Source organism: Fulvivirga lutimaris (assembly GCF_009711525.1).
Classification (GTDB): Bacteria; Bacteroidota; Bacteroidia; order Cytophagales; family Cyclobacteriaceae; genus Fulvivirga; species Fulvivirga lutimaris.
The window spans coordinates 1-41,935 of the sequence record NZ_SMLV01000417.1 but is presented as its reverse complement, the minus strand read 5'-3'; the positions used below and the strand labels follow the sequence as shown (position 1 = coordinate 41,935).

38 protein-coding genes are annotated in these 41,935 nt (G+C 37.2%); 12 read left to right on the top strand and 26 right to left on the bottom strand.

Going from position 1 to position 41,935, the window contains the following annotated elements; translation table 11 throughout:
- Positions 1-356 (bottom strand): Fur family transcriptional regulator (locus E1140_RS16300; RefSeq protein WP_155186287.1); only part of this gene is annotated, 356 nt, incomplete at its 3' end.
- 12 nt (positions 357-368) lie between these two features.
- Entirely contained in the window at positions 369-2,165 is a 1,797-nt protein-coding gene (locus E1140_RS16295) for an ABC transporter ATP-binding protein (RefSeq protein WP_155186284.1), read from the bottom strand.
- 143 nt (positions 2,166-2,308) lie between these two features.
- On the opposite strand from E1140_RS16295, the gene E1140_RS16290 reads away from it, so the two are divergent.
- The gene (locus E1140_RS16290; RefSeq protein ID WP_155186281.1) at positions 2,309-3,226 is read left to right on the top strand and encodes a universal stress protein; all 918 of its coding nucleotides are present in this window, start codon (positions 2,309-2,311) and stop codon (positions 3,224-3,226) included.
- On the opposite strand, the gene E1140_RS16285 is transcribed toward E1140_RS16290, so the two are convergent.
- Both E1140_RS16285 and gpmI read right to left on the bottom strand, forming a co-directional pair.
- Positions 3,223-3,798 (bottom strand): hypothetical protein, encoded by a 576-nt coding sequence (locus tag E1140_RS16285; RefSeq protein ID WP_155186279.1) that lies wholly within the window; start codon positions 3,796-3,798, stop codon positions 3,223-3,225. The genes E1140_RS16290 and E1140_RS16285 overlap by 4 nt on opposite strands.
- Positions 3,798-5,318 (bottom strand): 2,3-bisphosphoglycerate-independent phosphoglycerate mutase, encoded by a 1,521-nt coding sequence (gene gpmI / locus E1140_RS16280; protein WP_155186276.1) that lies wholly within the window; start codon positions 5,316-5,318, stop codon positions 3,798-3,800. Before gpmI ends, E1140_RS16285 begins: the two co-directional genes overlap by 1 nt.
- A gap of 123 nt (positions 5,319-5,441) precedes the next feature.
- Between gpmI and radA the strand changes: the two genes are divergently transcribed.
- Together radA and E1140_RS16270 are read left to right on the top strand one after the other, a co-directional pair.
- Entirely contained in the window at positions 5,442-6,809 is a 1,368-nt protein-coding gene (radA, locus tag E1140_RS16275; protein WP_155186273.1) for a DNA repair protein RadA, read from the top strand.
- Positions 6,810-6,943: 134 nt separating this feature from the next.
- The gene (locus E1140_RS16270; RefSeq protein WP_246202980.1) at positions 6,944-7,423 is read left to right on the top strand and encodes a DUF2179 domain-containing protein; all 480 of its coding nucleotides are present in this window, start codon (positions 6,944-6,946) and stop codon (positions 7,421-7,423) included.
- Here the strand turns inward: E1140_RS16270 and E1140_RS16265 are convergent, their stop codons facing one another.
- Positions 7,424-8,317: a 1-aminocyclopropane-1-carboxylate deaminase/D-cysteine desulfhydrase gene (locus E1140_RS16265; protein WP_155186270.1), complete on the bottom strand. Its 894-nt coding sequence runs from the start codon at positions 8,315-8,317 to the stop codon at positions 7,424-7,426.
- A complete protein-coding gene (locus E1140_RS16260; RefSeq protein ID WP_155186267.1) occupies positions 8,318-9,619 on the bottom strand; it encodes an amidohydrolase in 1,302 nt (433 codons plus the stop codon). It abuts the gene before it with no gap.
- 176 nt (positions 9,620-9,795) lie between these two features.
- On the opposite strand from E1140_RS16260, the gene E1140_RS16255 reads away from it, so the two are divergent.
- Genes E1140_RS16255 through E1140_RS16245 form a run of 3 tightly spaced genes read left to right on the top strand, consistent with a single transcriptional unit; the run spans position 9,796 to position 11,611 of the window.
- Positions 9,796-10,122, top strand: coding sequence for a Rieske (2Fe-2S) protein (locus E1140_RS16255; RefSeq protein WP_155186264.1), 327 nt, complete (start codon positions 9,796-9,798; stop codon positions 10,120-10,122).
- A 12-nt stretch (positions 10,123-10,134) separates the two neighbouring features.
- Positions 10,135-10,551, top strand: a complete 417-nt coding sequence (locus E1140_RS16250) for a VOC family protein (protein WP_155186261.1) — start codon at positions 10,135-10,137, stop codon at positions 10,549-10,551.
- Between the two features lie 43 nt (positions 10,552-10,594).
- Complete coding sequence (locus tag E1140_RS16245; protein WP_155186258.1) at positions 10,595-11,611, top strand: hypothetical protein; 1,017 nt, start codon at positions 10,595-10,597, stop codon at positions 11,609-11,611.
- 8 nt (positions 11,612-11,619) lie between these two features.
- On the opposite strand, the gene E1140_RS16240 is transcribed toward E1140_RS16245, so the two are convergent.
- Positions 11,620-12,306: a hypothetical protein gene (locus tag E1140_RS16240; RefSeq protein WP_155186255.1), complete on the bottom strand. Its 687-nt coding sequence runs from the start codon at positions 12,304-12,306 to the stop codon at positions 11,620-11,622.
- Between the two features lie 65 nt (positions 12,307-12,371).
- Between E1140_RS16240 and E1140_RS16235 the strand changes: the two genes are divergently transcribed.
- Positions 12,372-12,557 (top strand): hypothetical protein, encoded by a 186-nt coding sequence (locus tag E1140_RS16235; RefSeq protein ID WP_155186253.1) that lies wholly within the window; start codon positions 12,372-12,374, stop codon positions 12,555-12,557.
- A 62-nt stretch (positions 12,558-12,619) separates the two neighbouring features.
- On the opposite strand, the gene E1140_RS16230 is transcribed toward E1140_RS16235, so the two are convergent.
- From E1140_RS16230 to E1140_RS16210, 5 genes are read right to left on the bottom strand one after another with little or no spacing between them, the layout of a single operon-like run.
- A complete protein-coding gene (locus E1140_RS16230; protein ID WP_155186250.1) occupies positions 12,620-14,419 on the bottom strand; it encodes an acyl-CoA dehydrogenase family protein in 1,800 nt (599 codons plus the stop codon).
- A gap of 33 nt (positions 14,420-14,452) precedes the next feature.
- Positions 14,453-15,628, bottom strand: a complete 1,176-nt coding sequence (locus tag E1140_RS16225; protein WP_155186247.1) for an acetyl-CoA C-acyltransferase — start codon at positions 15,626-15,628, stop codon at positions 14,453-14,455.
- Positions 15,629-15,668: 40 nt separating this feature from the next.
- Entirely contained in the window at positions 15,669-16,028 is a 360-nt protein-coding gene (locus tag E1140_RS16220; RefSeq protein WP_155186244.1) for a four helix bundle protein, read from the bottom strand.
- 39 nt (positions 16,029-16,067) lie between these two features.
- Positions 16,068-18,470, bottom strand: coding sequence for a 3-hydroxyacyl-CoA dehydrogenase/enoyl-CoA hydratase family protein (locus E1140_RS16215; RefSeq protein WP_155186241.1), 2,403 nt, complete (start codon positions 18,468-18,470; stop codon positions 16,068-16,070).
- Positions 18,470-18,925: a MarR family winged helix-turn-helix transcriptional regulator gene (locus tag E1140_RS16210; protein WP_155186238.1), complete on the bottom strand. Its 456-nt coding sequence runs from the start codon at positions 18,923-18,925 to the stop codon at positions 18,470-18,472. Before E1140_RS16210 ends, E1140_RS16215 begins: the two co-directional genes overlap by 1 nt.
- 227 nt (positions 18,926-19,152) lie before the next feature.
- Here E1140_RS16210 and E1140_RS16205 point away from each other — a divergent pair, with 227 nt between their 5' ends.
- Positions 19,153-20,982: a glycosyltransferase family protein gene (locus tag E1140_RS16205; protein WP_155186235.1), complete on the top strand. Its 1,830-nt coding sequence runs from the start codon at positions 19,153-19,155 to the stop codon at positions 20,980-20,982.
- 28 nt (positions 20,983-21,010) lie between these two features.
- Here the strand turns inward: E1140_RS16205 and E1140_RS16200 are convergent, their stop codons facing one another.
- Both E1140_RS16200 and E1140_RS16195 read right to left on the bottom strand, forming a co-directional pair.
- Positions 21,011-21,628, bottom strand: coding sequence for a hypothetical protein (locus E1140_RS16200; protein WP_155186231.1), 618 nt, complete (start codon positions 21,626-21,628; stop codon positions 21,011-21,013).
- Positions 21,629-21,639: 11 nt separating this feature from the next.
- Positions 21,640-21,855, bottom strand: coding sequence for a hypothetical protein (locus E1140_RS16195; protein WP_155186228.1), 216 nt, complete (start codon positions 21,853-21,855; stop codon positions 21,640-21,642).
- 96 nt (positions 21,856-21,951) lie between these two features.
- Between E1140_RS16195 and E1140_RS16190 the strand changes: the two genes are divergently transcribed.
- Positions 21,952-22,290: a PadR family transcriptional regulator gene (locus tag E1140_RS16190; RefSeq protein ID WP_155186225.1), complete on the top strand. Its 339-nt coding sequence runs from the start codon at positions 21,952-21,954 to the stop codon at positions 22,288-22,290.
- Positions 22,287-24,977 carry an ABC transporter permease gene (locus E1140_RS16185; protein ID WP_155186222.1) on the top strand — a complete coding sequence of 897 codons (2,691 nt, stop codon included), beginning with the start codon at positions 22,287-22,289 and terminating at the stop codon, positions 24,975-24,977. Before E1140_RS16190 ends, E1140_RS16185 begins: the two co-directional genes overlap by 4 nt.
- Positions 24,978-25,030: 53 nt before the next feature.
- Here E1140_RS16185 and E1140_RS16180 read toward each other — a convergent pair whose 3' ends face one another.
- From E1140_RS16180 to E1140_RS16130, 11 genes are all read right to left on the bottom strand, one after another.
- A complete protein-coding gene (locus E1140_RS16180) occupies positions 25,031-25,522 on the bottom strand; it encodes a uridine kinase family protein (RefSeq protein WP_155186219.1) in 492 nt (163 codons plus the stop codon).
- On the bottom strand, positions 25,519-27,276 hold the full coding sequence (locus E1140_RS16175) for an AMP-dependent synthetase/ligase (RefSeq protein ID WP_343034261.1): 1,758 nt from the start codon (positions 27,274-27,276) through the stop codon (positions 25,519-25,521). The genes E1140_RS16180 and E1140_RS16175 overlap by 4 nt, the downstream gene beginning before the upstream one ends.
- Before the next feature lie 62 nt (positions 27,277-27,338).
- Positions 27,339-29,177 carry a tetratricopeptide repeat protein gene (locus E1140_RS16170; protein ID WP_343034260.1) on the bottom strand — a complete coding sequence of 613 codons (1,839 nt, stop codon included), beginning with the start codon at positions 29,175-29,177 and terminating at the stop codon, positions 27,339-27,341.
- Positions 29,178-29,549: 372 nt separating this feature from the next.
- Positions 29,550-31,286 (bottom strand): Ig-like domain-containing domain, encoded by a 1,737-nt coding sequence (locus tag E1140_RS16165; protein ID WP_155186212.1) that lies wholly within the window; start codon positions 31,284-31,286, stop codon positions 29,550-29,552.
- On the bottom strand, positions 31,283-32,167 hold the full coding sequence (locus E1140_RS16160; protein ID WP_155186209.1) for a class I SAM-dependent methyltransferase: 885 nt from the start codon (positions 32,165-32,167) through the stop codon (positions 31,283-31,285). The genes E1140_RS16165 and E1140_RS16160 overlap by 4 nt, the downstream gene beginning before the upstream one ends.
- A gap of 2 nt (positions 32,168-32,169) precedes the next feature.
- Entirely contained in the window at positions 32,170-34,032 is a 1,863-nt protein-coding gene (mnmG, locus tag E1140_RS16155) for a tRNA uridine-5-carboxymethylaminomethyl(34) synthesis enzyme MnmG (RefSeq protein ID WP_155186206.1), read from the bottom strand.
- Between the two features lie 73 nt (positions 34,033-34,105).
- Positions 34,106-34,534, bottom strand: coding sequence for an rRNA maturation RNase YbeY (gene ybeY / locus E1140_RS16150; protein ID WP_155186203.1), 429 nt, complete (start codon positions 34,532-34,534; stop codon positions 34,106-34,108).
- Positions 34,534-34,935, bottom strand: coding sequence for an ATP-binding protein (locus E1140_RS16145; protein WP_155186200.1), 402 nt, complete (start codon positions 34,933-34,935; stop codon positions 34,534-34,536). Before E1140_RS16145 ends, ybeY begins: the two co-directional genes overlap by 1 nt.
- Positions 34,932-38,303 (bottom strand): coiled-coil domain-containing protein, encoded by a 3,372-nt coding sequence (locus tag E1140_RS16140; RefSeq protein WP_246202978.1) that lies wholly within the window; start codon positions 38,301-38,303, stop codon positions 34,932-34,934. Before E1140_RS16140 ends, E1140_RS16145 begins: the two co-directional genes overlap by 4 nt.
- Positions 38,304-38,362: 59 nt before the next feature.
- Entirely contained in the window at positions 38,363-38,728 is a 366-nt protein-coding gene (locus tag E1140_RS16135) for a hypothetical protein (RefSeq protein WP_155186197.1), read from the bottom strand.
- Complete coding sequence (locus E1140_RS16130) at positions 38,725-39,069, bottom strand: carboxymuconolactone decarboxylase family protein (protein WP_155186194.1); 345 nt, start codon at positions 39,067-39,069, stop codon at positions 38,725-38,727. Before E1140_RS16130 ends, E1140_RS16135 begins: the two co-directional genes overlap by 4 nt.
- Positions 39,070-39,114: 45 nt before the next feature.
- Here E1140_RS16130 and E1140_RS16125 point away from each other — a divergent pair, with 45 nt between their 5' ends.
- A complete protein-coding gene (locus tag E1140_RS16125) occupies positions 39,115-39,792 on the top strand; it encodes a ComF family protein (protein WP_155186191.1) in 678 nt (225 codons plus the stop codon).
- 9 nt (positions 39,793-39,801) lie between these two features.
- Complete coding sequence (locus E1140_RS16120) at positions 39,802-40,374, top strand: hypothetical protein (protein WP_155186187.1); 573 nt, start codon at positions 39,802-39,804, stop codon at positions 40,372-40,374.
- Positions 40,375-40,474: 100 nt separating this feature from the next.
- Here E1140_RS16120 and gldJ read toward each other — a convergent pair whose 3' ends face one another.
- Positions 40,475-41,728 (bottom strand): gliding motility lipoprotein GldJ, encoded by a 1,254-nt coding sequence (gene gldJ / locus E1140_RS16115; protein ID WP_155186184.1) that lies wholly within the window; start codon positions 41,726-41,728, stop codon positions 40,475-40,477.
- Positions 41,729-41,935: the final 207 nt, after the last annotated feature.

Sequence of the window (41,935 nt, the reverse complement as noted above, 5' to 3'; positions counted from 1 at the left end):
TTATATCCTTTTGGCAAATTTACTGCTGGTATTGCGATTTTTTCAAGACATGATGTTTGTCCACAAATTTCGCATTTGAAATGCACATGTTCGTGATTATGAGCATTTTCTGCACATTCATTACATAACGCATACTTAGTGACGCCTGCATCATCAAGGACTTTGTGCACCAGCCCCTTATCCAAAAAAGTCTTTAAAGTTCGGTAGACCGTTACCCTGTCATGAGAAGGGTCAACCTCCTTCTCAATATCAGATTGGCCAAGAGCCTGATTGGCATTCAGAAACATTGACAATACTTCATTTCTACATGAAGTAGACTTTAGGTCGTAGTCGCTCAAAATTTCTTTAACACGCATTGCTTAAAGTTACTAATTCAATTGAAACTGTAGGCGAGACAAGTAACTATAAATTCCTGTAGTATCTGAAGATAATTCTTCATGACTCCCCTGCTCCACAATTTCGCCTTCTTTTAAAACAAATATTTTATCTGCCTTGCGTATTGTAGCCAGTCTATGAGCAATCATAATTGTTGTTCTTCCTGTCATCAGCTGATCAAGTGCCTGCTGCACCAGATGTTCTGATTCAGCATCCAAACTACTGGTAGCTTCATCTAATACCAATATAGCAGGGTCTTTTAAGATCGCTCTGGCAATCGCCACGCGCTGTCTTTGTCCTCCTGATAGTTTAACCCCTCTTTCACCAACAATAGTTTCCATCTTCTCTGGAAATTTTTCAATGAACTCAAATGCGTTTGCCTTTCTTGCTGCTTCATTAATTTCTTCATCAGTCGCATTGGGTTTACCATATGCTATATTTTCTTTGATAGTTCCCCCGAAGAGCATAACCTCCTGAGGTACCATACCTATATTTTGCCTCAGCAAACTCAGATCATAATCTGCGAGCGCTTTTCCATCCATCTGAATCTCACCCTCACTTACATCATAAAACCTGGAAAGCAATTGGATGATAGTTGATTTACCAGCTCCACTCTGCCCGACCAGAGCCACTTTTTGCCCTGCTTCAATCTTGAAATTGATATTTTTCAACACTGTGATTTCCTTTCTGGTTGGGTATGAAAAGATTACATTGTTGAAACTTATTTCTCCTTTAAGCTTAGACTTATGTGCAAGTTCATTGATATCCTCCTTGTGTTCATCTATAATCTCCAAGACTCTTTCTGAAGCGCCAATCGCTCTTTGAACCTGACCATAAATATCACCGAGTCCGGCAATTGAACCTCCTATAAAAGTAGTATACAAAACAAATGAAAGCAGATCGCCAACAGACATAGCTCCTGACTCCACTAAAGTGGCACCATACCACATCACGGCTACAATACCTCCAAAAAGCGCAAAGATGACAAACGAAATAAACGCTCCCCGATAGGTTGCTGTTTTCAATGCTATGTTTACAACTTCATCAAGACTTTTTGAATAGCGCTTCTTCTCAAATATCTCGTTGGTAAATGCCTTTACAACATTTATGGCCTGCAACGTCTCTTCAACTACCGTATTGGCCTCGGCCAATTTATCCTGTGTGGCTTTTGACAGCTTCCTTATTGATTTACCAAAAACAAGAGCACTCAATACAAGTACCGGAAAGGTTGCCAGCATAAAAAGCGTCAACTTTGGAGCTATATAGAAAATGATTCCCACACCAATAATCAAAGTGGCGATTTGTCTGAACAGCTCGGCAAGGGTTGTTGAAAATGTTTCTTGCAACATTGAAACATCAGATGTAATTCGGCTTATTAATTCTCCAATTCTTCTGCTGTCAAAAAAGGTTGTAGGCAACATCACCATTTGGCTAAATACGGCCTTTCTAACATCAGCCATAGATCGCTCACTAACCTGAGCAAATAGATAAACTCTGAAGAATGAGAAGATGCTTTGAAAAAACAATACTGCAATTAAGCCAAGGGTTATTTGCGTTATAGAATTAACTATCCAGGGTTTGCCTGATGCTACATCCATAAGCTTTCCTGCCAGGTATGGGAACACCAATAATGTAGTGCTGCTAAATACCAGACATATCATCCCCAGTATAAAAGTAGTCTTATATGGGGTGATGTATTGGAACACACCCAACAGCTTTTTAAAGTTACTTTTGTTAAGGGATCTTTTATCTTCTTCTTTAAGGGGGTCTTTTCCTCTTCTCTTAGCCATGAAGTAGTTACAAAATGAGGCTGCAAATTTATCTAGTTTAGATGGGTTTGACTAATTATAAATTAAAAACTGAGATTACATAATTGGTTTAGTCATTCCCAAAATTTGATTTAACTTTAGGCAACGACAAACTAGAATAAGCTATGTTCCCTATAAAAAGAGTATTGGTTGGCCTTGATTTAACTGACATGGATGATCAGTTAATTGCCTATACATCGTATTTGACAAAAATTTTAGATATAGACGCCATCTACTTCTATCATGTAGCACCTAGTTTAGAAATACCGGATGCAGTCCTAAAAGAGTTCCCTGCGCTGCTTGCCCCGGCTGATGAGTCTTTAGAAAAGATTATTCAGGATAAGCTAGATCAGCACCTAAAATGCCCGGAAGGCACTCAGATAAAAATCGAGATAAGAGAGGGTAATGCTGAAGATAAAATTTTGAAATGGTCTGATATTAAAGAAATTGACCTTATAATAACTGGTCGTAAAGATGGCTTGAAAGGAAGCGGACTATTGCCAGGACGACTTGCCAAGCTAGCTCATTGTTCAATATTAATGGTGCCAGAGAAGGCCAGCACCAAAATTTCCAAAATAATGGTTCCGGTTGATTTTTCAAGATCAAGCAAAGAGGCCATTAAAGAAGCTCAGCTATTCTCTGAAAAGACTGGCGCCAAAATAGCATTACAAAATACTTATACTGTACCTTCGGGCTATCACAGAATCGGGAAGACCTTTGAAGAATTTTCGGAGATTATGCGGGGTCATGCTAAAAGTCATGCACTGGAATTTGTGAAGGAAACAGAACTTAACGAAGCCGACACAGAGTTAATCATTACACTAGACAATGATGAACAGCCGGCCGACAAAATAAATGAAGATGCTCAAAAGTTTAGTTGCGACTTAATTATCATGACTTCGAAAGGTAGAACCGGCCTAGCTAGTGTTCTCCTTGGAAGCGTAGCTGATAAAGTCTTGAGTATGAAAGGAAATATTCCTGTTTTAATAATTAAGAACAAGAAGCATAATCTAGGTTTCCTTGATGCCTTACTTAGACTTTAATACTTAAGGCTGCACCTGACATTAAAGTCAACGCGATCCTGAAGTAGCATTTTTTGAAAGCCTTTAATACTATAATGAGTAATTCTATTTTGATTCTTAATATCATCTAAATCTAAAATGATATTTTTTGACGCCTGAAAAATAGAATTTGACTCCTTCATTCTAACCTCGATTCTTTTAAGGTTTTCAACCTTATCCAGATAAAATACTTTAAAAGATTGAATAGGCAGAGTTTCACTATTGGCGGTATAGGCTAAAATTTTCAAATTACTATTCTCATCATCCCCTTCAGAAATGGAGTATTGTCCTCGCAATGCAGGTTTGTTAATATCTGCATCCATGATAATTTGAAATTCATCTGCCCACCCAAGACTATCAGGTACAAAGGCACTAGTTGATGAATCACCATTTACTATAGCAAACTTTTGAAGTTCAACTTTATCCGCTGTCAAAGCAGCTGCCTGCTCTACCATTAAGGATTGAATATTATAATACAGATCTACTTCCTTAGGCTTAAGATCACCACAGGACAATGAAACAACTGCCAATAAAATGAATATTGCCGACCTCATCAGATCAAAATGTTGCCATTCATTTCTTTAGGAGCTTCCACACCCATGACTTTCAAAATAGTTGGAGCCAAATCACCTAATTTTCCATCCGCGGCATCGCCTTTAAATTGCTTATCAACAAATATGCACGGAACCAGGTTTGTAGTATGTGCAGTGTTAGGTGAACCATCAGCGTTAATCATAATGTCAGAGTTTCCATGATCAGCAATGATAATGGTCATGTAATCATTATCAAGCGCTGTACTAACAACTGCTTCGGTACAGTTATCCACAGTTTCACAGGCTTTTACCGCTGCCTCAAATACTCCCGTGTGTCCCACCATATCTGGATTAGCAAAGTTTAAGCACACAAAATCTGGTTTGTTAGTATTTAGCTCTTCAATAATCTTATCCTTGATATCATTGGCACTCATTTCAGGCTGTAAATCATAAGTGGCTACCTTTGGAGAAGGACATAACAATCTTTTCTCACCTTCAAAAGGCTCCTCTCTTCCACCAGAAAAGAAGAATGTAACATGTGGGTACTTTTCTGTTTCCGCTATTCTAACCTGAGTTTTGCCTGCTTTTTCAAGTACCTCTCCTATTGTGTTAACCAAATTATCTTTATCAAAAACAACTTTTACATTTTTGAATGTATTGTCATAGTTGGTCATAGTAACATAATGAAGATCCAGCTTCTTCATACCTTGCTCAGGAAAATCCTGTTGCGTCAATGCTTGAGTAATTTCACGACCTCTATCAGTTCTAAAATTAAAGCACAAAACAACATCTCCTTCTTCTATTGTTGCGATAGGCTCATCTGTTCCATTAGTTACCACCAAAGGTTTTATAAACTCATCGGTTTCTCCATTTTGATAGGCCATCAACAATCCTCGAATTGCTGTATTTACTTTTTCACCTTCACCTTTCACCATTAAATCATAGGCAAGTTTCACCCGCTCCCAACGATTGTCTCGATCCATGGCGTAATACCTTCCTATAACAGAGGCAATTTTACCAGAGGTTCTACCCATGTGAGCTTCCAGGTCATTGATATACCCTTCACCTCCTTTAGGGTCAGTATCGCGTCCGTCCATGAAGGCATGTACGAATACATCCTGCAAGCCTTTTTCTGCAGCTAATGTGCAAAGGCCTTTGAGATGATCTATATGTGAGTGAACCCCTCCATCAGAGAGAAGTCCCATTAAGTGGATTTTCTTATCATTAGATTTTGCGTAGTCAAATGCTTCTGTGATAACTGCGTTATCATCAATTGTCTTTTCTTCAAAGGCTAGATTGACTTTTACCAGATCCTGATAAACTACACGACCAGCTCCTATATTCATGTGGCCAACTTCAGAGTTACCCATCTGCCCATCAGGCAAACCGACTGCCAGACCTGAAGCCTCTAATTTGCTATGTGAATATTTAGAATATAAAGAATCTACAAATGGTGTGTTTGCTTTCGCAATGGCAGAAATCTCAGGATTAGTTCCAAGGCCCCAGCCATCTAATATCATTAAAAGTACTTTCTTGCTCATAGCGACAAAAAACGTGAATTTTAACTAGGGCAACAACTTCAGTAAATGAAATCCCCAATCTTTTGAGATATTATTTCATTCGATGAATTAAATCATCAATTTTGATTCAAAATCTAAACATCATTGGCTAAAGTTAAATCCACATATTTCTGTCAAAGTTGCGGGTACGAATCTGCAAAATGGTTGGGCAAATGCCCTTCTTGCGAAGCCTGGAATAGCTTTGTTGAAGAGGTCGTTCAAAAGCCATCTAAAAATGACTGGCAAACCTCGGGAACATCAAAAAAGAGCAATACGCCTAAACCCATTAAATCAATTACCTCTGAGAAAATCAGTCGCATAGATACGCTTGATACTGAATTGAACAGGGTTTTGGGTGGCGGTATAGTACCAGGTTCTGTAATTCTAATTGCAGGAGAACCCGGTATTGGTAAGTCAACCTTAATGCTTCAGATAGGACTCACCTTAAACTGCAAAATCCTTTATGTGTCTGGTGAGGAGAGTGAACAGCAAATAAAAATGCGTGCTGATCGTATGACAGATAATATTAAAGGTGATTGTTTCATTTTGTCAGAAACCTCAACACAAAAAATATTTACACAAGCCGAACAGCTTGCGCCAGATTTAATGATTGTGGATTCAATCCAGACATTACATTCTGATCAGGCAGAGTCATCTGCTGGCAGTGTTTCACAGGTGAGGCAATGCACGGCTGAACTGATTCGATATGCCAAAGAAACAGCAACACCCATATTTTTAGTAGGCCATATTACTAAAGATGGTGCCATTGCAGGCCCCAAAGTATTAGAGCATATGGTAGATACAGTGCTTCAGTTTGAAGGTGACAGGCATTTGACTTATAGAATATTAAGAACTACTAAAAACCGTTTCGGGTCAACTTCTGAATTAGGTATTTATGAGATGATAGGTACTGGATTGCGCCAAGTCAGCAATCCGTCTGAAATTTTGATTTCTCAAAAAGAAGGTGATTTGACCGGTGTAACCATAGGTGCAACCATAGAAGGTAACAGGCCTTTGATGATCGAAATTCAGTCTTTGGTAAGCACTGCAGCTTATGGAACACCACAACGAAGCTCCACGGGTTTTGACTCTAAAAGACTCAATATGCTACTTGCTGTATTAGAGAAACGCTGTGGTTTTAGATTAGGCTTGCAAGATGTATTTTTAAATATGGCTGGTGGCATCAAGGTAGAGGACCCGGCTATGGATCTTTCCGTTTGCTGCTCTATTATTTCTTCATTAGAAGAAATCTCAATATCTGATAAGGCCTGCTTTGCTGCAGAGGTTGGTCTTGGTGGAGAGCTAAGAACGGTCAACAGGTTGGATAATAGAATTGCAGAGGCTGAGAAATTAGGTTTTGAAACTATCTATATATCGAAATATGGATTGAAAGGACTGGATACTTCAAAATACAAACTGAAAATACTTTCTTTCTCAAAAATAAATGACGTTTTTACTGACCTTTTTGGTTGACATATTATGGAAGAGTTTTTTGGTTCATTAGGCATTGATAGCGCTACATTTGGATTAGTTGTTGTTCCTATTCTTATTTTTTTTTTGCCAGGATATTAGATGTATCCATCAATACTGTAAGAATTATTTTCGTGATGGGCGGCAAAAAATACATTGCCACTATCCTAGGGTTTTTGGAGTCTCTCATTTGGCTGCTTGCCATCGGTCAGATCTTTAAGCATATGGACAATGTGTATTGCTATATAGCTTACCCGGCTGGCTTTGCAGGAGGTATTTGGGTAGGCATGCTCATAGAAGAGAAAATAGCGCTTGGCAAAGTGATCATAAGAATAATAACTGCTGAAGATCTAACAAAGGTTACTGACTTTCTCAAAGCCAAGGATTTTAGATATTCTATAGTAGAAGCCACCAGTAATGAGGGCCACGAGCAGCTGTTGTTCGCAGTACTTAAAAGAGATCATGTTCCAGAAATGTTAAATGAAATCAAAAACAATCTCCCAAAAGCATTCTACACTATAGAATCTGTGAAAAGTGCGAGTGAAGCAGGGTTGTTAATAGATAAGCCTAGCAGAAGAGGAATTGGAGCATGGTTGACTTCTATAAAAAGAAAGTAGTTAAGAATTTAACTTTCCTTGAAGCCCTCCTGTATGAATAGCAAGAATATTTAAGCCTGGTTTGAACAGATCCTTCCTAACCAAATCATAAATTCCGTACATCATTTTACCAGTGTAAACCTGGTCTAATGGTATCTGATGTCTTCTTTCAAAATCATTTATAAAGGTTAATAACTCTGAGTTGGTCTTAGCATATCCTCCAAAATGATAATCAATATTAATAGACCAGTTTGTGAATTCCTCTGACGAATAATTTTCTAATAGTTTTTGAACTTCATTTTTCAGGAAATCTCCTTTAAGGGCAGAGAATCCTAATATCTGCTGAGTTGAATTAGTAGATGCAATTATGCCTGAAATCGTGCCTCCTGTGCCTACAGAGCAGCACACAACATCATATTGTTTATCCTCATCATTTAAAATTTCCTCACACCCTTTAATGGCCAGGTTGTTTGTTCCTCCTTCTGGCAGCATGTAAAACTCCCCATGCTTAAGCTCCAATGATTCAAGAAAAGATTCATCCTCCTTTTGCCCGTAAGTCTGCCTATCGACAAAAACCAATTGCATGCCTTGCTCTCTGGCAAATGAAAGGGTTTTATTCAAAGGTTTGTCTGCTAGTTCATCTCCTCTAATGATACCAATAGATTTAAAACCACCTTCCTTGGCAGCTGCTGCCGTAGCATAAATGTGATTTGAATAAGCTCCACCAAAAGTTAGAAGAGTATCATGGCCCTGGTTTTTGGCCTCCTGCAAGTTGTACTTAAGTTTCCTCCACTTATTACCAGAAACAGTAGGATGGATTTGGTCTTCTCGCTTGATAAAAACACGAAGCCCTTTATCCTTAAAAAGTTCTTCTTGAATTTCCTGGATAAAGGGCTCCTTGTATATTGTCAACATTTATTTATTCATTTCCATGTAATCAACTGTAACGTTAAGCATTGCTTTTAAGCCTGTCAACATACCTGACTCATCTACATAAAAATCTGGAGTGTGATGATCACCAAGCCTTTCTCCTGGACCCTTATCATCAAGAGGTCTACAACCCACAAAGAAATAAAGCCCTGGCACTTCCTTTTGAAAAAATGAAAAGTCCTCCGCGCCAGTTACGGCATTTACCAGCAAAACATTATTCTCACCTGCAGCCTTAGTCAAAGAAGGTAACATTTTATTGGTTAATGATGGGTCATTATAGGTTATTGGATAACCTATTTTGATATCAACTTCTGCTGTAGCTCCCTGGCTTTCTGCAATTTTTGTAGCCGTACGAATAATATTAGCATGTACTTTTTTCTGCATTTCTGGATCGAGTGTTCTTATTGTCCCTATCATCTCCACTTCCTCAGGAATAATATTGTTTCTGACACCACCACGAATCATACCTACTGACACTACTGCAGCCTCCTTTGTAAGTTCGGTTTGTCTACTCACCACAGTTTGTAGACCATTAATAATTTGGGCAGATGTTACTATTGGATCTACTGCATTCCATGGTGCAGATCCATGAGATTGTTTTCCTTTTACCTTGATTATAAAACGATCAGATGCAGCCATCGTACCCCCAGGCTTGTAAGAAATTTTTCCAGCATGTGTATCTGCATCAATATGAAGACCGAACATGACCTCTACATCCGGATTTTTAAGCACACCCTCTTTCACCATTAATTTTGCTCCACCTTCTTCTCCTTCAGGGGCACCTTCTTCAGCAGGCTGAAAGATAAACTTAACAGTCCCTTTTAAATCTGCCTTCATTTTGGATAATACCTCAGCAGTAGCCATGAGGATTGCAATATGTGTATCATGCCCACAAGCATGCATAACTCCTGTTTCAATATCATTGTAGGTTGATTTTACTTTAGAGGCAAATGGAATAGGTACCCTTTCAGTAACAGGAAGGGCATCAATATCTGCTCTCAAACCGACAACCGGGCCAGGCTTACCTCCCTTCAATATGCCCACCACTCCGGTTTTAGCCACCCCGGTTTGAACTTCTATGCCCAAAGACTTCAGATGTGCTGCTATTTTTTTTGCAGTTTCAAATTCTCGGTTGGAAAGTTCTGGATGCTCATGGAAATCTCGCCTCCACTCTATCATCTTTTGCTCTACTTCCGCTGCCAGCTTATCGGTTTTCTTGTTTAAGGCACTTTGTGAAAATGCACTATAAGCAAATACACAAAGCAATAGGGTTATCGTCTTTTTCATAATTAATTTAGGTCTGGTCAAATTTGAATATAGCTCCTTTTCCTGTATTTTTTAATCTATTACATCGATAGTATGTTTAGATGAATAGAATTCTTTTGCAATCAAATACCAGTGGCTATCATATTGTTTGCATTCAAGAATTGATAATTTCACTCTTGACCAGTAATTTAAAAATTATGAAATGGTATAAAGTCTTTGATTCGGAGGCAGCAGCAGATCAGGCCATTCAGCCTCAAAGTGCCATATTGCTTCAAATAGGAGATAAAAGGCTATGCATGGGCCGGCATAACGATAGCTATTTTGTAACTGATGACAAATGCCCACATAACGGAGAGTCTCTGAGTAAAGGTAAGGTCAACTACCTTGGCGAAATAATCTGCCCATGGCATAATTATAGGTTTAGCCTAAAACACGGATCCGAATGTGAAAATAGAACACATGATTTAACTACCTATTCGGTAGAGATAAGAGAAGATGGTATATTCGTAGGAATATCCGATTAACACAAATAACAGATGATACAACCTTTCCACCTTGCCTTTCCTGTTGATAACCTTGAGGCCGCCAGAGATTTTTATGTAAATGTGATTGGCTGCAAAACAGGAAGAAGCTCCGATCAATGGATCGATTTTGATTTTTTTGGCCATCAGGTGGTTGCGCATTTAGCTCCTAATGAAGTCGGTATAGCTGCAACCAATAAAGTGGATGGTGATGCAGTGCCTGTAAAACATTTCGGTGTTATTTTAGAAATGGATCAATGGGAAGCACTAAGTAAAAAACTCATAGATAAAGGAATTAAATTTATTATCGAGCCACATATACGTTTTAAAGGTCTTTCTGGTGAACAAGCAACCATGTTTTTTTTAGACCCTTGTGGAAATGCCCTTGAGTTTAAAGCATTTAAGGACAAAAGTCAGATTTTTGCTGTTTAGATTAATGATCATAATTAAGTGCTCCTTTGTACGTTCATCTTTCATGAATAAAATCAAATCATTTCTTCTTTTGTTTTATTTCGGCTTGTACACTGTTACAGTTGCTCAGGAAGCTGTTATAAATGAGCGGATTGAATCACTTAATTTCATAGACCAACTACCAGAAGAGATACTATCTACCAAAACGGTTGTTATTGTTAAAACTCTAAACAATCAGCAATCAGGCATTCGACCAGAATGGAAAAGTGTGGCATCAGTTGTTCAAAAAGGTATGGTAAAATCTGGCATTGATGCTGTGGCCTATTATCATTTTGATGATTTGCTTAGTGGATATGAATCCTACCATGCGTTTTTGGATGAATTCGATGAGCGTGATGTTAAGCATGCTGCCTTTCTGTTGACAGATGGTGCCTTTTATAGGTTAATCCTTTTAAAACTCACTGACCGTCAGTTTTTAATCGAGCAAAATCAAAACGCCTGGAAAATAGATGGTAAGGATTTAGCTGCCATGATGGAAGATGTATATCGAAAGGCAGCAAACTCAAAACTTGAAAGTACAAACCTTCTCATAATAGAAACCCCTGAGTTTGGTGAGATGGTGCACGTGATAAAAAAGCGTAGATCGGATTTTTATGATTTAAACTTTGCGTCAGAAACATTAGCCATACCTCAATTTGCAGATAGTAGCGAAATTGCAAAGGTGATGGTCGATTATCCTTATAAATGGAAAATTGTTCCGCTGGGCTCAGATGAAAAGGAACTACGGTCACAAGGTTTACAATACGTACTCTATTATTGTCACTCCACAGTAGAAAGTGTTCGCAGCCTCCTCGAGTATCCTCTTGGGGAAAACCAGTCAGCTTATGTCAGCGAGGTAATTGAAAATGGACAGACCCAAGTTACCACACATACTTTAAACACCAACGTCTACAAGTTTTATGTAAAGCATATCTATTCTCAAAATGTTTTCATTGGTAAAAAGTGGGATCCCGCGAAAAGTTGGCAAGACGCTTTGAAGAACTACATTTTTAATATGCGTCATGAGTTGGTGAGGAATTAAGCAGGAATTCAATTCTTTTTTAAACCAATCCATACCATAAAAGGTACCGGTATTTTTAATGTTTCATCAAAGCCTAACTTCTTGAGTTCTTCTCTTGGGACGTAACCATGCTTCTCAGTAGAGAATTCTTGTATGGCCATGCCTTTGGTTTCTAATAAGCTGTCTAAAGGATAATAGACGCTCTTGGTTTTCATGATGTCTCGCATCAACTTATAGTTTTGAAATGTCTCCTCCTGGTTTATATCATTCCATTCAGGGTTGTCTCTAAAAGCTATTATTTGATTTTGCAAAACATCTTTATACTCCAATGGGTAGCCAAGCATTAATGATTTTAAATTTAATTCGATACTATCTTCGGCTATAGACCAAAGTTCATTTACTAGAGCCAGTTCATCTTTCAGCCATATTTCCTTTTCAGAGTAGAACTGATAATTCATATGATGATACCTAGAAGAGTCCTTATGCTTATAAAAAGCGAGACTACGAGACATTGTATCCGATTCTAGTACAAGTGTAAAATCAACATCACTTTGCCTAATCCCAACTTTACTTAAAATTTCATTTTGATTCTCAGGTAGCTTGTCCTGAACACTTTTAGTATTACACCCGTAAATAATAATACCTGCAAGCAAAAAAGAAGAGTATATAAATATCTGGTTTACAATGAGTTGATATATTTTTTTAAGTTTTGGCACGGCAGTTGTTTTACTGACTATTGTTTAACGACAATAAACCTCGGTTTATTTAAATAGCAGAAGTTATGAAAAATTTAATAGTGTTTCTAAGCCTCGTATCCATTTTCAGTTTATCAAATCTTGAAAAGCCTAATCATACATCCACGTCAACTAGCAATTTGGAAGTAAGTGTAGACGAAACTTATTTACGCATAACTATCGAACGCATGCGCAGGCCAGAAAGGTTTTACAATAAGAAAAATCTAGCATAAAACTAAAAAAGCCCGGATTGGAATAAACCAATACCGGGCCTCAGATTAAACTAGTATATTAATTAAAAAGGGTATTCATTTTTAGCAATTACATAATCTGCAATTCTACGTCTGGCATCTTTAAGGTTCATAGGCTCAATTTTTGTAAATCGCTTCAATCCCATTAACATCATGCGCTGCTCATCACCAGTGGCAAATGAGTTAATAGCTTCTCTACCCGATGAAGCGGCTTTTTCGATAGCTTCATGCAAATAAACTCTCATCATATCAATTTGAGGAGCCAGTGCTTCTTCACCTTTCTGAGCAACTAATTTTTCAACTCTCAACAAGCAGGATTCTGCTACATATCCTTCTATAAGCATGTCAGCCATATTCATTAATATCTCCTGCTCTTCACCAAGTTTCTGCATAAACTTCTGAACCGCAGCTCCGGCTACCATTAAGCCTGCTTTCTTCAGGTTTACTAGTGCTTTTTTCTCCTTAGCAAATAGCTCATCACCATCAGAAGCACCAAAGTCAGGAATAGACATCAACTCTTTTTGAACTGCCATAGCCGGAGACATTAAATCAATGGTTCCTTTCATGGCTCTTTTCATCAACATGTCAATGCAAAGCATTCTGTTGATCTCATTTGTACCTTCAAAAATTCTGTTGATACGCGCATCTCTGTAAGCTCTGTCCATTGGACTTTCAGCAGAGAAACCCATACCTCCATAAATCTGTACTCCTTCATCAGCACAATAGTCAAGCACTTCAGAACCGTGCACTTTAAGGATGGCACATTCGATAGCAAATTCTTCAACTGATTTTAGTCTGGCTTGTGCATTGTCCATTCCGCCTGCAACTAATGTGTCGTAAGCATCATCAATGTTTTGGCCAGCTCTATAATGAGCAGATTCAGAAGCAAATACCTTAGTGGTCATTTGGGCAATCTTGTATTTAATTGCACCAAAGTTTGAAATAGACGTGCCAAACTGCTTACGCTCGTTGGCATAATTAACCGCATTGCTGATAATTCCTTTACTTCCCCCTACTGCAGCAACACCTAATTTTATTCTTCCGATGTTTAAGATGTTAACTGCAATCTTAAATCCATTTTCTCTATCAGAGAGTAAGTTTTCCACCGGCACTTTACAATCATTGAAGAAAATCTGACGGGTAGAAGATCCCTTGATACCCATTTTCTTTTCTTCTTCATTCATAGTGATACCACCGAATGATTTTTCTACAATAAAAGCTGAAAGGTTTTTATCGTCATCAATTTTTGCAAAAACCACATATATATCTGCAAAACCTCCGTTGGTTATCCACATTTTTTGTCCATTGATGACATAGTGTTTTTTGTCATCAGATAATACTGCCTTGGTCTTACCTGAGTTGGCGTCAGAACCTGAATCTGGTTCTGTCAAACAATAAGCAGCTTTCCATTTTCCTGTTGCAAGGTTTGGTAAATACTTTTTCTTTTGATCTTCATTACCATAATACAATATTGGCAATGTACCAATACCAGTGTGAGCAGAAATAGCTACAGCAAAAGAGTGTGCTGCACCAAACACCTCTGCGACAAGCATGGAAGTATTGAAGTTCATACCAAAACCTTCATAAGCTTCAGGTACACTTGTTCCAAGAAGGCCAAGTTCGCCTGCCTTATCTAGCAATGATGGCATAAGGTCCGGATTTTTCATTGAATCAATTTCATCAAGCTTTGGATGAATTTCTTGTTCAATAAAATCATGACAAGTTTGAGCAATCATTTTTTGCTCTTCACTCCATTCTTCAGGAATGAAAATATCATTTGCCGGAGTTTCTTTGATAAGAAATTCTCCGCCTTTGATGCTGGTTTTAGTTGCAGTAGTTTCCATTTTAATATCCTCTAATTTTTTAATCTAAACGTCTTAATTCAATAATTCATAAACTCCGGCTACACCTTGTCCTCCACCAACACAAGCCGTGACCATTCCATATTTTTGCTTTCTTCTTCTCATTTCATCAAAAAGCTGTATAGATAGTTTTGCTCCTGAGCAACCCAGCGGGTGACCCAATGCAATGGCTCCTCCATTAGGGTTTAGTTTATCTTTATCTAAACCAAGCTCTTGAATAACGGCCAGCGATTGAGCAGCAAAAGCTTCATTCAACTCTATCTGGTCAATATCATCTAACTTAAGTCCAGCAATTTTCAATGCTTTTGGAATAGCGGCAACTGGTCCAATACCCATAATTCTTGGCTCAACTCCAGCAGCAGCATAACTTACCATTCTGGCAATCGGCTCAAGCTTTAACTCTTTCACCATTTTCTCAGACATGACCATTACAAATGCAGCTCCATCTGAAGTCTGGCTTGAGTTACCTGCTGTTACTGATCCGCCTTGGGCAAATACCGGTCTCAGTTTACTCAGAGCCTCTACTGTAGTGTTTGGTCTAACGCCTTCATCTGTATCTACCACAAACTCACGTGTTTGCTTTTTCATATTGTCGTCCAGATAGGTCTCCTTAACTGTTATAGGAACAATCTGATCTTTGAACTTACCATCCTTAAGCGCGGCTGTTGCTTTAACATGCGATTGGTAAGAAAATTCATCCTGTGCCTCTCTGGAAATGTTAAACTGACCCGCCACTTGCTCGGCAGTTAAACCCATGCTTGTATAGTAATCTGGGTTTTTTGAAGTGATTTCATAATTTAATGCCGTTTTGTAGCCCATAACAGGGACCATAGACATTGACTCAGTTCCTCCAGCAATAATGCATTCAGCTTGTCCAGCATGAATTCTGGCAGCAGCAATGTTAATAGCTTCTAAACCAGAACCGCAATATCTGTTGATCACCATACCCGGAACTTCAATTGGCAATGACAAAAGGGCAATTATTCTCCCCATTTGCATTCCCTGTTCTGCTTCCTGTACAGCGTTGCCAACTATTAAGTCATCAACACGTTTAGCATCGAAGCCATCAATTGAATTGACCAAGTGTTTAATTACATCAGCAGCAAGGTTATCTGGTCTGGTGAATCTAAACCCACCTCTTCCAGCTTTACCAACCGCTGTTCTAAATCCTTTAACTATATATGCATTCATCTTTTTATTTGTTTAGTATTTAGTAGTCAGACTTTAGTAGTCAGACTTTAGAATCAACTGTTTCTTTTAAACGATATATCATTTTTTGAACTTCTGATATTTTGTCATCAATCATTTGAAAATTGTCTTTATCAGTAAAATTCAAATTTTTAGCTATTGTTAATTGAGTAGCTAATTCAAAACAAGAACCGTAGGCTACTGCTAAAAAGTGAGCAAATTGAGAGGCTGTGCCTCTTCCTGCACCTTCGGCTATGTTTGAAGAAATAGAAACGGCACTTCTTTGCATCTGAGAAATCAAACCAAATCGCTCATCAGAAGGAAAAAGTTTGGTTAATGAATAAACATCAGTTGCTAAATCAACTGCCTTATTCCAAACTTTAAGCTCCTTATAATTGTGCATTTCTAATTACTATTGTCTAACTACTCTATACTTAAAAAGCTAGTTTCTTAATGGCTTACCTGAAGTCAAAATGCTTTGGATTCTTTCAAGCGTTTTCTTTTCACCTGTCAACGACAAGAATGCTTCTCTTTCCAAATCAAGCAGATACTGCTCCGTAACTTCCTGAGGGTATGACAAATCTCCACCACACATCACATATGCGATTTTGTTAGCAATTTTAAGGTCATGCTCTGAGATATAGTTACCCATTTTCATTCCGTTAACCCCTGCCATGAAAAGTGCCATTCCTGTTTTACCCTGAACTTTGATGTTGTTTGCTTGTATTGGCATAGTGTAACCAGCATCAGCCAATTCGATTACCCCAGATTTAGCATCTGCTATCTGACGATCTTTGTTAACACTAATTCTATCCTGAGGTCTCATAATATGCATGCCCCTTGCCTCCTCTGCAGAAGTTGCCACTTTAGCAGTAGCTATATTCATAAACGCATTTTGCAAAGCATTAAGTTCTACATCACCAGTCTCAATGGCGTCAGAAACTCTTTTTGTAAGTTCCTTGGTACCTCCTCCACCTGGAATCAGACCAACACCAACTTCTACCAAACCGATATAAGTTTCAGCAGCAGCTTGAATCATATCTGCGTGAAGCGACATTTCACAACCGCCACCAAGTGTGAGCCCATGAGGTGCAACAACAACTGGAACGGAAGAGTATCGAACACGCATCATGGTGTTTTGGAAATGACGGATCATAAAATCAACCTCATCAAATTCTTGTTCTATGGCATACATAAATACCATACCCAAATTTGCTCCGGCAGAAAACTGAGCACCTTGGTTACCAATAACCAAACCACGATAATCCTTCTCTGCCAGATCAATGGCTTTGTTAATTCCTTCAACTACTTCTCCACCAAGGGTATTCATCTTAGTATGGAACTCAACATTCAACACACCATCTCCTAGATCGAATATGGTTGATCCTGTATTGCTCCAGACCACATTGCTCTTTCTAATATTATCAAGGATAATATAAGACTCAGCCCCAGGAACTGGCTTATATGATTTTGAAGTGATATCGTAATAATGTCTGATACCATCTTTGGCCATATAAAAAGATTTGATGCCTGCTTTCAGCATGTCATAAACCCAATCATTAGGTTTATAACCCATCTCTTCCATTTTAGCTACGGTCTTTTCAACGTCAACAGAATCCCATGTTTCAAATGGTCCCACTTCCCAACCAAAACCTGCACATAATGCATCATCGATTTTGTAAAGTTCATCCGCTATTTCTGGAATTCTATTCGATACATATTTGAACAAAGCATAGAAAGAATCTCTGTAGAATTCTCCAGCTTTATCTTTGCCACTAAACAATGGCTTAAATCTTTCTTTTAAGTTGTCAATTGGCTTGGTAGCCTCAAGAGTACCAAAAGATGCCTTTTGCTTTGGCTCGTATTCTAATGTTTCCAGATTTAAGGTCAGTATCTCTGTTTTGCCTTTGGTATCTTTAGTCTTCTTATAGAAGCCTTGGCCGGTTTTATCGCCAAGCCAGTTGTTTTCCATTAACTTGCCTACAACATCTGGCAATTTAAATGTGTCACGGCCCTCATCATCTGGAAGACCAGCATAAAGCCCATTCGCGACTTTTACCAATGTATCTAAACCAACCACATCAGATGTTCTAAATGTAGCCGACTTGGGACGGCCTATTACCGGACCAGTAAGTTTGTCTACTTGATCTACATTTAAGCCCAACTTTTTCATAGACTCTATTACTTTCAGAATGGCATAGATACCAACCCTGTTTGCAATAAATGCAGGAGTATCCTTAGCCAATACTGTTGTCTTACCAAGGTACAGATCGCCATAATGCATTAAGAAATCTGTGATTTCTGGATCTGTCTTCGGTGTTGGAATAATCTCCAACAACTTCAGATACCTTGGAGGGTTAAAAAAGTGTGTTCCACAAAAATGCTTTTGGAAATCATCACTCCTACCATCAAGCATTAAATGAATAGGAATACCAGAGGTGTTAGATGTAATGAGTGTGCCTGGGGTTCTGTATTTTTCTACTTGTTCAAATACAACCTTTTTAATATCCAGATTTTCTACAACTACTTCTATTACCCAATCATAATCTTTGATTTTGGGCATGTCATCTTCAAAATTTCCTAAAGAAATTCTGCTGGCAAAGCTTTTGTCATAAAGTGGTGCCGGGTTCGATTTAACTGCAGAAGTAAAAGCACTATTTACTATCCTATTTCTAACGACCTTACTTTCTAAAGTAAGTCCCTTAGCTTTTTCATCGTCATTCAGCTCTTTAGGAGCAATGTCCAATAAAAGAACGTTTACACCAATATTGGCAAAGTGACATGCAATACGGGAACCCATGATTCCCGATCCTAATACTGCTACTTTTTTTATACGTCTTGTCATTAGTTTTGATTATTTGCGTTTTCGTAGGTTTTATTATTATCAATGATTTTATTAATGTCGTTGATGACATCAAAAAAAACTTCAAGTTTTGATTGTGGTACTACCTCTCTCACTTTGGTATTGAAAGTAAGTACAGTCTCTCTGGAAACCTCCTTCTTTTGCTTTCCCAGATCCGTTAAAAATATTCGGACAGATCTACCATCCGTTGCATCGGGTTTTCTATATATAAGCCCCTTTTCTTCCATATTTTTTAGAACTCTTGTCAGGCTGCGAGACTCAAGCCCCATAAGCGGTGCAATCTTAGTGGCAGGAGTTCCATCCTTTGAACTAATATTTAACAAGACAAAACCTATTGATGTAGTAATATCCTGTTTAACTGCTTGCTGATTGTACATGCGAGAGATAGCATGCCAAGCAGTTTTAATATTATGATCAATTGTTTCTTCTCTTTTCATTAGTATGTTGTATAACTTTAAATAGGATTCCCTATTTTGAAGGATAACAAATATAGCAAAATATGTTATGCATGCATACTAATTTAAAATTATTTATGAAAGCCTATGGAAAAAGATTAGAAGTTAGTTAAAACTTATCAAAACAGCGATTTTAATTTAAGCAATCGTTTTAACTGTAAAGCTTTCAAAAAGCTAGTTAGAACCTCACATACTAAATACAGCACTTCATGCGGTCAGAAATTCAAAAGAAAACTAAAGGTAGCGAGCAACCACAAGAACTCAATAATTCATTTCTTGCCGAATGCGCGTGGGAGGTTTGTAATCAACTCGGAGGGATATATACGGTTATCAGATCTAAAGTGCCAGAGGTATCTAGTCAGTGGGGAGATCGCTATTGCCTGGTTGGACCATTAGTGGGCCAACAGGTAAATGCAGAAGTTGATGTTATCACTAATCACACAGGCCCTTTGGGTAAGGCTGTTAAAAAATTGAAGGATGATGGTGTTGAAGTGGTTTATGGTACCTGGCTGGTTAGCGGCCGACCAAAAGTTGTACTTATTGATGTTTTATCTACGCTTAAGGACATTGCCTCTATAAAAAGTGATTTTCAAAAATCACATCAAATTGAAATAGCAAATGATGAGCTTCAAGAAAAGGTTTTGGCCTTTGCTCACATTACATCGGTATTCTATACCTATTTGTCAGAAGCATTAGGCAAAACAAAATTAATTGGCCATTTCCATGAATGGATGTCGTCAATACCTATTTTAAAACTTGCAAAAAATAAGGTTGCCGTTAAAACAGTTTTCACCACACACGCAACGGCTCTGGGTCGATACCTTGCCATGAATGATCAGGATTTTTATAATAAGCTAGAGCAATACGACTGGAGCCTTGAAGCACAGAAATATAATATTTTACCCATTGCTCAAATTGAAAGACAGTGCGCCAATGAATCCACAGTTTTTACAACTGTAAGTGACGTTACGGCAAGTGAATGCCAGGCCTTTTATAACAGAAAACCTGATGTCATCACACCTAATGGCCTCAACATTGAACGTTTTGTGGCGTACCATGAAGTACAGAATCTGCATCAAGAGTATAAAGAAGATATTAATGAATTTGTGATAGGCCATTTCTTCCATTCAACTCCTTTTGACCTTGACAATACCTTATACTTTTTTACCTCTGGACGATATGAATTTAGGAATAAAGGGTACGACATTACTTTAGAGGCACTTTCACTTTTAAACAAAAGGCTGAAAAAGGAAAAGTCTGATAAAAATGTGGTGATGTTTTTTATCACCAAAAGGCCAAGTTGGTCTATCAACCCAGTAGTGATGGAGCAGCAGGGCGTTCTTGAAGAGTTCAGAAAAGTATGTCATGCTATACAGGATCAAATTGGTGAACGATTATTTTATGATGCAGCCCAGGAAGAAGAGGATTTTCGAATGCCTGCTTTGAACGATTTTGTAGATGATTACTGGAAGTTGAGATACCGAAGAGTTTTACAATCATGGAAATCTGACCAATGGCCAATAGTGGTAACGCATAATTTAAAAAATGATGATGATGACGAAATCATTCAGTATTTGAGAAAAGCACCTTTAGTCAATAACCCGTTGGACAAAGTAAAAATTGTGTATCACCCTGATTTCATAGATTCTTCAAGTCCTTTATTCGGAATTGATTATAATGAGTTTATTAGGGGTTGCCATTTAGGAATATTTCCTAGTTACTATGAGCCTTGGGGTTATACTCCGCTGGAATGCCTTGCTCAAGGAGTTTCAGCTATTACTTCTGACCTTACCGGTTTTGGAAATTATCTGGGTCAAAATTTTTCTGGTCATGAGCAGTCCGGAGCTTATTTACTGAGAAGACACAAATTGAAGCCAGAACTTGTAGTAAAAGAACTTGCCGAAATGATGTATCAGTTTACCCAATCATCAAGAAAGCAAAGAATTTCAATACGAAACAAAGCTGAAGACCTGGCAGAAAATTTTGATTGGTCTAGGTTAGAAGCACATTATAATACTGCCTATACCCAGGCCATATAAAAAAAGCGACTTGAAGTCGCTTTTTCATTTATTGCTCTATTTCTTCCTTGGCTACCTTTTCTATTTCCTCCATCTTCTTTTTGAGCCTTGCCTTTTCGGCTTTTACCTTCTCCTCAAGTTCCTTAACCTTCTGTTCAGCCTGTGATATCTTTTCCTCCTTAGTTTTTATCACTTCTTCTGATACCGACTTTTCTTCCTTTTCCTTCGCCACTTTCTCTTTCGCTTTTTCAATTTTTTCCTTTGATTCAGCTATTGAAGATTCACCCTCAGAGATCGCTCGTTCAGATTCTGCAATTTGCTCATCGCGTTTTGCCTTTGCTTCAGCTGCACGCTGTTGACCAAATTCCTTTCCTTCAAGCTCCCCTTTATTCTTGCCATAAGCATTGCCTTCGTTTTCCTTTTCTTCCTTCTCCTCTTTATCCTTTTTCTCTTCTTTTACTTCCTTGTCCGCCTGGTCATTATCCTTTTCGGATTTCTCAGGTTTGTCCTTTTTCTCCTTTTCGTCTTTATCCTTTTTCTTCTCTTTATCCTGCTGAGCCTTCTCTTCCTTTTTCTTTTTAGCCTCTTCAGAATTACCCTGCGCATAAACATTACTAAGTCCAACTGTTAAAACAGTCACCAGTACTAGTTGTAATATCCTTTTCATAATTCTAAGTTTTAAATGTCTTCTAATAAACTGTCAATTTCACTGGTTGCCTCGTCTACTTCCATTTGCAGTTCTTTCGTATCCTCTGCAATTTCTTCCGTAGTTTCTTCAACCGCTTTAATTTCAGCCGCAACTTTTTCTTCAGCTGCTTTTTTCTCTTCGGCCGATGGGCCACAAGACATAAACATTGTTGCCAACAATAGAATTGGAATAGTAAATTTTTTCATGGTTATAGGTTTAATCACATAAGTTAAAAATTTTCGGAACTGAAACCAAAACAAAGTATTATCGTATTACCTAAGACTCTAATGTATTAAAGAATTATGCATTCACCCGAATTATTGAAAGGTACCCTACAGACTATTATACTGAAACTATTGGCGGATAATGGTAAAATGTATGGTTATGAAATTACTCAGCGCGTTAAAGAATTGTCTGGTGGAATGCTTACGCTGACAGAAGGTGCCCTCTATCCTACACTTCATAAACTAGAGGCTGAAGGTTTTTTATCAACTGAAAAAATCAGCATGGGCAAGCGGGTTCGAAAGTATTACCTGCTTACACCGAGCGGTAATAACACTGCCGCCCAAAAAATCGAAGACTTTGAGGCTTTTATAATTACCATGTTTAAAGTTTTGCAAATCAATCCACAGTTTGGATGACTCTGTCTGATGAACATATCAACTATATCATAAAGGACATAACCTATCGAGGTATTGTAGATGATGACTTGGGTGACGAACTGGTTGATCACATCTGTACAATAGTTGAGTCCAAAATGGAAGCTGGCCAAAGGTTTATTGAAGCCTATGATGAAACTATTAAAGACTTTGGTAACGACAAGAAGTTAAATAAGCTGCAAAAAAACACTATTGAATTCTCAAACAACAACACTAAAATCATGATCAAGAATTATTTCAAAATAGCATTTAGAAACCTGGTAAAACACAAGTTTTACTCAGCCATCAATATCGCAGGGTTGGCAGCAGGGGTAGCGTGCAGTTTGCTAATTTATCTTTTTGTAGCTAATGAGATGAGCTATGATAAGTTCCATAAAGATGGAGACAGAATATATCGTGTAGTTCGTGAAGGTCGGTTTGGTGAAAATGAATTTAGCTATCCTGTTTCACCAGCACCATTTGCAAATGGATTGATGACTGAAATACCAGAAGTAGAAACCGCTGTAAGATTTAGATCTTACGGCACCTGGCTGGTGAAGACTCCGGAAATGAAAGAAAGTTTTAAGGAGTCGCAGGTTCATTATACTGATTCAACATTCTTTGATCTCTTTTCTTTTCCGGTGCTTGAAGGAGATCCGAAAACAGCACTGACCAGACCAAACACTATTGCAATTAGTAAATCTATAGCCGAGAAATATTTCAAAGGCACTTCACCTATTGGTAAATCACTCGAGCTTGACGGAGAAGATTTGTATGAAGTCACAGCTGTTTATCAGGATGCACCAAAAAACTCACACTTGCAATTCAGAATGTTAATATCACTGGCAACAAGACCCGATGCTCAAAACGAACAATGGCTGAGCAATAACTTTTTCACCTACTTCAGGGTCAAAGAAGGCGTAAACCTGAGTGCACTACAGAAGAAAATACAGTCCTTTTACGAAAGAAAAGCCGAACCTGAACTGATTCAGTATATTGGCTCGACCATGGAACAGTTTAAGGCCAATGGTAATTATGTAAAGCTCAGACTTCAGCCAATGGAAGATATCTATCTCACATCCAATTTTATTTTTGATATCGGTACAATGGGTAATGAGCATACTATTTTGCTCTTTACTATCATCGCGGCATTTATTATCGGTCTGGCTTGTATCAACTTTATGAACTTATCAACTGCTCGCTCTGCTAACAGATCAAAAGAAGTAGGTATTAGAAAAGCTCTTGGTTCAGTAAGAGGTCATTTGATCAGACAGTTTTTATTAGAGTCTATTATCATTAGTATTATTTCGATAATTATAGGTTGTGTTGCCGCTTCGGTATTATTGCCATTGTTCAATCATCTCGCAGAAAAACAATTAACATTTCCCGGCAGTCCTATTTTTTATATAGGCATTTTCTTATTTGCGCTTTTAATAGGCGTGTTGGCGGGCGTATACCCTGCTTTCTTTTTGAGTTCGTTCAGGCCAATCAATACTCTCAAGGGTAAGCTGAGCACCGGAGCTGGTGGCTCAGCTATAAGAAGTGGGCTGGTGATTTTTCAATTCTTTATTAGCATTATATTAATCATTGGTACACTAGCTATTCAAAAGCAACTGGACTTTATTCAAAATAAAAAACTGGGTTTCAACAAAGATCATTTGCTGATGATCAATGACCCATACATGCTTGGTGATAAACGACAGTCATTTAAGGAAGAAGTTGAAAAGCTGACGCCTGTTGTATCTTGTGCCTATAGTGGTTTTATTCCTGTTAATGGATACAACAGAAATGATAATACCTACTGGGAAAAAGGTGTTAGTCCTTCGCAGGATAACACGATAAGTCTTCAGATGTGGGATGTTGATGAAGATTATATTCAGACTTTCGGAATGGAAATTATTGAAGGTCGCAATTTTGATCGCGATCGCGCTTCTGATTCGGTTGCCCTTATTTTTAATGAGGAAGCAATGCGAAAGTTTGGTTTCGAAAAAATTGATGATCAATGGATCCAGACCTATGCCTTCGACCAAACATCTGGAAGTGTTATAAATGATGAGTTTGTAAATTATAAGATCATCGGTGTTGTAGAAAATTTTCATTTCGAATCAATGAAAGAAAATATTGGGCCTGTTGCGCTTCGAATGGGTAGAAGCACAGGTGTACTTTCTGTGCGAATTAATACAGATGATTACCAGGCGTCTTTAAAAATGATTGAAGACAAATGGAATGATTTTGCCAATGGCCTTCCCTTTAACTATACTTTTCTTGACGATCAGTTTAACAAAATGTATAAGTCTGAAACCAAGCTTGGAGAGTTATTTACAATATTTTCAGGCTTAGCAATCTTTATTGGTTGCCTTGGCTTATTTGCTCTTGCTGCTTTTATGGCTGAACAACGCATTAAAGAAATTGGAATTAGAAAAGTACTTGGCGCTTCAGTAAATGAAATTGTATTAATGTTATCAAAACAATTTACAAAACTTGTGCTTTTAGCTTTTATCCTTGCCGTACCAATTTCATGGTGGGCTATCAATTCTTGGTTAGATGGATATGTGTATAGAATCACTTTGGGATTCGAAGTTTTTTTGATCGCAGGACTATCAGCAATTATTGTGGCATTAATTACCGTTGGTTATCAGTCAATAAAAGCTGCCATCAGTAATCCTGTCGATTCACTGAAAAACGAATAGCTTTTTAAAATCCCGATGCGCATTAAGCTTCATCGGGATTTTAATTTTCATTGTTACTTTTCCAGATAGTCTTGCAGTTCTGAAAAGCTAAAGCCTGAATTAGCATTTATCTCAAAGGCTTCAACACCAACGGGCTTAACCCCAAATAGTAAATGACTTTGCCAAATATGTTCTCGGTACCAATTCGGAATATGACCCCAACGATTATCATGCAATTTTCTCTTTAAAAAATCTTCCTTTTCGAGATCTAGATAAATGAATTTATCAATAAGCGATTTCAAGGTTTCATGATGAAAGAGGAAAATCCCCTCAACTATTATGATCTCGTTTTTCGTTGCAGCTTCACGAACAACATCAATAATTTTTACGAAATCTAGAGATGATGGATGCTCCCAGTCAATGACATCCTTGATGTATTTGAAATTTTCGATTTTGGCAGGATAGTCATCAAGACTGATGATTTCCGCATTACCTAGTTTTTCTTTTAAAGAAATTGCTAAAGTCGTTTTGCCAGATCTGCTAACACCTGCAATTCCTATGATCATTCGCTATAAATTTCTGATACTTCTTTGCTGTATTTAGACATGATGTTTTTTCGCTTTAGTTTAAGCGTTGGAGTAAGTTCACCTCCTTCAATTGTCCATATTTCAGGCAATAATTTTAGCTTCTTAATTTTTTCGTATTGCGCAAAATCTGAATTATAGCGATCCTTCTCACGCTCAAATTTTGCAAGCACTTTTTCATTAAGAATTATCTCTTTGTCCGTGGTATAAGTAATGCCCTTTTTATTGCACCAATCTTTTAGCGCATCAAAAGCTGGAACCACCAGCGCAGCTGGAAATTTTTCACTTTCTCCAACAACCATGACCTGTTCGATAAGCACTGATTCTTTGAATTTATTTTCTACAGGCTGAGGCGCGATGTATTTACCACCTGATGTTTTAAACATTTCCTTTTTCCTGTCAGTAATTTTCAAATACCTACCCTCAACAATTTCACCGATATCGCCTGTATGAAACCAGCCATCTTTATCAATGGCTTCGGCCGTTGCGTCTGGCCGTTTGTAATAACCCATCATTATATTCGGCCCTTTGGCCAAAATTTCTCCATCATCGGCTATTTTAACTTCCACTTCTGGTAGCATGGGCCCAACGCATCCGATTCTGACATCTTGAGCATCATCTCTAGTAAAACTAATTCCCGGAGATGTTTCTGTTAAACCATATGCTTCTAGTATATGAATTTGCGCTGCCCAAAAAACGCGTGCTAAACGTGGTTGCAGAGCCGCAGCTCCTGAAACTATAAATTGGACATTACCACCTAATGCCTCACGCCATTTGCTGAAAATTATTTTATTGGCTAGTGCTAATTGTAGCTTGTAGCCCAGGCCATAATTCTGATTAGGTTCAAATTTATCTCCCAGTTTCAACGCCCAAAAGAAAAGGTTCTTTTTTATTCCTGTAAGTTCATAACCCTTGGCCACAATTTTGTCATATACTTTCTCGAGCAAACGAGGCACCGTTGCAAAAAAGTGAGGCTTTACTTCCTTAAGGTTATCGCCAATGGTATCCATGCTTTCGGCATAGTATATCGATATACCCATTTGCATATAAGCATAAGATGCTGTTCTTTCAAAAATATGGCAGAGTGGTAAAAAACTTAATGTTCTGTAACCGCTGCCACTTATTGGAAAGATACTTGCCACAGCCATCGAATTGGATAAAATATTTTTGTGCGAAAGCATCACACCTTTTGGAGTTCCGGTTGTTCCTGATGTATAAATTATTGTTGCAAGGTCTTCATTTGCAATTTCATTTCTAAGATTATCTATTTGCTTAAGGTGTTCGTCACTTGGCTTAACCAGCAAAGTCTCCCAGAATATATTGCCAATATTTTCGAAGCAATAAATACTGAAGTCCTGATCAATAGATTTTTTAGTAATTTCTAGTTTATCATAAAGCTCCTTATCTCCGCAAAAAGTGAGTTTTACTTCAGCATCATTTATTATAAATGCATAATCCTCTGAAGTTGAGTTTGGATACATAGGCACAGAGATCGCACCTATTTGACTTAGTGCTAAATCAGCAAATACCCATTCTGGCTTGTTAAAAGAAACAATGCCTACTTTGTCATTCTTTTTAATGCCCCTATCCAAAAGTCCGGAGCTTAGACTATTAACAATATCTTTGACTTGTTGAGTGCTATATTTTTTCCATTGTCCATTGTGCTTTGCAGCGAAAGCATCTTCAACAGAATCATTCTTTAATTGAAAGTCAAGACATTCGAATAAGCGAGTCATCTCCATAACTAAAAAGTTAAAGAGGTTAATTTAAGAAAATTACTGTTAGCAAACGTTATTTTTTAGTTTACAAGCTGTTCTTGCTTGTCAAAATCTCCACGAAGTTCTCTAAATCTTTTACGGGCTTCAGCCACAAAGACACTTCCAGGATATTTGGTTAGAAAGGTGCGATACAAATCCATAGCTTCCTCCTTTTTGTGAAGCTGCCGGTCAATAATATCAGCTTTTTCGAAAAAAGCATCATCTCCAAGTATGTCGGTGCCGTGATTATCAATTATTCTATCGAGCAGTGAAATTGATTCATCAAAATGACCAAGCTTAGTTTCAATATCTGCTTTTAACCATATCAATTCATCGGTCAAGGAATGGTGATCATATTCTTTCATCATGCTATCGATGGCTGCTGTTGCTTGCTCGGTTTTATTCTGAAAAAGTAGAAGTTCTATTTCTGAATAGCGTCTCATAGCAATTTCTGCAGTATCAAGCGCGGTGTTGTCTTTTATTAATAAACTTAGCGACATAGCGTCATTAGCAATTTCTCTTGTTGTCGCTTCTTTCAAAATATCAAGATGTTCTTCAGCCAGTTGAAAATCTCCTTTATAGTATGAGAGCTTTGCATTTTTAAGCTTTGCAGTATATCCCAGGTTTTCGTCTTTGTTAGATTTTTCAACTTGGGAATAGAGCAATGTAGATTCCCATGGTTCACCAATCAAAAGATAGATATCTCCAAGATCAAGTTTAGATTGAGCCTTAATATCAGGGCTTGCTCTGGGCGTTTCAATAATTTTTTGCAGAATATTTATCGCAGAATCTTTCTCATCTAAATAAAATGCATGTAACAACGCCTTATTACGCAGGGCTTCCAATGTATTTCTTGTAATGCCCAATTCGGCAATGAATTGGTTATAATCATTTATCAGATTTCTAATTTCTCTCTCATCAATTGGATAGGTGTTCCTAACTCTCTTTTCATAAGATCTGATCAAATACATTTTTGACAAAATGTAATTATGCGAGCCCGGATATGTCTTGATTAAATACGTAAATATTTTTATCGCATTATTATAGTCGTCATTATCAAGTGCGATCAATCCAATATTCAAAGTTCTGGATCCTTCAGATTTTAGTCTGCGATCAATGGCCCTGGCCTGAACAAAAGCTCCATAAAAATTTTTCTGCTGAAGATTTACCCATATTAGAAGTTCACCATAAATTTCGCTTTCCGGATTTTGCTGAATTTTATCATAAAGCAGCTTTTCAAGGCTTTCTAATTCATCTGGTTTGGCAAGTAAACTTTGGAGGGTATTTTTTACATAATTCAGATTTGAAGGGTTTTGACTTACATAGTTCAAATACTCCTCTACCATCAAGTCTTTCGAATTCATTATCCTGTAAATATTGGCCATTTCCAAAGAAAAGGAATACGGGCTTTTTAATGCCTTTCGAGACTCCTGAAAAGTCTTAATTGCAAACTGCGTTAATTTTTTATTGACAAAATAGTCAGCCGTAATACTGGTGAGATAAGAGTCGAATTTTATATCGCTTATGATATTATCAAAGTAGTCACTTGCTCTATCCTCACCTTCAGAAGCCAGTAAGAGCAATCCATAGTCAAGTCTATAGTAGAGGTTATCTGGAAACTTTTTTATGAGCCGTTTTATGTACTTACTGGCATCATTAAAATCCTGCGACTCTATGAGTAGAAAATAATAATTGTTGTGGATTAATGGAATGTTTCTAAAATCTTTGGCCAGCTCATCATATAATTTTTTTGCTTTAACATAATCACCCTGGCCATAATATTCATTGGCCAGTTGCACTTCATTACTTTGCTGTGAATAAGCCGGTAAGGCAAGCAAAAATAAGGTGATTATTAATATCAGATATCTTGAGTTATTCACGATGTCTACACAGTAGTTTTAATATATATATTAATTAAATAAATTATTATTAATTATTAGCATGTGGATACGTGGAAAAGAAATTTAAAATTAGTTTGCATTTGATGGGTGTAGAAAAGTGTATACTTTATTTACTCTTTATCCACATTATTAAATTATATAAGTGACTCATAAATAGATGTTTATAGTTTAGTTGGTGATAACTTTGGAAATTTGTGGATAATATTATTTCGTTTAATATTGTTTATAAGTTGGTGTTAACTTGTTAGTTCATAGAAGTTACATGTTCAGTCCTTAATTGTTATAGAGTGATAACGGTGTAAGTGTGAAGAAGTTTGAATTTACCAACAAGTTACTAGCTACTTATCCACACTAAAATTTAATTATGTTAGGACCAAGTTCCCAGTTAGCTCTTATGGTTAGGAGATCTTTTTCTTCTGAATTAAGATAAAAGATAACTGGTTCTGGGTCGCGTTTTTCTAAAATATTTCCAGGATCCCATTCACCATTATGATTGCTGTCAATAAGAACTCTGAGTTTATAATCTCCTGGTGGCACGTTGATAAACGAAAATTTTTTAAGATTTTTCTTACTGTCTACTACCTCGTTGTTTTTATTCAGCAGTTGAACAATATAGGAGGTCTTAGAGGTTTCTACTTCGACAAGCATTATTCCATAAGCATCGGGCTTTGTAAAACTTAATTCTTTCTTCATGATTTTCGCAGTGTCTGCTTCAGGACTAATGAACGTTCCAAAACCAAAGTATAGATGAGGTTTTAGATCTGGTTTGGGAGGCTCTTGTTTTGTGCTATCGCTCGTTAATAAACTGTCAGGTTTAACTAGCTTCTGTTTGGGTGCAGAAGTAGGCGGTTTGGCGGTTTCTGAGGATGACGAAAAGAGACTAGGATCTAATGGCATGTTTATCTCTAGTTTATCTTTTGAATAGTTCCATTGTAGATGACTAGAGTCTGGTCTAATGATAGTCAATGAATCTATATATACATATAATGAATCCGTGTTCAATGTTGCAATAGGTTTACTGAATGTAAGTGAGGATTTAATAATAGGTTCATTAACAAATACCTTTTCTAACGTTGAATTGGCTATAAAGTCTAAAGGACTTCGTGAGGTCTCCTCAAATCTCACAAAAACAGTGTCGATAGAACTGTTGTTGACAGAATCAGTAATATGGATAAATGTCAATAGACTGTCCTGAATGTTCTGAGGGTTGTAAATTCTTAAGGTGCTCTGGTATTCATCAGTGAAAGAGCTGAATATTTCGACTGAGTCTAAAAACTCTAGATTATACGATTTAAGATTTTTATTGTATTTGATTTCGTATGTAGTTCCATTTTGTCGTGCACTGATTTGTTCTATTGGCCTGACATCTAATTTTTGAATTGTAAAGTCCACATTATTGTTGCTACTATCTAAAACTATAGGACTAGAATAGAAACCATAGGATTCTGATTTTACATCAGCGATAAAATTTTTGTTTTTATCCTTAAGGGCAAATAGGTTGTAAGTGGCTGATTTTAGATTTTCTAAAAGGTACTCACCTATTTCATTTGTCTTTGTTACGTATAATGGGGGACCGTTAAAGATGTCAAGAGTATCAGAGGCATCGTAAAGGTAAATACTATAGTCATCTACAAATTGGTTGGTAAGTTGATTATTGATAACACCTGTTATACTAAGCGAATCCAGAAAAGCACCTGTACTAAAAGCTATTTTTAAATTATCAGGTGGATTGCTTTCTGTAATATCTTGCACAGCTTCTCTTATATTAATTGTATATGTGGTGTTTTCCGAGAGAGGTTCAGAAAGTTCAATGATGAGCCTGTCTTTTTTAACATTGACTTCGTACTCCTGCGTTAATCTTGGAGTAATTATGATTTGCTCTTTGGCTGTGTTGGGCTTAATATATTCATTAAACTCGAAAGTGATTGATTGGGTTGAAACGTTAAGTTCTTCATTGGAAGGATTTGAAGTTACGAGTTCAGGTGGGTCTTCATCTCTGGGTCCTCCAGTCGGTGCAGTTTGGTTGGCACACTGTATAGAGGTTATAAATAGGCCTACGTAAAATGCTTGCTTTAATATTCTTCTCATTTTTTGCTAATAATGTAGATCAAGCTCGAGTAATTATTATCATTTGCTTTAGCGTAACTATTTGATTTATAGCCATTTATGAATGAATTAAAGTAATTTGACCTACCTCTTTTATACTTTTCGCTAAGCAAAGAAACATAGAAAGCGTCAAACTTCATTGGTAGGGTATAATCAATTTTAAGACTCATACTTTCCAATAATTGTGCTAGACTTTTTTGTGTGAAATGATACAAGTGTCTTGGCACATCATAAGCGGCCCAATAGCTTTCATACACTTTGGCGTCATAGCTGTCAGGGTTTGGAACAGCAACGATCAACTTACCATTATCTGCTAGTTTAGCGACAAGTAGATTTAAGGTATGTTTTAAATCCGATATGTGTTCCAGTACGTGCCACAAGGTGATGACATTGTACTTTACATCTTTTTTTAATTGATTAATGTCAGTATAAACATTACTCTTTATATTTTCATCGAGATTGGCTCTGGCTGATTCACTGGGTTCGATCCCTGTTATTTGCCAGCCAGCTTTGTTTGCCTGAGTCAGGAAATGCCCCGTTCCACAGCCATAGTCAAGTAGCGTTCCTTTGGTACTAGCTTTATTAATGAGCTTAACTTTTGACTTAAGGGCAATTGATCTTACAGCTTTATAAATGATGCCTATAATATTGGTGGCTGTGTTAGTATGAGAAATGTACTCTTCTGACTCATAATATCTACCAAGGTGTTTAGCTGTTGGTCTTGGATTCGTAAATAGCAAGGTGCAATTGTCACACATTACTATTTCAAATTCCTCTTGAGTTACAGTGAAATCTTTACACTTTATGTATGAGTGGTATGATTGATGCCCACATGATGGGCAGCTTTCAAGAGTTTCTAGCATTTTTATTTTGATAAATATACCATTAGAATAGAAATATCAGATGGTGATACACCGCTGATTCTACTGGCTTGTCCGATTGTACTGGGTTTAATGTGTATAAGCTTCTGTCTGCCTTCCGATGAAAGCGCTTTGATTTCGTTATAGTCAAAGTTGTTTCTGATCTTTTTGTCCTCCAATGACTCCATCTTTTCTGCAAGTAGGCGTTCCTTTTCAATGTAGGTTTCGTACTTAACAGCTATCTCTGCTTGTTGTAAGATGTCATTATCATACTTAGATAAGTAAGAGTTGAGTTCTGGGTTGAGCTCTTTAAGGTGTTGAATATTAACTTCAGGTCGTTTTAAAATATTAATTACGGGAACCCTCTGCTTTAATGTGGCGGTATTTAAATCTTGCAATACGTCATTAGAAACGGAGGGTTCTACGCGCTTTTGGTGGAGGTCATTTAGAAGAGCATCTAGTGCATTCTTTTTATCGAATACATTGTTCAGTCTGTTATCATCAGCAAGACCGAGACTGTGCCCTTTTTCTGTTAATCTGATATCGGCATTATCCTGCCTTAATAGTATTCTGAACTCAGCTCTTGACGTAAACATTCTGTAAGGTTCATCTGTACCTTTGTTAATTAGGTCATCTATTAGTACACCTATATATGCCTCAGATCTTTTAAGAGTAAATGGTTCTTTGCCATGCACTTTATTATGAGCATTAATGCCGGCCATTAGACCTTGACATGCGGCTTCTTCATAACCTGTGGTACCATTGATTTGTCCAGCAAAGTACAGGTTTTCAATCAACTTGGTTTCTAAAGTCAGGCTTAGTTGTGTCGGTGGAAAGTAGTCGTATTCAATAGCATAGCCAGGTCTGAACATCTTAACATTCTCAAAGCCGGGTATCTTTTTCAATGATTCGTATTGTACATCTTCAGGTAAAGAGGTAGAAAAGCCATTGACATATATCTCTACGGTGTTCCAGCCTTCAGGCTCAACGAAAATCTGATGACGTTCTCTTTCAGCAAACCTGTTTATTTTATCTTCAATAGAAGGGCAATACCTTGGGCCTATTCCCTGAATCCTGCCATTAAACATTGGCGACTTGTCAAAACCAGTTTGAAGTGTTTCATGTACTTCATTATTGGTATAGGTTATATAACAACTCCTCTGCTCAGATAATGGTTTGGTATCTGTATAGGAGAATTTACCTGGTTTCTCGTCACCTTTCTGTTCTTCCATTTTGGTATAATCCAGGCTTCTGCTGTCTACTCTTGGAGGAGTTCCTGTCTTCATTCTTCCTGCTTCAAAGCCTAGTTTAGTCAACTGTTCAGTAATTCCCTTTGCCGCTCTTTCGCCTGTTCTACCACCTCCAAATTGCTTTTCACCTATATGAATGATTCCGTTTAGGAATGTTCCATTAGTTAGAACAACTGACTTTGCCTTTATTTCCAGGCCTAAAGAAGTAGTAATACCTACAACCTTATTGTTTTCAACAAGTATTCCAGTAGCCATTTCTTGCCAAAAGTCTACATTAGGTGTTCTTTCAAGAGCTAATCTCCACTCTTCGGCAAACTTCATTCTGTCATTTTGTGTACGGGGACTCCACATGGCAGGCCCTTTTGACATATTAAGCATGCGAAACTGTATCATGGATAAATCTGAGATTATTCCAGACATACCTCCCAATGCATCTATTTCTCTTACAATTTGCCCTTTGGCAATTCCACCCATAGCTGGATTGCAGGACATTTGGGCAATGGTGTTCATGTTCATTGTTACCAATAGAACTTTTGAACCCATTTTAGCAGCGGCATGAGCGGCTTCACATCCGGCATGTCCTGCTCCTACTACTATCACATCGTATTCTGAAAACATTATTTTCTTAAGTGTTTCACGTGGAACATTAACAGTTCTTATAAAACTTGTGTTCCACGTGGAACAGTTTCTTTTAAAGTTTGGGGAGCAAAGATAAACAAGCTTCTTCTTTTTTTCGCATCATGGCCTTTTCCTCTTCTGTTTTGTCATTATAGCCAAGGAGATGTAATAACCCATGAGCTATTACTCTGTGCAACTCTTCCTGGAAACTAATGGCCATTGATTGAGAATTCTCTTTAATTCGATCGATACTGATGAATATATCTCCTTCTATTTCCTCTTCACTTTCTGAATTGTCGAAGGTTATAATATCTGTGTAGGTATCATGATCAAGATAATCTACATTCATTTGATACAGATACTCATCAGAACAAAAGATATAGTTTAATTCAACTAAGGTGTGATTCTCAACAGTAATGACATCATTTAACCACTTTGTTATTTGAGAAGAGTGCTCTGGTTTAAAGTCAATGTCCTCTTCAAAGAAGTGAATGTGACTCATTAATTTATGTAGAAATTTAAGGAAACAGTTTTTCCTTCATCAAGAAATGAAACTTCATCAGACAAATGCTTCATTAAAAAGATTCCTCTTCCTCCTGGCTTCTCAAGATTTTCAGGAGCTGTGGGGTCTGGCAAATTTTGAAAATCAAAGCCATTGCCCTCATCCTGGATAAGAAAGGTGATCATACTGTCCTCTAAACCAAGAGATAATTTCACATTTTTATCCTTGTCGCCTTTGTTACCATGCTTGATGGCATTGTTTACTGCCTCCGTAACAGCAATCATAATATTGCCATAAATGTCATCATCAAGCTGAAACTTTTCTTTGGCATTATCTATAAAGCTTTCGATCATTCGGATATTCTCCGTAAGTGATGGAATTTCTATTTTGATACTTTTCATTCTGATTGCTTGTTATTCAATTCACCGATTCGCCTAAAATACTCATTAATTTCGTTTTTGTAATAAGGATATAGTTTTGGTGGAATAGTTTTTAATAGCTCTATTTCTTGCTCCTTAAGTTTAAAATATTCTTCGAAAGCACGAGGCACTGCTTTCTCATAATCTTTGGCCGTTTCAGCTTTTCTTTCTTCGTCCAGATCTCTTTCTCTTAAGGCATCTTCAGCTTCAAGAAGCCTGGTCAATATCTCTTTCTGTCGCAGAATTGTCTCGGTTGTCAGTCGCTTATTTACTAAATCACTTTCAGTTTCTTCCATTTTCTTAGGAAGACCTTGTCCAGGCATTTTACCGTTATCATTCTGTCCGGCTTTATCTTGTGCTTCTTTTAGTGCTTGTCTTATTCTTTCCTGTTCAGCAGCCAATTTTGCAAGCTCTTCAGAGAGTTCTCTTCCTGATTTACCACTTTCTTTAAGCTCTTCAATCTTGCCATTAAGCTGATGTTGTAGTTCACTCAGGCTCGGTGTCTTTTGGTTTCCCTTCTTTTTCTGAGGTTTCCCCATAGCATCGGCCATAGCAGATTGCATTTGCTGTAGGACATCATCAAGCAAAAGCGCCAAATTATTAATGGATGTCATGGCAAACTGTTGCTCTGATACAGCTATAGGTTTCTTTCGTTCCTTAATAGCCTCTACAGATTTATCCATGTGCTCATTCATGGATGTTACCTCACGAGTTACAAAAGAAGCGATTTGAAACACACGATTAGCCAATGCAAGCAAACTGTCCTGAACAATTTGCGAATCGTCTTTTAGCTTCAACTGCTTTTGGGAAAGTTCAATGAATCGAGGATCACTTTGCTTAACACCTGTAAATTCATTCATCAGATTCTCCTGCTCGAAAGAAAGTCTTAAGAGGTTGTAAACAATTGCTCTCAGGTCATCCAGGTTTTCTTGCATGGCATCCATCTCCATACTGCTTTGCATTTGAGATAATTTCTGCTCCATTTGCTTCATGGCATCTCGAGCTTTTTTCTGACTTTCTTTAGATTTTTGTCTTTGATTGTTTTCAAGATTCTCTTTGCTCTCTTGTTGGTTTTCTTCAACAGATTCTTGTTCTTCTTGTGTATTTGGTAAAGATTCTGGATTTTTCAGCGATTGATTATGCTCATTTAGCTTTTCCAAATCCTCTTGCAATTCTTTAAATTCTTCTTGCAATTCTTCCTGATTTTCTTTCAATACATCAGAATCCTTACTTTTTAAATTATTTTCTTCATATTGATTTTTTTCTTCTTGTTCCTCGAGAGTGCTGGATTTTTCAGTTCCCTCACCCTTCTGCTTGTCTGTTTCACGTATAAGGCGTTCCTGATCAGTGATTTGTTCCTTAAGTTCGTTGAGTGCTTCGTTCAACTCGAACTCAAATTTCATTCTTTTGAATAATTCCAAAGTTCTTTCCAACTCTTGCTCAAGGTTGGTTTCTTTATTATTGATTTTATCCAGTAACTCCTGGATGTCTTCTACATCTTGATTTTGCTCAAGAAGCTGTTTCAGTTCTTCATAAAGTTTTTTGGTTTCATCATCTAACAGCTCGTCCATTAATTCTTGCAACTTTTGGACACGCTCTTTTATTTTTTCATCCTGCTGGGAGAACTTTTCTCTTTTGATGCTATTATTTCTATTCTGCTCTTTGAGTTCTTCGATAGCTTCGTTCAGAGCTTCGCGCTGCTTTAACAAATCTTTGATTTGCTTATCGTCCTGCCAGTTGAGTTCCTTTTTCCCTTTAATTCTTTTTTCGGCTTCCTCGAGCTGCTCTTTTAATTCTTTAGCATCTTGTAGGGTCTTATCAATTTTGCTTTCAGTTTGTTGGGCGACTTTGTCAATGTTGTCCTTAATTTCCTTTTTATTAGGTAACTCAAACTTGTAGGTGGCAGTCTTGGTTGATTTTCGTCCATTGACACCATCATTGTCCCATACCTGAAGATAATAGCTCAACTTGCCGGTATCAGTGAGCAGAGAGTCTAAAACCCAGTTGTAAAAATAGCGCTGACTTGTTTGACCATTTAATATTGGAATGTTGATGGATTGGTAGTTTTCATTATCAAAACTATAAAATAACTTTAGCTGTGTCAGGCCATAGTCATCAAGAACATTACCTGCGAAGCTAATTTGACTATATAGTGTAGTGTCAGGATAGACTTCGCTAATGATCTTGGGGAACTCGTCTTTTATAACATCAATATTGTAGATAATAGGATCTTTGTTAAGGCTATGATCATTAGAAAGTTTCAACTGATATTTATCAGATGACTTCATGATTTTATCATACTCAAATATTTGATTGTCAGATAGTTCCATTGGTATTTCTTCAGAACTCTTTGAATCAAACTGTATAAATGCCTGCTTGGCTTCAAGTGTATTTAACTGCCATTTGATATTTGTCCCTTCTGGTACTATTGCATTGCCAATATTAGAGATTCGCTCTGTTTTTTTATTTAGATATTTCGGGTATTCGAAATATAGATTGAAGTTTCTTAAATCAGGCCTTTGGAAGACGTTGACTTTATAGGTTGCTGATTGGAAGCCTGAAGCCTCAAACTTTATAGATTTAGTATTCTGAATTTTGTTGAATGTATAGGTAAACAAGTCATTGCTCACGGATGCCATTTTAAACTTTCGGCCATCATTATTTATATATACATTATCTGGCAAGGAAGTGCCTTCTATTTTAAGGCTTATGGTAAAGTCTTCGTTTTTAAAGGCCTTTTTTGATTCGTTGAGAAAATTAAAATCAAATGGAGCTTGGGGAATAAAATCTTTATTGAACTGAGTTATTCTTGAAGTACTCGTCAATATCATTTTAGGATTAAAAAGTATTATAGCAGCAATTAATGCAAGAGGTACCAGCAGCCATGGCAAGAATTTGTTGTTTGCCTTTAGTTCTATGGCCTGATCATAACTGATGGGTGGAAGAGCCTCCATTTTCTGATTTATACCTGCGTTAACAAAGTAAGAATCACCGGATTTACTTTTTAACTGTATGATATTGAGAAGCTTATCTTTTATTTCTGGAAAATAATTGCCAATCTGTCGAGCAGCAATTTCGTTATTCATTGCCTTGTCGATGTTCGCAACTTTATAGCCTGGTATTATAACAAACCTACCAAGTAGATAGATAGATGTGATTACAAATGAAAAGAATAGAAAGGACCTGATATTAATGCCAAACTGAAATGTGTACTCCAGATAGTTAAAGATTAAAAATAATCCAAGCAGTATTGCAGTACTAATTATTAAACCCTTAAGCAAAAGGTTTAAAAAGTACTTACGCTTGTAGGCACTTAGCTGTTTGAATAATATTTTTTCCTTGTCACTCATTCAGTAGTCTCTGATACAGCTATTACGTAGTTGATGATACTCAAGTTTATGTTGCTATCCTATGAATCTTCCATTAGTGGCATTTCCGTCTGAAAATATTCAATAACATGCATCTTTAATAACTTTTCCTGTTCTAGAAGATCAAAATGAGGCAATGTTTTTACTAATTTCCAATGTGGCCAACCTTCTTCATCTAATCCCTCTAACTCATAAAAACCAGAAAGACTGAGCACCTTACAAATAGCGATGTGCATAAGATCTTGCTTTTCTTCTTTGTCAAAAGAATGCTTGCCCTTACCCAATTCTTGCACACCAATTAGAAAAAGGATAGCATTGAGGTCTTTTGGCCTTTTGCCTATTACTTTTTGTAATGAAAGCCTCAATGCCTGCCACTTACGTTCTAAATCAAGATCTTTTTTTATCATTTAGCTTCATTAAGGCTATCCCAGTATTCGGTAGCTCTTCTTAGATGTGGAATAACAATAGTACCGCCAATAAGGTTTGCAATAGCAAAGGCCTCGAAAACTTCTTTTTCACTCAGCCCTAGTTCATGGCATTTACCCAAGTGGTATCTAACACAGTCATCGCACCGCAGGACCATAGAGCACGACAGGCCTAGAAGTTCCTTAGTTTTTACGTCAAGTGCTCCTTCGGCAAATGCGTTTGTATCAAGGTTATAAATCCTTTTAATTACTTTATTATCAGCATTTAAAATGCGCTCATTCATTTTGGCGCGATAATCATTAAATTCGGAAACAGCACTCATATTTTATATATTAAGACATTCAACAAATATATCTAATCAATGACAATGATTGATGATTTCGTTTCGCTCTTCTTCCCAAGATATTGCCTTGGGTGTTCTGGATCATTAGCAAAAGATGAACAACAGGTTTGTATTCATTGTTTGACCAACATTCCGAAGACTAAGAGCCATGAAGAGGAAACTAATTTTGTTGCTCAAAAATTCTATGGAAAAATAAAATTTGATCATGCTTTGGCGTTTTTCACATTCCAGCAAGAAGGAATAGTTCAAAAGCTGCTGCATCAAATAAAATATAACAATCAGCCGCAGTTGGCTTTTGAGTTAGGTGAAAGGTATGCCATTGAACTTAGTAAGAGATTTGAACCTATACCATTTGACCTGATTATACCTGTACCGCTCCATTTTAAGAAAAGAAAGATTAGAGGTTATAACCAAAGTGAGATGTTTGCCGATGGGCTGGCATCAAGATGGAATATTCCTGTCAAAGCGATGGCCCTTGAAAGAAAGATATTTACTACTACTCAAACTTCTAAAACCAGAATTGAAAGATGGAAGAATGTTGAAAGCATATTTACAATAAAAGATGATTCGGTGTTAGACCAACATATTTTGTTAGTTGATGATGTAATTACAACGGGCTCAACTATTGAAGCATGCGCAGCTGCTCTTTTAGAAGGTGGAGCGAAAACACTCTCTGTTGCGGCTATTGCTGCCGCGAAGTAAATTCGTCATATGAAAACTATAATGAAGTTAAACCCTAACGTATTAAAGAGGCATGCTGGTTTATGTCTAATGGCCATCCTTTTTACAAATTGTGTAGCAGTTAGCACTGTAACGGATGTAGATCGTGCTAGTGAGAATGTACGCTTGGAAGATCAAAAGGAACTGATCATAAGTAAAGATAGATTCTATCAAGTTTTAAATTCTGAGACAGAATTAACAGAATCTCATTTTCAAATACCTCAATATGGTACTTTGAAGGCAGGCAAACAGATTGCCTCTTCGGGAAACTTTAGCAATGTTGAAATCATAAATAATTTTATGTTCATACCAATTAGACATGGTGGGGGTTATCCCATAAGCGATCGGTCTATTTGTAATTTGATATGGGATTCAGAGTATAGAGTTAATGCTAAAGGAGAAATGGAGGTTGACCTTATTATTTCCTTTAATAATTCTGATGCAAGACGTGCAATGGTGACAAGAACGGTGAGGTTTGATCTAACCTCTTTAAGACATGTTGATGTGAATTCAATTTCAATTAATTTAAAAGGATATAATAAGTCACTGAAATATAAATACTAATGAAAAGCAGACCTCTTTTAGGAAGTCAAAAGTAACACAACCCCAAATATAAAACCCCGATCAAATTTCATTGACCGGGGCTTCTTTAAAGCTTTTTTTATTAGTAGTTAGAACCAGCTCTAATCATTGCACAACGGAAACCAATTGTTGCAGTTGATGAATCCTGATCTAAGTATCTTCTTGTACCTGGTGACATCCAGTAGGCAACATCTTTCCAAGAACCACCTTTGTAAACTCTTGCTTCATCAGTAATTAATGAAGTAAAGCCTTCAGGGTTGTTTTCAGAATCTGAGTTATAATACTGCTCGCCAGTAAATTCATTTTTAGTTTCATCCATATAACCATCTCTTCTGATAGGGTTAAGGTCATCAAAATCCTGGAATGACATAGGACGGTAAACATCAAGCACCCACTCACTAACATTACCGGCCATGTTATAAAGACCAAAGTCGTTTGGAGGGAACTCATAAATGTAAGATGTGATCAAAGCACCGTCATTTAGTTTACCTGCTATACCAGCGTAGTCACCTCTACCTCTTTTGAAGTTAGCTAAGAAGTAACCCATCTCTTTACCGTAAGGATTTCTTAATGCGTGACCATCCCATGGATATAATCTTTGGTGAGTTTGATTTTCGTCTAACCACTGAGTACCAATAAGTGCCGTTGCAGCATATTCCCACTCAGCTTCAGAAGGTAATCTATAGTTAGGAAGTACAATACCTGATTCTAGAGGAATTCTACCACCAGAAGTTTCAGGAAGTTCTTCACCAGAATCTTCATATAATTTTTGGTTAACAGCTGTTGTTCTCCAATCACCGTAGTTACTAGCCTGAACCCAGCTAACTCCAACAACAGGGAAGTATCTGAACCCAGGGTATCTCAAATAATGATCAACATAAGGGTCATTATATGCTAAACGCGCTTCCCATACTGTAGTATCAGGAAGTGCAGCTATATAAACCTCTCTTGAAGAGTCAGATACATTTAAATAATGTAAATACTCTAACCAGTGAATATTGGCAATTTCAGTTTCGTCCATGTAGAATGAAGCTACTGAAACAGTTCTTTCAATATTATCTCTTCTATTTAGTATATCTTCCTCAAAGGAACCTACGATAGATCTACCACCTTCAATAAAAACAAGATTAGGTCCTTCTGGTTGACCGGCATAAGGCTTTACCTCAAAACCGTTGTTGTCTTCGTCATTATAAGCCAGTCCCGTTGCGGTACTAAGTGCACCTGGGTGAGAACTTGTCGGCCTTCCACCACCTCCACCAAGGAAACAAGAAGTTAACATCATGGAACCACCAACAACCAACAAAGCACTTTTTAATAAGCCTGCAGTTCTTTTCATACTTGTTTAATTATTCAAAAAATTTAAATGCAAACACTAATATAGCGATATATATTAACGTTTGACAAGTTTATTAGGGAGCAAAATAACATTTCTATTTGATAAGTTTTACACAAATAATGAAATTTTACATTCCTACACTAAAAAATCAGTTGTAATAATAACAGATTTTAAGCTAATAACTGAATTTGCAAAGAAATAGTATAT

Coding starts and splice junctions, on each gene's coding strand:
- E1140_RS16270 (WP_246202980.1), top strand. CDS start 6,944: ATGGGCGGCAAAAAATACATTGCCACTATCCTAGGGTTTTTGGAGTCT.
- E1140_RS16230 (WP_155186250.1), bottom strand. CDS start 14,419: ATGGAAACTACTGCAACTAAAACCAGCATCAAAGGCGGAGAATTTCTT.
- gldJ (WP_155186184.1), bottom strand. CDS start 41,728: ATGAAAAGAACTGCAGGCTTATTAAAAAGTGCTTTGTTGGTTGTTGGT.
- E1140_RS16125 (WP_155186191.1), top strand. CDS start 39,115: ATGATTGATGATTTCGTTTCGCTCTTCTTCCCAAGATATTGCCTTGGG.
- E1140_RS16180 (WP_155186219.1), bottom strand. CDS start 25,522: ATGATCATAGGAATTGCAGGTGTTAGCAGATCTGGCAAAACGACTTTA.
- E1140_RS16265 (WP_155186270.1), bottom strand. CDS start 8,317: ATGTTGACAATATACAAGGAGCCCTTTATCCAGGAAATTCAAGAAGAA.
- E1140_RS16135 (WP_155186197.1), bottom strand. CDS start 38,728: ATGATAAAAAAAGATCTTGATTTAGAACGTAAGTGGCAGGCATTGAGG.
- E1140_RS16290 (WP_155186281.1), top strand. CDS start 2,309: ATGTTCCCTATAAAAAGAGTATTGGTTGGCCTTGATTTAACTGACATG.
- E1140_RS16250 (WP_155186261.1), top strand. CDS start 10,135: ATGATACAACCTTTCCACCTTGCCTTTCCTGTTGATAACCTTGAGGCC.
- E1140_RS16215 (WP_155186241.1), bottom strand. CDS start 18,470: ATGACAAGACGTATAAAAAAAGTAGCAGTATTAGGATCGGGAATCATG.
- E1140_RS16175 (WP_343034261.1), bottom strand. CDS start 27,276: ATGACTCGCTTATTCGAATGTCTTGACTTTCAATTAAAGAATGATTCT.
- E1140_RS16200 (WP_155186231.1), bottom strand. CDS start 21,628: ATGAAAAGGATATTACAACTAGTACTGGTGACTGTTTTAACAGTTGGA.
- E1140_RS16235 (WP_155186253.1), top strand. CDS start 12,372: ATGAAAAATTTAATAGTGTTTCTAAGCCTCGTATCCATTTTCAGTTTA.
- gpmI (WP_155186276.1), bottom strand. CDS start 5,318: ATGAGCAAGAAAGTACTTTTAATGATATTAGATGGCTGGGGCCTTGGA.
- E1140_RS16295 (WP_155186284.1), bottom strand. CDS start 2,165: ATGGCTAAGAGAAGAGGAAAAGACCCCCTTAAAGAAGAAGATAAAAGA.
- ybeY (WP_155186203.1), bottom strand. CDS start 34,534: ATGAGTCACATTCACTTCTTTGAAGAGGACATTGACTTTAAACCAGAG.
- E1140_RS16130 (WP_155186194.1), bottom strand. CDS start 39,069: ATGAGTGCTGTTTCCGAATTTAATGATTATCGCGCCAAAATGAATGAG.
- E1140_RS16140 (WP_246202978.1), bottom strand. CDS start 38,303: ATGAGTGACAAGGAAAAAATATTATTCAAACAGCTAAGTGCCTACAAG.
- E1140_RS16145 (WP_155186200.1), bottom strand. CDS start 34,935: ATGAAAAGTATCAAAATAGAAATTCCATCACTTACGGAGAATATCCGA.
- E1140_RS16285 (WP_155186279.1), bottom strand. CDS start 3,798: ATGAGGTCGGCAATATTCATTTTATTGGCAGTTGTTTCATTGTCCTGT.
- E1140_RS16245 (WP_155186258.1), top strand. CDS start 10,595: ATGAATAAAATCAAATCATTTCTTCTTTTGTTTTATTTCGGCTTGTAC.
- E1140_RS16160 (WP_155186209.1), bottom strand. CDS start 32,167: ATGCTAGAAACTCTTGAAAGCTGCCCATCATGTGGGCATCAATCATAC.
- E1140_RS16205 (WP_155186235.1), top strand. CDS start 19,153: ATGCGGTCAGAAATTCAAAAGAAAACTAAAGGTAGCGAGCAACCACAA.
- E1140_RS16195 (WP_155186228.1), bottom strand. CDS start 21,855: ATGAAAAAATTTACTATTCCAATTCTATTGTTGGCAACAATGTTTATG.
- E1140_RS16225 (WP_155186247.1), bottom strand. CDS start 15,628: ATGAATGCATATATAGTTAAAGGATTTAGAACAGCGGTTGGTAAAGCT.
- E1140_RS16190 (WP_155186225.1), top strand. CDS start 21,952: ATGCATTCACCCGAATTATTGAAAGGTACCCTACAGACTATTATACTG.
- E1140_RS16185 (WP_155186222.1), top strand. CDS start 22,287: ATGACTCTGTCTGATGAACATATCAACTATATCATAAAGGACATAACC.
- mnmG (WP_155186206.1), bottom strand. CDS start 34,032: ATGTTTTCAGAATACGATGTGATAGTAGTAGGAGCAGGACATGCCGGA.
- E1140_RS16260 (WP_155186267.1), bottom strand. CDS start 9,619: ATGAAAAAGACGATAACCCTATTGCTTTGTGTATTTGCTTATAGTGCA.
- E1140_RS16120 (WP_155186187.1), top strand. CDS start 39,802: ATGAAAACTATAATGAAGTTAAACCCTAACGTATTAAAGAGGCATGCT.
- E1140_RS16255 (WP_155186264.1), top strand. CDS start 9,796: ATGAAATGGTATAAAGTCTTTGATTCGGAGGCAGCAGCAGATCAGGCC.
- E1140_RS16165 (WP_155186212.1), bottom strand. CDS start 31,286: ATGAGAAGAATATTAAAGCAAGCATTTTACGTAGGCCTATTTATAACC.
- E1140_RS16210 (WP_155186238.1), bottom strand. CDS start 18,925: ATGAAAAGAGAAGAAACAATTGATCATAATATTAAAACTGCTTGGCAT.
- E1140_RS16220 (WP_155186244.1), bottom strand. CDS start 16,028: ATGCACAATTATAAGGAGCTTAAAGTTTGGAATAAGGCAGTTGATTTA.